This is a genomic window from Streptomyces sp. Z423-1 (assembly GCF_013009255.1).
Lineage (GTDB): Bacteria > Actinomycetota > Actinomycetes > Streptomycetales > Streptomycetaceae > Streptomyces > Streptomyces gossypiisoli.
Genome location: NZ_CP053109.1, coordinates 512,883 through 568,443, shown reverse-complemented (window position 1 = coordinate 568,443; position 55,561 = coordinate 512,883). Strand labels below are relative to the sequence as shown.

Sequence of the window (55,561 nt, the reverse complement as noted above, 5' to 3'; positions counted from 1 at the left end):
CGTCGGCCATGAGGCTCAGGGCGTCCGGCGCCGGGATCGGGCGTTCGTCACCGGGCTCGGGCGTCCACCGGACGCAGGCGTCCGCCCACCGGGCATACGGCGTCCGGGGCCAGGCTGCTTCGGTGTCCGCCCGCCGGGCACACGGCGTCCGGTGCCTGGCCGCTTCGGCGCCCGCCCACCAGGCGCACGGCGTCCGGCGCCAGGCCGCTTCGGCGTTCGCCCACCGGGCACACGGCGTCCGGCGCCAGGCCGCTTCGGTGTCCGCCCGCCGGGCGCGCGGCGTCAGGTGACACGCCGCTCAGGCGTCCGCCACCGAGTCGAAGTCCACCTGCCCCCTCGGCACGCCCAGCGCGTCCGCGTCCACCGAGCGGCGCAGGGCCTCGTGGAGTTTCGCCGGGGTCAGGACGCCGAGGAAGTGGGCGCCCTCCAGGACCGCGACCCAGCCGGCGTCGTGCTGGAGCATCACACCGAACGCCTGTTTGAGGGGCGCGCCCACCGGGACCCAGGCGTTCATGCGGTGGGCCAGGTCGCCGACGCGTGCGCTCGTGCCCAGCTCGTCGATGCCGACCCAGCCGTGCAGGTCGCCGTGCGCGTCCAGGACGACCGCCCACCGGGCGCCCTCCGACCGCAGCCGTTCCGCCGCCCTCCCCGACGCCTCGTTCACGTGGGCGATCGGCGGCTGTTCCAGATCGCCGCGCTCGATCGCGGTCACCGACAGCCGCTTCAGGCCCCGGTCGGCGCCGACGAACTCGGCGACGTACGGCGACGCGGGATTGCCCAGCACCGCTCCGGGCGTGTCGAACTGCTCGATCCGCCCCTGCCCGTACACGGCGATCCGGTCACCGAGCCGCACCGCCTCCTCGATGTCATGCGTGACCATCAGCACCGTCTTGCGCACCGCGGCCTGCATCCGCAGGAACTCGTCCTGCAACTGCTCCCGCACCACCGGGTCGACCGCCCCGAACGGCTCGTCCATCAGCAGCACCGGCGGATCGGCCGCCAGCGCCCGCGCCACACCGACCCGCTGCCGCTGACCGCCCGACAGCTGGTGCGGGTAGCGCGGGCCGTACGTCTTCGGATCCAGCCCCACCAGATCGAGCAGCTCCGCCGCCCGCGCCCGCGCCTTCGCCCGCTTCCAGCCGACCAGTGAGGGCACGGTCGCCGTGTTGTCGAGGATCGTGCGGTGCGGGAAGAGGCCGACCTGCTGGATGACGTACCCGATCCGGCGCCGCAGCCGTACCGGGTCCACCGTGGCGATGTCCTCCCCGCCCACCAGGATCCGGCCCGACGTCGGCTCGATCAGCCGGTTGACCATCATCATGGTCGTCGTCTTGCCGCAGCCCGACGGTCCCACGAGCGTGACCAGCTCGCCCTCCGACACCTCGAAGGACAGCCCGTCCACCGCGGTCGTACCGTCCGGATACCGCTTGGTGACCTGCTCGAACCGGATCATGGTGTCACGCTAGCGGCGCCACCTCGTCCCCGCTCACCAGCACCACCTCAAGGGTGCGCGGACCGTGCACCCCCTCCACCCGGTCGAGTTCGATGTCGCTGGTGGCGGACGGCCCGGAGATCCAGGTCAGCGGGCGCGTCGGGTCGAGTCGGGGCATGGCCTGCGGGACGGACGGCACGACCTGGGCGGGCACCCGTACGACGCAGATGTGATGGTCGGGGACGAGGGTGATCCGCCGCCGCCCCTGGTCCGGGGAGCCGTCCAGCACGATGGTGCCCGTCTCGGCGATCGCGACCGCACAGCCGGTCACCACGCTGTCGACCCGGTCCAGTTCATGCGGGGTGCTCGCGGCGCGGTCGGGCACACGCGTCGCGTCCACCGTCTCCAGCCAGCGCTCCGGCAGCCCGGGCGGGACCAGCACGGTCCGCGCGCCCCGCGCGGCCAGCAGCCGCCCGAGCACATCCGGCAGCTCCTCGCCCGCGCAGCGGTGCACGATCGCCCGGTAGTCCGCCAGGTTCTCGGCGAGCAGCTCCACCGTCTCCGCGAGGCTCCGCTCGCCGTGCTCGCTCAGATAGTCGCGCCGAATCGCCTGCTCGTACGGCGTGTCGTCGTCCCGTACATCGGCCAGGGCGCGTCGCACCCGGCCCAGAATCCGCTCCCTGCTGCTCACTTAGAAGTGTCCTTTCCGCCACGCGTCCGCTGCCACCAGTCCCGGAACGGCTCCGCCGGCACGGACGGCAGATCCCGGCTGCCGCTCCACGCCCGGCCGGGACCCGGCAGCGTGCGCGGATGCAGGCGCCGGGTGCGTGAGGCGAGCCGCTGGCCGGTGCGCAGGGCGCCGGGGTGGGCCAGCGCCCAGCGGGCCGCCCGCATCGCCGCCCGCTCGGCCGCGTGTCCCTTCGCGGGCTTCAGCACCACCTTGTTGCCGCCCCGCGTCACCTGCCCGCCCTGCACGACCCGTTCCCGCAGATGCACCAGCACCTCGGGGATGTCGATGGCCACCGGGCACACCTCGTAGCAGGCTCCGCACAGCGAGGACGCGTACGGCAGGGAGGCGTCGATCTCGCTGGCCGTGCCCCGGAGCTGAGGACTCAGGATCGCGCCGATCGGGCCCGGATACACCGAGCCGTACGCGTGCCCGCCCGCCCGCTCGTACACCGGGCACACATTGAGACACGCCGAGCAGCGGATGCAGCGCAGGGCCTGCCGGCCGACCTCGTCGGCGAGCGTGTCGGTGCGGCCGTTGTCGAGCAGGACGAGGTGGAAGGCGCGCGGACCGTCCTCGTCCGTGGTGCCGGTCCATGTGCTGGTGTACGGGTTCATGCGTTCGGCGGTCGAGGAGCGGGGCAGGGTCTGCAGGAACACCTCCAGGTCCCGCCAGGTCGGCACGATCTTCTCGATGCCGACCACCGAGATCAGCGTCTCGGGAAGGGTCAGGCACATCCGCCCGTTGCCCTCCGACTCCACGACCACCAGCGTGCCCGTCTCGGCGACCATGAAGTTGGCGCCGGAGATGCCGACCTTGGCACGCAGGAACTTCTCCCGCAGATGCAGCCGGGCGGCCTCGGCCAGCTCGGCGGGCGTGTCGGTCAGGCCCTCGGGGGCCGGGCGGCCCCACTCGCCCATCTCACGGGCGAAGATGTCCCTGATCTCACCGCGGTTGCGGTGGATCGCCGGGACCAGGATGTGCGAGGGCCGGTCCTTGCCCAACTGCACGATCAGCTCGGCGAGATCGGTCTCGTAGGCCCGGATCCCCTCCGCTTCGAGCGCCTCGTTGAGGCCGATCTCCTGGGTGGCCATCGACTTGACCTTGACGACCTCGGACTCGCCGGTCTGCCGGACCAGGTCGGCGACGATCCGGTTGGCCTCGTCGGCGTCGACCGCCCAGTGGACGGTGCCGCCCGCCGCCGTCACCGACTCCTCCAACTGCACGAGGTAGCGGTCGAGGTGACGGAGCGTGTGGTCCTTGATCCGCCGCCCCGCCTCCCGCAGCTGCGCCCAGTCCGAGACCTCCGCGACCGCCTTTTCCCGCTTGCCGCGGATGGTGTGCGTGGCGTGCCGCAGATTGCCGCGCAGGGTGGGATTGCGCACCGCCTCGTGCGCGGCCGCCGGAAACGCCGGCATCCCGACGAACGTTCCGCTCACAGCGCCGGTTCCTCCTCCGTGCTCGCCAGGATCTCCGCGATGTGCACCGGCCGCATCCCCGTGCGGAGCCGGGTCATGGTGCCGCCGATGTGCATCAGACAGGAGTTGTCCGCCGCGCACAGCACCTCCGCGCCGGTCGACTCGGCGTTGCGCACCTTGTCGGCACCCATCGCCGCCGAGACATCGGAGTTCTTCAACGCGAAGGTGCCCCCGAACCCGCAGCACTCGTCCGCGCCCGGCAACTCGGCCAGCTCAAGACCCTTCACCGCCTGAAGCAGCCTGCGGGGACGGTCGCCCAGGCCCAGCCCGCGCAGCCCGTGGCAGGTGGGGTGGTACGTCACCCGGTGCGGGTAGTACGCGCCCACGTCCGTCACCCCCAGCACATCCACCAGGAACTCGGTGAGTTCGTACGTCTTCGGCACCACCGGCGCCAGCGCGGTCGCCAGCGTGCTCCCGCGCCCCTCGGCCCGCGCCCGCGCACCCATCCGCGGATACAGCTCCCGCACCATCGCCCCGCACGACCCGGACGGCGTCACGATCGCCTCGTACTCCCCGAAGACATCGGAGAAATGCCGGGCCAGCGGCTCCGCCTCGCGCCGGTAGCCGGTGTTGTAGTGAGCCTGCCCGCAGCAGGTCTGGGCCATCGGGAAGTCGACCTCGACGCCCAGCCTGGTCAGCAGTTTCACCACGGCGCGCCCGGTGTCCGGGTAGAGCGTGTCGTTGACGCAGGTCAGGAACAGTGCGACACGCATCGCGGCTCCTTGGGGTTGATCATCGGACGTGTGCAGGGTAGTGCGGTGGCGCGGGCCGGGGGAGACCCCGCTCACGCTCCGGCGAGCCGGGCCTGGGCCGCCCGCCAGGGCGCGGTGTCACCGCGCGGTTCGTAACGGGTGAGCGGCTGGGTACGGCCGAGCAGCCGCCGCATGTCCGCCCGGTCGCCGACGAGCCCGTGGGCCCGCGCCTGCACCAGCACGTTCCCGAAGGCCGCCGCCTCCGTCGGGCCCGCCACCACCGGCAGCCCGCAGGCATCGGCGGTCAGCTGGCACAGCAGCGCGTTGCGCACCCCGCCGCCCACCACATGGACGACGTCCACGGCATGCCCGGCCAGCCGCTGGGCGTCCTCGACGGCCCGCCGGTGAGCGAGGGCGAGCGAGTCCAGGATGCAGCGCGTGACCTCGCCCGGCGACTCGGGCACCGGCTGCCCCGAGGCACGGCACGCCTCGGCGATCCGCTCCGGCATCCGCCCCGGCGCCAGGAACTGCGCGTCGCCCGCGTCCACCACCGACCGCAGCGCCGGCACGGCGGCCGCGGCCCGCAGCAGCTCACCGAGGTCCGGCTCCCCCCAGGCCCGTACGCACTCCTGGAGCAGCCACAGCCCCATGATGTTGCGCAGATAGCGGACCGTGCCGTCCAGGCCCAGCTCATTGGTGAAGTTGGCGGCCCGGCTCTCCTCCGTCAGCACCGGCGCGTCCAGCTCAAGACCGGCCAGCGACCAGGTGCCGGTGCAGATGTAGGCGAAGCGCTCACCGGACGCCGGTACGGCGGCCACCGCGGACGCCGTGTCGTGCGAGGCGACCGCGGTGACCGGCACGGGACCGGTGAGGCCCGTCTCCTCCAGCACCTCGGGGCGCAGCGCCCCCGCCGATTCGCCGGGCTGCCGCAGCGGCGCGAACAGGCTCAGGTCGATGCCCAGCCGCGTCGCGACGTCGTACGACCAGTCCCGCGTCCGGGGATCGACGAGCTGGGTCGTCGAGGCGTTGGTGAGCTCGGTGCCCTGCTCCCCGGTGAGCCAGTACGACAGCAGGTCCGGGATCAGCAACAGACGCTCGGCGTGGCGGAGGTGGCCGGCGGACCGGGCGGCGACGAGCTGGTACAGCGTATTGAAGGGGGCGTACTGCAGCCCGGTCGCCGCGTACAGCTCGGCGGCGGGCACGCTCGCCCACACCTTCTCGGCGACGCCCTCGGTCCGCCCGTCCCGGTAGTGCACCGGGTTGCCGAGCAGCGCCCCGTCGGCGTCCAGCAGCCCGTAGTCCACGGCCCAGCTGTCGATGCCGACGGAGTCGACCTGCCCGGCCGTCCGCAGCCCGTCCAGAACACCGGCGTACAGCGCCAGCACGTCCCAGCGCAGCCCTTCCGGCACCCGCACCGGCCGGTTGGCGAAGCGGTGCGCCTCGGTCAGCTCCAGCTCGTGCCGCCCGACGCGGCCGACCATGACCCGCCCACTGGACGCGCCCAGGTCGACCGCGGCGTACGACTTCATGGCGCTGCTCACCGCAGGAACGCGGCGGCCACGCCGGCGTCGACGGGGATGTGCAGCCCGGTGGTGTGCGTCAGCTCCCCGCCGGTCAGGGCGAAGACGGCGTTCGCCACATGCTCGGGCAGCACCTCGCGCTTGAGGATGGTCCGCTGGGCGTAGAACTCGCCGAGCTTCTCCTCCGGCACCCCGTACACGGCCGCCCGCTGCGCACCCCAGCCACCCGCGAAGATCCCGGACCCCCGCACCACACCGTCCGGGTTGACCCCGTTGACCCGAATCCCTTGCTCACCCAACTCGGCTGCCAGCAGCCGCACTTGATGAGCCTGATCGGCCTTGGTCGCGGAGTAGGCGATGTTGTTGGGCCCGGCGAAAACGGCGTTCTTCGACGCGATATAGACGATGTCACCGCCCAGCCCCTGAGCGATCATCACCCGCGCCGCCTCCCGCGAGACGAGGAAGGAGCCGCGCGCCATGATGTCGTGCTGAAGATCCCAGTCCTTGGTGGACGTCTCCAGCAGCGGCCTGGAGATCGAGACACCCGCGTTGTTCACCACGAGATCCATGCCCCCGAAGGCGAGCACCGCGGCCTTGAACGCCTCGGCGATCTGCTCCTCGGAGGTGACGTCGACGGCGACGGCGACGGCCTTGTCGGCCCCGCCCAGCTCCTCGGCGACCTGGGCGGCGTTCTCCGCGTTGAGGTCCGCCACCACGACACACGCACCCTCGGCCACCAGCCGACCGGCGATCGCCTTGCCGATCCCGCTCCCCGCGCCGGTCACCAGCGCGACCCGCGTCGCGAGCGCCTTGGGCTTGGGCATCCGCTGGAGCTTGGCCTCCTCCAGCGCCCAGTACTCGATACGGAACTTCTCCGACTCCTCGATCGGCGCGTACGTCGACACCGCCTCGGCGCCCCGCATCACGTTGATGGCGTTGACGTAGAACTCGCCGGCGACCCGGGCCGTCTGCTTGTCCTTGCCGAAGCTGAACATGCCCACGCCGGGCACCAGCACGATGGCGGGGTCGGCGCCGCGCATGGCGGGGGAGTCGGGCAGGGCGTGCCGCTGGTAGTAGGCCGCGTACTCCTCGCGGTACTCCGCGTGCAGCTCCTTCAGCCGGGCGATCGCCTCGTCCAGCGGGGCCGTGGGCGGCAGGTCGAGGACCAGCGGCCGTACCTTCGTGCGCAGGAAGTGGTCGGGGCAGGAGGTGCCGAGCGCGGCGAGCCGAGGGTGCTCGGCGCGGGCGAGGAAGTCGAGCACGACGTCGGAGTCGTTGAAGTGCCCCACCTGCGGCTTGTCCTGCGAGGCGACGGCCCGGACGTACGGCGCCAGCGCGGCCGCCCGCTCCCGCCGCTCGCCCTCGGGCAGCGCCTCGTATCCCTCGACGACGGCCCCGAACGGCTCGGCCTTGCCTCGCTCGGCGAGGAACGCCTCGGCGGTCCGGATGATGTGCAGCGAGTTCCGCTCGCACTCCTCGGCGGTGTCGCCCCAGGCGGTGATGCCGTGCCCGCCCAGGATGCACCCGATGGCCTGCGGGTTGGCCTTCTTGACCGCGGCGATGTCCAGCCCGAGCTGGAAGCCGGGCCGCCGCCACGGCACCCACACCACGCTGTCCCCGAAGCACTCGGCGGTCAGCTTCTCCCCGTCCGCCGCGCAGGCCAGCGCGATCCCGGAGTCGGGGTGCAGATGGTCGACGTGAGCGGAGTCGACGAGCCCGTGCATCGCGGTGTCGATGGAGGGCGCGGCGCCGCCCTTCCCGTGCAGGCAGTAGTCGAACGCGGCGACCATCTCGTCCTCGCGCTCGACGCCCGGGTAGACGTCGACGAGCGCACGCAGCCGGTCCAGCCGCAGCACGGCGAGCCCCGCTTCGGTGAGCGTCCCGAGGTCCCCTCCGGACCCCTTGACCCACATCAGCTCGACGTCACCACCGGTGACGGGATCGGTGTCGGTGCCCTTCGCGGACGCGTTGCCACCGGCGTAGTTGGTGTTACGGGGATCAGAGCCGAGCCGATGAGACCGAGCGAGCAGAGCGGCGGCTTCGGGATGGGTAGCCATAGAAGTCGGTTCCTTCTCAACAGAGGGTGAGTGCACATACATAAGGGGCGCGGGGAACTGCGCGATCAGCCACATCGGACCCGCAGCCCGCATACGACAGAACCCGGCAGACGCTCACGCGCCCCACCCGGCCTGCTGCCCACCAACACGCTCAGCGACAATCTTCTCGGCCCACCCGGAACGGGCATACGCAGCAAGCGGGTCGGGGCCCAGCCCCATTTCCTCCCGCACCTCACGGAGCAACGGCCGCACATCCGTGTTGTACGCATCCATCAGCACGGCATTCGCCCCCAGCACATCCCCCTCCCGCTGAGCCGCGGCCAACGCCTCCCGATCAACGAGCAGCGCCTTCGCCGTGGCCTCCTGCACGTTCATCACCGACCGGATGATCGCCGGAATCTTCGCCTCGATGTTGTGACACTGATCGAGCATGAACGCGACCCCGGACTCGGCGCCGAACCCACCCCCACGCACGACCTCGTACATGATCCGGAACAACTGGAACGGATCCGCCGCCCCCACCATCAGGTCGTCATCCGCGTAGAACCGGGAGTTGAAGTCGAACCCCCCGAGCTTCCCCTCCCGCAGCAGCGTGGCCACGATGAACTCGATGTTGGTCCCGGGCGCATGGTGACCGGTGTCGACCACGACCTGCGCCTTCGGCCCGAGCTTCAGACAGTGCGCGTACGCCGTCCCCCAGTCCGGCACGTCCGTCGTATAGAACGCGGGCTCGAAGAACTTGTACTCCAGCAGCATCCGCTGCCCCTCGCCCAGCCGCGCGTACACCTCGGCCAGCCCTTCCGCCAGCCGGTCCTGCCGCTCGCGCACATCGTCCTGCCCGGGATAGTTCGTCCCGTCGGCGAACCACAGCTTCAGATCGGCGGAGCCCGTCGCGTCCATGATGTCGACGCACTCCAGCAGATGATCGACCGCCTTGCGCCGCACCGCCGCGTCCGGATGGCAGATGCTGCCGAGCTTGTAGTCGTCGTCCTGGAAGGTGTTGGAGTTGATCGCCCCCAGCTTCACCCCGCGCTCCCCGGCGTACTTCGCCAGCGCCGCGTAGTCGTCGACCTTGTCCCAGGGGATGTGCAGGGCGACGGTCGGGGCCACGCCGGTGAACTCGTGCACCTTGGCCGCGTCGTCCAGCTTCTCCCGCGGATCGCGCGGCACACCGGCTTGTGCGAACACCTTGAAACGGGTCCCCGAGTTCCCGTACGCCCACGACGGCGTCTCGACTGCCTGGGTCTTGAGCGCGGCCTTCACCGCGGCGAGTTCGGTCACTGCTGGGCTCCTGCGCTTGATGAAACGATTCAGAACGGCAAGCTATGAGCCCTTGCAAAGGGTGTCAAGCGCTCTGACCAACCCGTTTCTTTGTGATCCCGCCGTGACCTTCGCCTATCGAAAACTTTTCGACATGAACCCATTGACGTGACATGGCTGGCACGCCTAACGTCCCGGCAATCCAGTTGAAACCTTTCACGACGCCGTGCGGGCCGCCTTGCCGCCCGCGCCGCGTCGTCGAGGAGCCCCTCATGACCCACCCGTCCGACACGGGGCCGGCCCCGGTAGTGGCGCTCAAGGGCATCTCCAAGTCCTTCGGCGCGGTACGCGCCCTGCGGGACGTGTCCCTGGAGCTGTTCCCCGGAGAGGTGCACGCCCTCGCCGGCGAGAACGGCGCGGGCAAGTCGACCCTCATCAAGACGCTCGCCGGGGTGCACCGGCCGGACGCCGGCCACGTGCTGCTCGACGGTGAGCCCGTCGTCTTCCACGGCCCCGGCGACGCCCGTGACGCCGGTATCGCCGTGATCTACCAGGAGCCCACGCTCTTCCCCGATCTGTCGATCGCCGAGAACATCTTCATGGGCCGCCGGCCGCGGCGCGCCCTCGGCCGCATCGACCACAAGGCCACCCACGCCGCGACGCTGGCGCTGATGCAGCGCCTGGGCGTCGACCTCGACCCCGACCGTCCGGCGCGCGGGCTGTCCATCGCGGACCAGCAGATCGTCGAGATCGCCAAGGCGCTCTCCTTCGACGCCCGGGTCCTGATCATGGACGAGCCGACGGCCGCGCTCACCGGCAGCGAGGTCGCCCGCCTCTTCGGCGTCGTGCGCACCCTGCAGGAGCAGGGCGCCGCCGTCCTGTTCATCTCGCACCGCCTGGAGGAGATCTTCCAGATCTGCCGCCGGGTCACGACCCTGCGCGACGGGGCCTGGATCGCCTCCGAGTTCCTCGACGGCATGACCGAGGACGACCTGGTCCGCCGTATGGTCGGCCGCGACCTCGACGAGCTGTACCCCAAGCAGGACGTTCGCCCCGGCGAGGTCGCGCTGAGCGTGCGCCGGCTGACCCGCGAGGGCGTCTTCACCGATGTCTCCTTCGAGGTCCGGCGCGGTGAGATCGTCGGCCTCGCGGGCCTCGTGGGAGCCGGACGCACCGAGGTGGCGCGAGCGGTCTTCGGCATCGACCGCTGGGACGGGGGCGAAGTCTCCGTGGACGGCCGCAAGCTCATCAACGGCGCCCCTTCCACCGCCATGGCTGCCGGGCTCGCCCTGGTCCCCGAGGACCGGCGCGCCCAGGGCCTGGTGATGGACATGTCCATCGAGCGCAACATCGGCCTGACCGGACTTCGTACGACCGTCAGGGCAGGCCTGATGGACCGGGGCGCCGAACGCAGCCGTTCCCTCGACTGGGCCGTCAAGCTCCAGGTCAAGTACGCCCGGATCGCCGACGCCGTCTCCACCCTGTCCGGCGGCAACCAGCAGAAGGTCGTCCTCGCCAAGTGGCTCGCCACGCAGCCGAAGGTGCTGATCGTCGACGAGCCGACCCGCGGCATCGACGTCGGCACCAAGGCGGAGGTGCACCGGCTGCTGTCCCAGCTCGCCGCCGACGGCGTCGCCGTCCTGATGATCTCCTCCGACCTGCCCGAGATCCTCGGCATGGCCGACCGCGTGCTGGTGATGCACGAGGGCCGGGTCACCGCCGAGATCCCACGCTCCGACGCCACCGAGGAAACCGTGATGGCCGCAGCCACCGGGAGGGCCGCGTGAGGTGGGGGTACCTCCCACGCCCTTCAGGCAGTGGGGGAGCACGCGCGGCCGCCGGGCCGCAGACGACCACGATGCCCGCACCTCTGCGCCGCGCGGGCGGAGAAGCGAACAAGAGGGCCACAGCATGACGGTGACCGCACCCACTCCCACGTCGACCGAAGAGGTGCCCAAGTCCAGCGGCACCCGCCTCGTCGACCGTGTCTTCAAGATGCGCGAACTCGCCATCCTGGTCGTCTTCCTGGTGATGATCGCCGTCACCCAGGCGGGCAACAGCGAGTTCCTGTCCGAGCAGGGCATCAAGGACCTGCTGCTGAACGCGACGATCCTGGTCCTGGTCGCCACCGGCCAGTCCCTGGTCGTGATCACGAGGAACGTCGACCTGTCCGTCGGCTCCACGCTCGGCATCAGCGCCTTCGCCGCCGGTACGTATCTCCAGGGCGGCGGCAACTCGGTGGTGGCCGTGCTGCTGGCGGTGCTGATGGGTATCGCCTTCGGCCTGCTCAACGGCCTGCTGGTCAGCCTCGGCCAGGTGCCCGCGCTGGTGGTGACCCTGGGCACGCTGTACATCATCCGCGGCATCGACTCCATCTGGGTCGGCTCCCGCCAGATCACCGCGGCCGACCTGCCCGGCGGATTCGTCGACTTCGGCTCCGGCGGCATCGGGGCGGTGCCCTGGCTGGCGCTGATCGCTCTCGCGGTTCTCATCGCCACCGCCTACTACCTCAAGCACTTCGGCAGCGGCCGCGAGCTGTACGCGCTCGGCTCCAACCCCGAGGCCGCCCGGCTCGCCGGCATCCCGGTCAGAAAGCGGATCCTGGCGGCGTACACCTTCTGCGGGGCGCTCGCCGGGCTCGCCGGAGCGATGTACCTGGCCCGGTTCGGCAACGTCGACTCCGGCACCGGCACCGGCTACGAACTGACCGTCGTCAGCGCGGTGGTCGTCGGCGGCGTCGTCTTCACCGGCGGCTCCGGCAGCGTCTACGGCGCCGCGCTGGGCGCGCTGCTGCTGACCTCGATCAACAGCGTGCTGCCCGCGCTGGGCGTCAGCTCGGTATGGGTGCTCGCGATCAACGGCATCCTGCTCATCCTCGCCATCGCCGTGGACCGTGTGGTCGCCCTGCGTGTGGCGTCCGCCCTGAAGAAGAGGAACGCCCGCCATGCCTGAGTCCCTGACGCGCGCGATCCGTTGGGACACGGTCGTCGGCGCGCTGCTGATCGTCGTTCTGCTGCTGTCGTTCGGGTTCGTGGACGGTTTCGGCAACGCCCTGAACCTGTCGTTCCTGATCGGCAACACCCTGCCGATCGCCCTCATCGCCCTGCCGATGACCCTGCTCGTCGTCTCCGGCGAGATCGATCTGTCCGTCGCCTCCACCGCCGGGCTGTCCGGCGCGGTGATGGGTGCCCTGTGGAACCAGGGCATGACGATCGAGGCGATCATCCCGCTGTGCCTGCTGCTCGGCGTGGTGTGCGGGCTGATCAACGGCCTGCTGGTGACCAGGCTCGGGCTGCCGTCCCTGGCCGTCACCATCGGTACGCTCGCCGCCTACCGGGGCATCGCGCAGATCGTGCTCGGCTCGGACGCGGTGACCGACTTCCCCTCCCAGTACCTGGACTTCGCGGCCGGGCGGATCGGCGACACGTTCATCCCGTACGCCTTCCTGCCCTTCCTCGTCCTGCTGGCGATCGCGGTGGTGATGCTGCATGCCACGCCGTTCGGGCGTTCGGTGTTCGCGATCGGCGCGAGCGAGGAGGCCGCGCGGTTCGCCGGGATCCGGGTGAAGCGGCAGAAGCTGATCCTGTTCACGGTGACGGGCCTGATGGCGTCACTCACCGGGATCTTCTGGGCGCTGCACTACGCCAGCGCCCGCTACGACAACGCCACGGGCCTCGAACTCTCCGTCGTGGCGGCGGTGTTGCTCGGCGGCATCGACTTCGACGGCGGCAAGGGCACGCTCGGCGGCGCGATCGCGGGTGTCTTCCTGCTCGGTGCGCTGCAGAACGTCATGAGCCTTCAGGACGTCTCCGCCCAGTCGCAGATCGTCGTCACCGGTGTCCTGCTCGTACTTTCCGTGCTCGGCCCCCGGGTCGCACGGCAGATCTCCGTAGCGAGGGCGGGCCGTAGAGCCGCCTCGACTCCGACCTCGTAACCCAGCCCTTCCCTTGTAAAGGACCATCGCCATGCGCAAGTCATCCCTCCGTCGTGCCTCCGCGGCCCTCGCCGCCGCCACGTCTCTCGCCCTCGCCCTCACCGCCTGCGGCGGTACCACCAAGGAGGACGTCGCCAACGAGGGCGGCTCGGCCGCCGCGGCCGGCGAGGCGAACCCCAACGCCGAGCTGAAGAAGGGCCTCACCGTCGGCTTCCTGCCCAAGCAGGTCAACAACCCCTACTTCACCACCGCCGACAAGGGCGGCGAGGCGGCCCTGAAGGAGCTGGGCTCCAGCTACAAGGAGGTCGGCCCGTCCAGCGCCACCGACACCTCCGGGCAGGTCTCCTACGTCAACACGCTCACCCAGCAGCAGGTCGACGCGATGGCCGTGTCCGCGCAGGACCCGGGCGCCCTGTGCACGGCCCTCAAGCAGGCCATGAGCAACGACATCAAGGTCGTGACGTACGACTCGGACACCAAGCCCGAGTGCCGCAACGCCTTCGTCTCGCAGGCGTCCGCCGAGGACCTCGGCCGCACCGAGGTGCAGCTGCTCGCCGAGCAGATCGGCTACAAGGGCGAGATCGCGATCCTGTCCGCCGCGCAGACCGCGACCAACCAGAACACCTGGATCGAGTTCATGAAGGACGAGCTCAAGGATCCGAAGTACAAGGACATGAAGCTGGTCAAGGTCGCGTACGGCAACGACGACGCGCAGGCGTCCTTCCAGCAGACGCAGGGCCTGCTCCAGGAGTACCCGAACCTGAAGGGGATCATCTCCCCGACCACCGTCGGCATCAAGGCCGCCGCCCAGTACCTGTCCGGCTCGAAGTACAAGGGCAAGGTCAAGCTGACCGGCCTCGGCACCCCCAACGACATGCGCAAGTACGTCAAGAACGGCACCGTCGAGGCGTTCGAGCTGTGGGACCCGGCGAAGCTGGGTGAGCTGGCCGCCCGTACCGCCGTCGCGCTGGTGTCGGGCCAGATCACCGGCAAGGAGGGCGAGACCTTCACCGCCGGCGACATGGGCCAGTACACCATCGGCAAGGACGGTGTGATCAGCCTCGGCAAGCCGACCGTGTTCGACGCCGACAACATCGACCAGTACAACTTCTAGTTCCGGGGGCGGTACTTCATGCAGCGCGTCTGTTTCCTGCTCAAGGTCCGCCAGGACCGGATCGCGGAGTACCGCGAACGCCATGCCGCCGTGTGGCCGGAGATGCTCGAAGCGCTCTCGGCCACCGGCTGGCACAACTACTCGCTCTTCCTGCGCGACGACGGACTGCTCGTCGGCTATCTGGAGACCGAGGACTTCGCGGCCGCCCTCGCCGGGATGGAGGCCACCGAGGTCAACGCCCGTTGGCAGGCCGAGATGGGCGAGTTCTTCGAGTCCCTCGACGGTGCCCGCCCCGACGAGGCGATGAAGCCGCTCACCGAGGTCTTCCACCTCGCCTGATCCCCGCTGTATCTGCCCTGCCCGCACCTCGCCGACAATGGAGTCACCCGAGATGAAGAGACGCACCCTGCTGGGCGCCGCACTCGCCGGAACCGTCATGACCCCCGTCATCGCCTCCGGTACCGCCCGAGCCGCCGACCCCGGCCCCTCGGTCACCCTGACCGGCACCACCACCCTCGACACACAGGCCATCTACTTCGTGTCGTACGACGGCCTGGTCAACAACAACGCCTTCCAGAAGAACGGCCTGCTGACCTACAAGGGCTACCAGTACGCCGTCTGGTACACCGCCGACCGCAACGCGGTCGTCGGCCGCCGCAAGTTCCCCTCCAGCACCTGGGAGACCGTCAAGGTCGGCCACACCCTCCGCTACAACGACTCGCACAACGTCATCTCCATGGGCTTGTCCAAGGTCGACGGCCGCCTGCACCTCAACATGGACTCCCACAGCGACGGCTTCACCTACGTCAAGTCGGTCGCCGGCCTGATGGACAACCCGGACGGGATGAGCTGGACCGCGGCCCGCTTCGGTGCCCCCCAGTCCACCCTGGACGGCCTCGCCCTCACCTCGCAGTTCACCTACCCGCAGTTCATCTCCACCCCCGAGGGCAGGCTCCAGCTCAGCTACCGGGTCGCCGTCTCCGGCAACGGCCGCAACGCCCTCGCCGAATACGACGGTTCGACCTGGACCAACCTCGGCGAGTGGACCAGCTCCACCGGTACGTACACCAGCGAGCACGGCTCCTCGACCGCTCGGAACATGTACCTGCACGGCATCGACTACGACAGGAACGGTCGCCTGCACTCCTTCTTCACCTGGCGCGAGCAGAACGGCGCCGTGATGTGCTCCGGCGGCGGCATCACCAACCACGACACCGGCTACGTCTACTCCGACGACCGCGGCCGCACCTGGCGCAACAACGCGGGCACCGTCGTCGGTACGACCGGCGGCTCCAACAGGGTCGCCGTCACCGACAGCGGACTCGTCGTCGACCCGCTGAACCCGGACCACTCCCTGATGAACCAGGAGAGCCAGTTCACGGACTCGGCCGGCCTGCCGCACGCGATCATCAGCTACGTCCCCGGCCGCTTCGGGCAGTGCACCACGAACTACGTCGCCGACCGCACCGCCAACGGCCGCGCCTTCCACGTCCGCAAGAACTCCTCGGGCACCTGGCAGAAGACGGAGATCCCGGTCCCGCTGAACTCCAGCCAGCGCACCAAGCTGATCCTGGACAAGTACGACAACGCGTACGCGATCTTCCCGTTCTGCCGGATCGCGGGAGCCTCCAAGGCCTCGGGGTACACGGACTGGACGATGCTGTACGACGGCGTCACCGCGGGTCTGAACGCGTTCGGCGAGGTCGTGATCGACGAGACGCGGGTCGGGCAGGACCACTTCCTGTCGATCATGTACCAGGAGAAGTCCAGCGGTACGACGCCTTCGGCGCTGCGTAACCTCAACTTCCGCCTGCCTGCCTGATCGCAGCCCTTGTGGGCGGCTTGACGGTAATGTGCCTTCCCGCCGCCCCACGTTGTCCACGTCTCTCTGGAGGTCCCTGACCGATGACCCAGTCGGTGGGTATCAAGGACGTCGCCCGCGCCGCCGGAGTCTCCGTCGGCACGGTGTCGAACGTCATCAACCGTCCCGACACGGTCGCGATGGAGACCCGGGCGCGGGTGCAGTCCGCGATAGAACGGCTGGGCTATGTCCGCAGCGAGTCCGCGCGCCAGCTGCGCGCGGGCCGCAGCCGGATCATGGGGCTGCTCGTCCTCGACATGGGCAACCCCTTCTTCGTGGACGTGGCGCGCGGCGCCGAGCGGGCCGCGCGCGACGCCGGCCTCGGCGTGATGGTCTGCAACAGCGCGCAGAGCGCGAGCGAGGAGGCCGACTACCTGTCGCTCTTCGCCGAGCAGCGGGTGCGGGGCGTGCTGCTGACGCCGGCCGACGCCACCGGCCGCAACATCGAGACGTTCCGGCGCCACAACATCCCCTTCGTCCTCGTCGACCGGGTCGCCGAGGGCACCACCGAGTGCTCCGTCTCCGTCGACGACGTGGCGGGCGGCGCCCTCGCCGTACGCCATCTGATCGACGCCGGGCATCGCTCCATCGCGTACGTCAGCGGCCCGCCCGGCCTCAACCAGGTGCGCGACCGCCGCACCGGCGCCCTGAACGCCCTCGCCGAGGCGGGCCTCGGCCCCGACGCGCTGCGCGAGCTGCCCACCGAGCGGCTCGACGTCGCCGCCGGCCGGGACGCCGGCGCCCGGCTGCTCGGCCTCGCCGACCGTCCGACCGCCGTCTTCTGCGCCAACGACCTGCTCGCGCTCGGCGTCCTGCAGGCCATGTACGCGGCCGGCGTCGGCGTCCCCGACGACCTCGCCATCGTCGGCTACGACGACATCGAGTTCGCCGCGGCGGCCGCCGTACCGCTCACCTCCGTACGCCAGCCCGCCGTCACGATGGGCGCGCTGGCCGCCGAACTCCTGCTGGAGGAGACGGAGACGGAGAACGGCCCGTCCCGGCACGAACACCGCCGGGTGGTGCTCCAGCCGGAACTGGTGGTACGCCGCTCCAGCCTGTCCGGTCGCTGAACCACCGCCCGGACCGGTCACTGACTCGGCGTTCAGCACCGCAGGGATTGAGCCACTGAACCCGCGTTCAGCAGCCGTTCATGATCCCCGGCGGTGGCGGGCGGCCCGCGATGTGCTGAACTGGGACGCGGTCCGCACCGTCGTCCGCCCCGGGAGCCCCGTTGAGCCTCAGCTACCGCCAGCCCGGCATCGTCCTCACCGACCGCCACTTCACCGTGCCCCTCGACCACGACGACCCGCACGGGGAGACGATCGAGCTGTACGCCCGCGAGGTCGTCGCGAGCGACAAGGCGGGGCAGGGGCAGGACCTGCCGTGGCTGCTCTACCTCCAGGGCGGCCCCGGCTTCGGGGCGAACCGTTTCGTCGGAAAGCAGGCCTGGCTCGGCCGGGCCCTGAAGGAGTACCGCGTCCTGCTGCTCGACCAGCGCGGCACCGGCCACTCCACCCCCGCCAACCGCCAGACGCTCCCGCTGCGCGGCGGCCCCGCCGAACAGGCCGCCTACCTCACGCACTTCCGCGCCGACGCGATCGTCCGCGACTGCGAGACCGTCCGGCGCGAGGTCACCGGCGGCGCGCCCTGGACCGTCCTCGGCCAGAGCTTCGGCGGCTTCTGCACGGTGAACTACCTCTCCACCGCCCCCGAGGGCCTGGCCACCGCCGTCATCACCGGCGGCCTGCCCTCCCTCGACGCGCACGCCGACGACGTCTACCGCGCCGCCTATCCGCGTATCGAGCGCAAGGTCACCGCGCACTACGCCCGCTACCCGCAGGACGTCGAGCGGGTCCGCCGGATCGCCGACCACCTGCTCACCCACGACGTCGTCCTCCCGAACGGCTACCGGCTCACCGTCGAGGCCTTCCAGTCCCTCGGCATCCTGCTCGGCGGCGGCGAGGGCAGCCACCGGCTGCACTACCTCCTGGAGCACGCCTTCGTCCGCACGCCGCAGGGCACGGTCCTCTCCGACGCGTTCCAGGAGGAGGTGCAGGGCCTGCTGTCGTACGCCGGACACCCGCTGTACGCGCTCGTCCACGAGGCGATCTACGGCCAGGACGGCCGGCCCACCGCCTGGTCGGCCGAGCGGGTGCGCGGCGAGTTCCCGCAGTTCGACGCCGCCAAGTCCCTCGCGGGTGACGGGCCGGTGCTGTTCACCGGAGAAACGATCCACCCCTGGATGTTCGACTGCGACCCGGCGCTGCGCCCGCTGCGCGAGACCGCCGAACTCCTCGCCGCCCACACCGGCTGGCGGCCCCTGTACGACCCCGCTCGTCTCGCCGCCAACGAGGTGCCGGTCGCGGCGGCGATCTACCACGACGACATGTACGTCGACACGGCCCACGCGCTGCAGACCGCCCGTACCGTCCGGGGCCTGCGCACCTGGGTCACCGACGAGTTCGAACACGACGGCGTGCGTGCGGGCGGGCCCCGGGTGCTGGACCGGCTCCTGGCCCTGGCGCGTGACGAGGCGTGAGGTGCCTCGGGAGGTGTGCCGACGGTCCCGGACTGCCGGTCGGGGGCGTGATGTCGGACCTGCGGGCTAGTGTGCGGGCATGACCGAGCCGACGCCTCCTCAGCTGAAGCCCATGCCCGACGACTGGCAGCGCGCCCTGGCCGTCGTGGCGCACCCGGACGACCTTGAATACGGCTGCACGGCGGCCATCGCCGCCTGGACCGACGGCGGCCGTGAGGTGGCGTACGTCCTGGCCACCCGTGGCGAGGCGGGCATCGACACGCTGGAGCCCGCGCGGTGCGGCCCGCTGCGGGAGCGCGAGCAGCGGGCGAGCGCGGCGGTCGTCGGGGTGTCGGTGGTGGAGTTCCTCGACCACCGGGACGGTGTCGTCGAGTACGGCACCGCCCTGCGCCGGGACATCGCCGCCGCCATCCGCCGGCACCGGCCCGGGCTGGTGATCACCCTCAACCACCGGGACACCTGGGGCGGTGTCGCCTGGAACACCCCGGACCACGTGGCCGTGGGCCGCGCCACGCTCGACGCGGCGGGCGACGCGGGCAACCGGTGGATCTTCCCGGAGCTGGCCGAACAGGGCCTGGAACCCTGGAACGGCGTCCGCTGGGTCGCGGTCGCCGGATCCAGCACCCCGACCCACGCTGTGGATGCCACGCCCGGCATGGAGCGCGCGGTGCGCTCCCTGCTCGAACACCGCGCGTACATCGAGGCGTTGACGGACGAGGACCCGGAATCCTACGTGCGGGGTTTCCTGACCGGATACGCGAAGAGCACAGGGGAGCGGTTCGGGGGCCGACCCGCGGTGGCGTTCGAGCTGTTCAGCCGCTAGGACTCGGTGGGCGGGTCATTAGGCTGTCGGCATGCACGATCACCCCGGTGACCTCGCCGACCTGCGCGGAGACTGCGCCAACTGCTTCGGCCTCTGCTGTGTGGCCCTGCCCTTCGCCGCCTCGGCCGGCTTCGCGCTGGACAAGGAGGCCGGGAAGCCCTGCCCCAACCTGCGGGGCGACCACCGCTGCGGTATCCACGCCGAGTTGCGGCAGCAGGGCTTCACGGGCTGCACGGTCTACGACTGCTTCGGCGCCGGACAGCGCGTCTCGCAGGTCACCTTCGGCGGGCAGGACTGGCGCACCGGCTCCCGGGAGCACGCCCGGCGGATGTTCGACGTGTTCCCCGTCGTACGGCAGCTGCACGAGCTGCTCTGGTACCTCACCGAGGCCCTCGCCCTGCCCGCCGCCCGCCCGGTCCACGCCGATCTGCGCCGGGCCCTGGAGGACACCGAGCGGCTCGCGCGGCAGAGCCCGCAGGAGCTCGCCGCACTGGATGTCGGCGCCCATCGGCAGCAGGTCGACGTCCTGCTCCTCAAGACCAGTGAGCTGGCCCGCGCAGGCACGCGGGGCCGGAAGAAGGACCGCCGGGGCGCGGATCTGATCGGGGCCCGGCTCAAAGGCGCCGATTTGCGGGGCGCGAACCTGCGTGGTGCCTATCTCATCGCCGCGGACCTGACCGGCGCGGATCTGCGCGGCGCGGACCTGATCGGCGCCGATCTGCGGGACGCCGACCTCTCGGACGCCGATCTGACCGGGGTGTTCTTCCTGACCCAGCCTCAGCTCAACGCGGCCCGGGGCACGGCCGGCACCAAGCTGCCGGAGACCGTGTCACGGCCCGCGCACTGGACGGCCCTTCACTGACGCACAGGAAACCGGTGGGCACCCGTGGTTGGCGCACGCCCGGATCTTCGGTAGGTTAGGTGAGCCTTACCTAATGAGGAGGAACTGGGATGGGTGACAGCCAAGCCTGGACGGCCGCGCCCGCCGCGGCGGAACGGGCCCGATCGGTGCTCGCCACCTCGTGGTCGTGCGCGGTGACCGCCGAGGGCGTGCGCGAGGACCTCGTCGGCGCGCACACCGTGGCGGAGGACGGCCGGATCCTCCTGCACGTGCCGGAGGACAGCGCCCTGCTCGCGGCCGCCATCTGCGCCCCCCGCGGCGAGCCGTCCGCCGTCCTGGAGTTCGCCGACGTCGCACCCGTCCCGATGCGGAACCGCATCCGGGCCCGGCTCTGGCTGGCCGGCTGGTTGGCCATCGAGGAGGGCCACCTCGCCTTCCAGGCCACCCGCGTGGTGCTGCGCCGGCCGTCCGGTGCCGTGGTGATCGACCTCGACGAGTTCGCCGCCGCCTCGCCCGACCCGCTGGCCACCGCCGAGGCCCGGCTGCTGACCCACCTGGCCGAGGCCCACCCCGACGCGGTCGAGCGGCTCACCCGGCTCGTCGAACCGGGCAGCCTGCACGGCGTGGTGCGCGTCCAGCCACTCGCCGTCGACCGCCACGGACTGACGCTGCGCATCGAACGCCGCCGCGCCCACGGCGACGTACGGCTGCCCTTCCACACGCCCGCCGACGCGGTCGCGCAGCTCACCGAACGCATGCACGTGCTGCTCGCGCAGGCGAGCGCCGCCTCCTGCCCCCGCGCGCTACAGCGGCAGCGCACAGACGGCGACGGGTGAGGCGAACGGCTCGCCGGCGAGCCGCAGTCCGCCGCTGTCGCCGTCCACGCGGAAGACGCTGACGCTGCCGGACCTCTGGTTCGCCGCGAACAGCAGCCGCCCGTCCGGGGAGAAGGCGATCTGCCGAGGGAAGTCACCCGCGACCGGAACCGTGCCGAGCAGCCGCAGCCGGGCGCCGTCCGCCTCCACCGCGTAGCGGGCCAGGCTGTTGTGGCCCCGGTTGGCGAGATACGCGTACGCGCCGTCGGCGGTCACCAGGATCTGCGCCGGGTAGGAGGTACCCTCGCCGGTCCCGGTGGACTGGGGCTCGCCGATCGTCAGACGCCCGGTCGCCGGGTCGTAGACGCAGACGGCGACCGTGTTGTCGACCTCGTTGGCCAGATAGGCGTGCCGGCCGCGGGGGTGGAAGGTGAGGTGGCGCGGACCCGCCCCCGGCCGGGTGTGCGCCCGCGCGACCTCGCGGAGCGTGCCCTTGTTCTGATCGAGGCGGTAGGTGTAGACGGTGTCCGTGCCGAGGTCGACGGCGAGGACGTGGCGGCCGTCCGGGCTCGTGACGAACTGGTGGGCGTGCGGCCCCTCCTGGCCGGGCCCCGGCGCCGGAGTGGAGTGCGTGACCACGTCGGTGCGCTCGCCGAGCGCGCCCGAGGCCTCGATCGGGTGCACGGCGACGCTGCCGGAGGTGTAGTTGGCGCTGAGCAGCCAGCGTCCGCTCGGGTGCACGGACAGATGGCAGGGGGCCGCGCCGCCCGTGCCGCGGCTGCCGAGGACCTTTTGGTCGGCCAGCCGTACGGCGGTCACGGCACCGTTCTCGCGCTCGTTCACCGCGTACAGCGTGCGGCCGTCCGGATGCACCGCCAGATACGACGGATCTGCCACGCCGGTGAGGGTGCCCGTCCCGGTGATACGGCCCGTCGCCGGATCGTAGGTCGCCAGGCCGATGCCCGTGCCGCCGTCCTCGACGGAGGTGTAGGTGCCGAGGTAGAGCGGGCGGGGGCCGGTCGGCTTGCCCGCGGCGGTCGGCTCGCCCGTGGAGGTCGGCTCGGTCACGGCGTTCGGCTCGTCCGTGGAGGTCGGTTCGCCCGTGGCGGTCGGCGAGCTGTGCTCGGCGGGCGTCTCGGAGGTCGGCCGGGTCCCGCAGGCGGTCGACGCCGACAGCGCCGTCCCTGTGACGGCTCCGACGAAGCGCCGCCTGCTCCAGCCGCCGCGCGCCCGCGCATCCCTGCTCATCTCCGCACCTCAGCTCGTCGCCCGCCCCGGAACTCGTCGGTGGTCCCGGGCGTGACAGCCACCTTGACGCGGATCGCCCACCAAGTGCAAGAACGGCAACCGGCGATGCATACAGTGCAACGGAGTGCGGGTCTACCAGTCCCCGTCCGTGACCGGCATGCCCGGCGCGTCCTTCAGCGGCTGCACCTGGTGCGGCGCGGGCTCCTGCCAGGGCTCGTGGTCGTCGCCGAGCCAGTCGCCGACGGGCTTGACCGTCGAGAGCGTGTCCGGGGCGGCGAGATCCTCCGCCTCCTGGTCGTAGTAGTCGTACCAGGGCAGTCCCGCGCGCGTGTACGCCGCACGGTCCACGGGCGACGGCGGGGGAGCCTCGCCGGTGATCCGGCGCCACTCCGGCGGTGTCACCAGGTGGACGAAGACCCGCCCGGCGGGCCGCTCGGCCCAGTCCGTGAGCGGCCGGTCGTCCCGGTAGACCTCCTGGCGCATCGAGCCGCCGACGCCGAGGCCCATCGCCGCGGCGGCCCGTGGCGCACGGCCGGGCGCCGCCGCGGGAGCCGCCATCGCGGCCCCGTAGCTCGGCGGGGCGAGGGGCATCGCCCGCGAACGCTCCGCCCTGCGCCGCTCCTCCTCACGCCAGGCGGCCAGCGCCGCGTCGTTCAGCGGGAAGGACTGCAGCTGGACGCCGCCCCACACCTCCTCGCCCGTGACCTGCCCTTCCACGGTCGCGCCGAGGCCGAGCGGCACCGCCACGAACTGGCGGACCGTGCCCTTGCCGGAGTTGATGCCGTCCAGCCAGGGCTGACGCGGCAGCACGACGTAGTTCTGCGGATCCCGGGCGAGCCGGTCGCTCCACGGCCGGCCCGAGACCGCGCACACCTTGCCCACGCCGACCTGAAGGGCGGCGGGCTCGGTGGTGCCCGCGAAGCTCAGCCACATCGCCTCGCGCAGATACACCGGCAGCATCACACCACCGCGTGCCAGCCACTGCTCGGGCACCGTGTCCGCGTGGTCCGCCACCCGCCGGATCGGGAACTCGCCGAGGCCGGGCGGCAGGGGATGCGTGCCCGTCTCCGGCAGGCGCAGCGTGCGGATGAAGCGCACCGCCGCACCCCCCGGCAGGCGCAGCGTGTTTCCGTCGATCCGCACGGTGGTGTCGCTCATCCGCACGCCCCTCCCGTCCCGTGCCGGATCGAGTCCCGGCACTCCCTCACCAAGAACGCCCGCCGGCCCCGGTGCGGTTCCGCCACAGCTGCTCCTGAACGCCCAGGCGCTCGCGCAGCCGGGTCAGCCGCGGCATGCGTTCGCGCTGCTCACGCGTGTGGCGGTCCAGCTCCTCCAGGAGCCGGCGCGAGCGGTGCTCGGTGTCGAGTTCGTCGAGGATGCGGTTGACCTCGGTGAGCACGGCGCCGTACAGCTGCCACTCGCGCGCGTCGCGCTGGACCTCCTCCAGCAGGAGCTGGGCCAGCTTGTCGCGGGTGGCCGCGGCCGTGTGCAGCTCGGCGGCGAGCCGTTCCTCCGCCGACTCGGCGCTCGCGCTGACGCTGGTGGTGACCAGCACCGCGAAGCTCACCACCGCGTCGCCGATCTCGGACAGCAACTGCTCCACGACGGACCCGGTCTCGCCCTTGAACAGCGGCTCCGGATCCCGCTCCTTCGCCAGGTCCGTGAGGGTGCGGGCGATGACCCGCAGCACCACCGTGCAGATCTCCAGCGTGTCGAGGCCCGTGCGCAGCACCACCCGGTGCAGCAGCCCCTCCCGCACTCGCGGATTGAACCGCAGACTGTCCTCGGCCTGCCGCAGGGCCGCGTCCACCTGCACGATGTCGTGGTCGAGCCGGCGTGCCTCGTGCAGGCGCTCGGCCGCGTACTCGACGGGCGTGTGGCCTCCCGTCTCCTCGCCGACCCGCAGCATCAGCTGCCGCATCCGGCGGGCCAGCCCCTCGATCGACTCACCGGCCTCGCCCACCCACACCGGCGGTGCCAGCAGCAGATTGCAGGAGAGCCCGACGACCGCGCCGATCAGCGTCTCGACGATCCGCGCCCAGGCGGTGTCGCCGACGGTGGTGACGCCGAGCACCAGCATCGCGCTGATCGCCACCTCGGGCACGTACTCGTGGACCCGTACCAGGTGCCCGACGGCCAGCGCGGCCAGGATCACCAGGGCGAGGCTCCACCAGGTCAGGCCCACCAGCATGCTGAAGGCAATGGCGACGAGGACGCCCGCCACCACGGAGTTCACCCGGCGGACGCCGTTGGTGAGGGTGGCGTAGAGGGTGACCTGGACGACCAGCAGCGCCGTCAGCGGCGCGGTGAGCGGCGCGGCCTCGGGGCTCAGCCGCAGCGCGATGACGTACGCGACGGTCGCCGCGACCGTCGACCGCAGCGTCTGAACGACCACGGGGTCGCGTCGCAACTTCGTCAGGCGCGCGCGGTACGCCGACCAGTCTCGTTCCACTCGCATCCCTTGGCCTGTTCCCCGTCACCTGCGGCACCGAACGTGTCGTCCACCTTCTCAGGCGGACAGCTTGTCGAGGAAGGAGAACAGATTGCCCGTCGTCCGGGTGATCTGTTCCTCCAGCGTCAGGCTCTCCTCGAAGCGCGCCCCGGATTCCGAGATCTTCTTGCCGCGGACGTAGAGGGAGCAGGCGAGGTCGGCGCACATGTAGACGCCGACGGAGTTGCCCTCGCGGCCCGCCGCGCCCGCCTTGCGGGCCGTCATCAAGGAGACGCCGCCGCGGGGGTGGCCAGTGAGGCAGAGCGAGCACAGGCTGCGGTGCAGATAGCCGCGCTGCGGGGGCGGGAAGCGCAGGGTGACTCCTATGGGGCGCCCCTCGCGTTCGGCCACGAGGTAGCTGCGGTCGGGTGCCCCGGGATCTCGCCAGCCCAGGAAGTCCAGGTCGTCCCAGGGGCGGTCGGCGAGGTCACGCGGGACGGCCAGTCGCTTGGCCTCTCCCTTGGAGCAGTTGATGAAGGAGCCGCGGATGTCCTGCTCGGTGAGCGGTTTCATGGGGGTGCCTCCTGGGGCGTCGCCGGGAGGGGCCGCGAGGGCGGCCTCCGAAACCTAGGGGCCCTAGGTTTTCGCCTAGGTTAGAAAGCCGCGGCGCGGCGAAGCCACTGGTTTTTTGGGGCGGGGTGACGTTCGTGCAGCGCCGCATCGCCGCCGAGGCCGGGCCAGGAGGGCGCTGGGCGCGCGGGAGGCGTTCCGTACTCTGTACCGGGAGCGCACCCCGGGCGCCGATGCGGCAGCCCCGAGTGGCTCGACTGGGCTGGTCGCGGACGGGCGTTACGTCGAGGACGTGTACGCCGCGTGCTGACCACCCGCATCCAGCACCGAGTTCCGCCCCGCTTGGCTCACGGCCTGAATTAAGGGTTGGAGTAACATCCCCTCGATGGCCCGGCCAGGTGTGTGCCGGTCGGGCAGGGGTTCGGAAGGAGCCACATGGCGGGGCGGAACGGGCGCACAGTGCGCGACCTCAGGCGGGCCAACCGGACGGCCGTGCTGCAACGGCTGTACTTCGACGGCCCGCTCAGCCGCTTCGAGCTCGGTCCGGCGACCGGCCTCAGCTCGGGCTCCGTCAGCAACGTCGTCGCCGACCTGGTCGCCGACGGACTGGTGGAGGAGGCGGGCAGCGTCGACTCCGACGGCGGCCGCCCACGCACGCTGCTGCGGGTGGCGCCCGGCAGCGGCCACATGATCGGCGTCGACGTCGGCGAGACGCGGGTGCGCATCGAGCTGTTCGACCTCACCCTCACCGAACTGGCCCGCGCCGAACGGCCGTTGGAGCAGCAACGGTACGACGTCGAGGTGATCGTCGGCCACATCCGCGACGGCGTCGCCGGGGTGCTCGCCGCCGCGGACGTCGCTCCCGAGCAACTGCTCGGCGTGGGAATAGGCGTCCCCGGCATCGTCGAACGCACTCCGGACCGGGGCGCCGTCGTGCACGGCCAGACGATCGGCTGGGACGCGGTCCCGCTGGAGGCGCTGCTCCGTGCCACCTCCCGACTCCCCGAGACGGCCGCGTACTTCATCGACAACGGCGCCAAGACGCTCGGCCAGGCCGAGATGTGGTTCGGCGGCGGACGCGGCGCCCGCAACGCGGTCGTCGTCCTGTTCGGCACCGGCGTCGGCGCCTGTCTCGTCACCCCCGAGGTGGAGCACGGGCGAGCCGTCGAGTGGGGCCATCTGACGGTACGGGTCAGAGGGCGCCGCTGCCGGTGCGGTGCGCTCGGCTGCCTGGAGGCCTACGCGGGCGCCGAGTCGCTGCTGGAGCGCTGGCACGAGGAGGGCGGACGCCCGCCCCAGGACACCGACGAGGAGACCGCGCTCACCGCGATGCTGGCCGCCGCCTACCCGCCCGAGGGCGGCGCGGCCGACCCGGCGGCCCTGGCCGTGCTGGAGGAGACCGCCGAGTACCTGGGCGCGGGCCTGTCCGACCTGATCAACCTCTTCCAGCCGGAGCGGATCCTCATCGGCGGCTGGGCGGGCCTCCAGCTCGGCGCCGGGTTCCTGCCCGCCGTACGCCGGCACGCGGCGGCGTACGCCCTGCGGTATCCGGCCGAGAAGGTCACGATTGAGCTGGGCCGGCTCGGGCCCGACGCGGTCACCGTCGGTGCGGCGATCCTGCCGCTGGCCGACTTCTTCGCCCGCGGTGGCCGCCGCCCCGAGCCCGTACCGGAAGGACCGCCGCCGGCCTGGCGCGCCGTACTGAAGGAACGGGCGTCGCACTGAGCGGGTGATGGCCGCGACGTGCGGTTTCGCCGCCGTTCCCGGAGGTACTCGCGTGGGTCTCGGACGCCAGAAGGGAGCACGTCGTGACCGACCACCGCGATGAGGAGCCGGGCCGCAGCCCCGATCCCGTACCGCGTGACCTGCCCGACCAGCAGGCCATGGCCGACGAGGAGGACCCCTGGGAGCTGTCCAAGGAGGCGAAGGGCGCCGAGGGCGCCGAGGGTGCTGAGGAAGACCGGGCCGCCGCCGACGTGCCCGACACGGACGAGGCGGGCTCGGGCAGACAGGGCGCCCCGCAGCCGGCCACCGTCCACCCCGAGCACCCGGCACCGGACGAGTCACCGGACTGACACGCATCGCCGCCTCGCCCAAGGGCGCTCAGCCCACCTTCCGACCCTGCAACGGCTCCGTCCGCGCCCCCGCCCCCTGCTGGAGCCCCTGGAGGAACTCCTCGATCACCTCGTTCGCCGTGCGCGTCGGCCGCCAGTCCAGTTCCGTCTGCGCGCGCGTGCAGTTCATCAGCGGCAGCCGCAGCACGGCGTCGAAGAGGTGCGGGGAGGCCGGCAACAGGTGCAGCCCCCACGCGGCGGCGATCGCCGAGCGGGCCGCGGTCTTCGGCAGCCGGACCGGGCGGCTGCCGAGCAGCTCGCCGAGCAGCGCCGCGTCCACCGGCGGCTCGGCCGCGAGGTTGAAGGCGCCCCGCACCTCCTTGCCCACCGCCAGCTGGTACGCCCGGGCCGCGTCGTCGGTGTGCAGCGCCTGCACCCGCAGTCCGGGGATGTCCGGCAGGAACGGCAGCAGCTCGGGACGCGCCAGCGGCCCCGGCAGGAACCTGCCGCCGAAGATCCGCCGCTGCTCGCTCGCCGACTCCCGCTTGAACAGGAACGCGGGCCGCATCCGCACCACCCGGATCCCGGGGTGATCGCGCTCGAAGGTGTCGAGGGTGCGTTCCAGATAGGCCTTCTCCCGGCAGTACGCGGCGTCCGGCCAGCCGTGCGTCGGCCAGGACTCGTCGACGGCGTGGTCCTTGGGCCCCGGCGAGTACGCGCCCACCGAGGAGGCGTGGACGAGGGTGGGCACGCCCGCGGAGGCGACCGCGTCGAACACGCGGATACTGCCCAGCACGTTGGTGCGCCAGGTGGCGGCCGGGTCGTGCGTCGGCTGGAACGCCCAGGCCAGATGGACCACGGCGTCGGCGCCGAGGAACTCCTTGACGAGATCGGTCTGTTCGGAGGCCACGTCGACCGCCGCCCAGTCGGTCTTCGGCGGCGACCACTCGGGGAGCCGGCGCGCCAGGCCCCGTACCGACCCGACCTGCGGATCCTCGGACAGAAGGCGCACCACGCTGGTGCCTACGTTGCCGGTGGCGCCCGTGACCACGATCCTGCTGCCCGCTTCGCTGCTCACGTTCGGCTCCTCTCGGGCGTACTCCTCCTGCGGAGGGCACCGAGTACCCGGCCGCGGCCGCCCGTACGCGTACGAGAACGCGTACGAGAACGGTGCGAGAACGCGTATGAGCACACGCATGAGAAAGCCCCGACCGGACGGGGGATTCCGGTCGGGGCGGTACTGGGGTGGGCGCGGATGGCGGTCGCCTCTCGGCGAAAGGCTCCACAGGGCTTCAGCCGAACGATCGTCCCTGTGGGCAAAAGGTGAGGCCCGGGGACACTGTCCCATCCGCACCCACGGTCTGTTCAACGGGCAACCGTCCTCGGGTGTTCCGTCGCGCGCCCCGAACTGCCGTGATCCGCGTCACCTTGCCGGGACGCTCAGCTCCGGCAGGGATGCCAGCAGATGAGCGGGATCGTCGTAGACGGCGTCCGCACCGGCCTCCTCCAGGTCCGCCCGTGGAATCCCGCCGCACAGCACGCCCACGCATCGCACCCCGGCGCGCCTGCCCGCCCGCATGTCCCACACGGTGTCGCCGACGAACACCGCCCGCTCGGCGGGCACACCGGCGAGTTCCAGGGCGCGCTCTACGGGCTCGGGTGAGGGCTTGCCCTCCTCCACGTCGTCGGCGCTGGCCGTCGCGGTGATCGCCTCGTCCGCGTCGATCGCGCGGCGCAGCGCGGTCAGCTCGGCGCCGCCCGCCGAGGTCGCGAGCACCACGTTCCAGCCGTCCCGGTGCAGCCTGCGCAGGAGCCGGCCGGCGTCGGGAAGCGCGGGGAGCCGGTCGAAGTACTGCCCGTAGAGGACCTTGTGGGCGCAGCTCAGTTCGTCGTCCCGGTCCTTGTCCCGGTCGTCGCCGAGCAGATGCGCGATCAGGTCCGACGACGCCAGGCCCACCGCCCGGTGGATGGCGTGCATCGGGATGCGATGGCCCGCCTGCCGGAAGGCCTCCCACCAGGTCGCGACATGCAGATGGTTGGTGTCGACGAGCGTTCCGTCGACGTCGAACACGGCGGCGCGATCCATGGCGGTCCTTCCGCTCCCTTCCGCATCGGCCCATCAGCCGCACGAGTACCACGCGCACGAGTACCACGCGCACGAGTACCACGCGCACGAGTACCACGCGCACGAGTACCACGCGCACGAGTACCACGCGCACGAGTACCACGCGCACGAGTACCACGCGCACGAGTACCACGCGCACGAGTACCACGCGCACGAGTACCACGCGCACGAGTACCACGCGACCGGCCCGCCAAGCGGGCACCTGGCCTCATCCCACCCCGGCCGGTACCCGCCCCTCCCGCGTCCAGGCCAGCAGCTCGTCGGCCGACCAGGTGGTCACGATCCGCTCCGCCGGAATCCCGCACTCCTCCGCCCGGGCACAGCCGTTGATCTGCCAGTCCAGCTGCCCCGGCGCGTGCGCGTCGGTGTCGACCGAGAAGAGCACGCCCGCGGCCAGCGCCTGACGCAGCAGCCGCCGGGGCGGGTCGAGCCGTTCGGGGCGGCTGTTGATCTCCACCGCCGTGCTGGACTCGGCGCACGCGGCGAACACCTCCTCCGCGTCGAACTCCGACTCCGGCCGCCCCCGCCCGGTCACCAGCCGCCCGGTGCAGTGCCCGAGGATGTCGGCGTGCGGATCGCGGACGGCCCGCACCATGCGGCGGGTCATGGAGCGGGCGTCCATGCGCAGCTTGGAGTGCACGGACACCACCACGACGTCCAGCCGCGCGAGCAGCTCCGGGTCCTGGTCCAGCGAGCCGTCCTCCAGAATGTCGCACTCGATGCCGGTGAGCAGCCGGAACGGCGCCCAAGTCGCGTTGAGGGCGGCCACCACCTCCAGCTGCTCGCGCAGCCGCTCGGCCGACAGCCCGCGCGCCACCGTCAGCCTGGGGGAGTGGTCGGTGAGCGCCGTCCACTCGTGGCCGAGCGCCGCCGCGGCCCGGCCCATCTCGTCGATCGGGCTGCCGCCGTCCGACCAGTCGGAGTGCACATGGCAGTCCCCGCGCAGCCGCGCCAGCAACCGCTCCCCGCCCCGCGCCGGCCGCTCCTGCCCGGCCTCGCCCTCCAGCTGCGCCAGATAGCCCGGCACCTGCCCGGCCAGCGCCTCCCGCACCACCTGCGCCGTCTTCGGGCCGACGCCCTTGAGGGACTCCAGCGACCCCGCGGCCGCCCGCGCCCGCAACTCGTCCTCGGGCAGCTCGGCCACCACGCGGGCGGCGGTGCGGAAGGCACGGACGCGGTACGTCGGCGCCAGCGACCGCTCCAGCAGGAAGGCGATCCGCCCCAGTGCCTCGACGGGATCCATCGCCACCTCCTCCGGGGTCACCCTCCAGGGTTCCCCAGCCCCACGGGGGCCGCACGGCGGGCAACGGGCGGTTTGTCCGGTACGCGTCGGGGTACTGCGATGCCTCGTCCTGTACGTCGTCCAGCCGGAGGCCTTCATGACCGCCCCCACCGCACCGCATCCCAAGGTCGCCCTGATCACCGGCGCCGACTCGGGCATCGGACGCGCCACCGCCGTACGGCTGGCCGAGGCGGGGCTGGACGTCGGCATCACCTGGCACAGCGACGAGAAGGGCGCCGAGGAGACCGCCGAGGAGGTGCGGGCCAAAGGCAGGCGGGCGGCCCTGGCCCGGATGGATCTCACACGGCTGCCCGAGGCCGCGGACACCGTCGACGAGCTGTGCGGGGCGCTCGGCCGGCTGGACGTGCTGGTCAACAACGCCGGAATCGGCACGGCCACGCCCTTCCTCGACCTGGAGCTCGCCACGGTGCGCGAGGTCCTCGACGTCGACCTGGTCGGCCCCTTCCTGTGCGGGCAGCGGGCGGCACGGCACATGATCCGGCAGGGCGACGGGGGCCGGATCGTCAACGTGACGTCGGTGCACGAGCACCAGCCCCGGGTGGGCGCCGCGCCGTACTGCGCGGCCAAGGGCGGCCTCGGCCTGCTCACCCAGGTCATGGCCCTGGAACTCGCCGAGCACGGCATCACCGTCAACGCCGTCGCGCCCGGCGAGATCGCCACGCCCATGACCGGCCAGGAGGACATGGACGTCCGCACCGAGCGGCGCCCCGGCGTGCCGCTGGGGCGGCCGGGCGACGCGCGCGAGGTCGCGGCCGTGATCGCCTTCCTCGCCGGCCCCGACGCCTCGTACGTCACCGGCGCCTCGTGGACCGTCGACGGCGGCATGCTCCGCATGGGCCCGCAGGCGGGCTCCCACCTGACCGCGGACGACTGGCGGCGCCCCTGAGCCCGCACCGGCCCTGGGCGTCGGTATGCGGCCACCGCACAGGGGCCACAATGGCCGGATCCGCTCTAGGCTCTATGACATGACCGAAATCGCGAGCCCCTACATCTCCCATCCGCGGATCATGGTGCTCGGCGTCCAGCCCGGCAGTCCGCCGTTCCGCATCGTGGAGATCGATGGTGAAGTGGTCGGTGCGGCGCGTGCCGTCACCGACGTTCTGGAGACTGCCGCCGCCTTCGGCATCACGGTCCACGACCTGGATGACCCGGACGTGGTGCGCTGGGTCGGCGGCGACAAGTTCACCTGGAAACCCCGTTAGGGCTTCACCTGGAAACCCCGCTAGGGCCTGCGCTCAGCCCACCGTCCACTTCTGGTTGGCGCCGCCCGTGCAGGTCCAGATCTGCAGCCGCGTGCCGTTGGCCGCGTTGTTGCCGGTGACGTCCAGGCACTTGTCGGCCTGCGGGTTGACGATGTCGCGTGCCGCGGTGACGACCCACTTCTGGGCGGCGCTGCCGTTGCAGTCCCACAGCTGGACGGCCGTGCCGTCCGCCGTGCCGCCGCTCGTGACGTCAAGGCACTTGCCGAGCGCCCGGATCGTGCCGTCGGTGCCCACCGTCCACCGCTGGGCGGCGGTGCCATTGCAGTCGTAGAGCTGTACGGGGGTGCCGTTGGCGGAGCTCGCCCCGGCGACGTCCACGCACTTGCCCGCCAGACCTCGGATCGCCAGGCCGGTCGTCGAGTCGCTCGTGGTCACGGACACGTGGTCCACCACCAGCTGCTGCGGGAAGACGGTGGAGCCGTCCGGGTCGCCCGGCCAGTAGCCGCCGACCGCGAGGTTGAGGATCAGGAAGAACGGCTTGTTGAACACCCACTGCCTCCCACCCAGGTCGGCCGGGGTGCGGCGCTGGTAGACGGTGCCGTCCACGGACCAGGTGATCGAGTCGGGTGCCCAGTCGACGGCGAAGGTGTGGAAGCCGTCCGCGAAGGCCTGCCCGTTCGGCAGGGAGTAGGCCGCGCCGATGCCGCCCGAGCCGAAGTAGCCGGGGCCGTGGATCGTGCCGTGCACCGTGGAGGGCTCGAAGCCGACGTTCTCCATGATGTCGATCTCGCCCGAGTCCGGCCAGCCGACGTCGCCCAGGTCATGGCCGAGCATCCAGAACGCCGGCCACATGCCCTGCCCGCGCGGGATCTTCATCCGGGCCTCGACGTGCCCGTACTGCGCGGTGAACTTCCCGGCGGTGTTCAGCCGGGCCGAGGTGTACTCGCAGCGTCCGTACCAGCACTGGTGGTTCGCCGGGTTCTCCTTCCGGGCGGTGATCACCAGATGGCCCCGGCCGTCGAGCGCGGCGTTGTCGGTGCCGGACGTGTAGTACTGCCGCTCGTGGTTGTTGACGTTGTCGCCGGTCTCGATCTGCCACTTCGAGGAGTCGACCGCCGCACCGGCGGGACCGTCGAAGGTGTCGGAGAACGTCACCGCCCGGACACCGGCCGGCTCCGCCTGGGCGGGCGCGGCGACGGCGGCGGAGGCGAGCAGCACGGCGGACAGCGCGCCGAGCAGGCATCTGCGGAGCAGTCGTGGGGAAGCCACGGCCTTCCCTTCCGTACGGCGTCCCGCGCACGGGCACGCCGACTGAGGTGGGGGGTGAAGGATTCCCCTTGATTTAAGAGATGAGGTAAGGGCGCGTCAATACCTTGGTACAGACCAGAAGTTGGGGCCGGAGTCGCGACCGGACGTCGGGTCTCTCAGCGCCGCGCGTGCACCGCCCGCCCCAGCCTGCGCCCCACCAGCAGATACCCGGCCAGCGCACCCGCCGTGTTGAGGATGACGTCGTCGACGTCGAAGGCGCGGCCCGTCACCATGGCCCCCTGCGCCAGCTCCACCATCAGCATCACGACCGCGGTGAGCAGCAGCACCCGGAGGATCCCTCGCGCCCGGGGCGCGAGCACCGGCACGAGCACCCCGAAGGGCACCCCGAGCAGCAGATTGCCGCCGATCTGCTTCACGGCGTCCCGCAGTTCCGGCTGGTCCAGGTAGGCCCGCAGGGAGCTGCCCGGACGCAGGTTGCTGTGCGTCAGCGCCTCGGACGCGGGGGAGGGGTGCAGGGTCAGCCGGGCCAGCACCACGGCGAACGCCACCATGAAGGCGAAGGCGCACGCCATCGCCACCGCCCGGCCGATCAGGGGGAGCAGCGGGCGCCGCTTCTTCGACTCCTGCTTGGCCGAACGCTCTGCTGTGGCCGAAGGCTTCGCCTTGGCCGAAGCCTTCGTGGACCCGTTGGCGGGCCCCTTGGTGCGACGCGAGCGCGACAGGACGCGGGACAGCAAGGCTGTACGGGCCACTCGGTCCTCCAGACTTCAACTTCCCTCGGCAACAAGGCTGTTACCCCCGGACGCGGCAGAGATGCGGCGCCGGCTTCCCGCTGCCTTGCCGGGGCACTCCGGCGAGGACCCGCGCGCCGCCCCGGCCTCCTCATGGGCCGGTGCTTTGATGACGCAGAGTGACCTGAAGAGTTCGCGGAGGTGGCTGCCCGACGCTCGGCCGCCGGGTCGTGGCGCAGAACCTCGCCACCGCCGTCGCCTGCCCCGGCCTGCTCCTGCTCTCCGAGGCCTACGAGCGTCCGGCGTACGTCGATCTGGCCCTGGTCCTCGCCGTGCTGGGCCCCGTCGGCACGCTCGTGTTCGCCCGGCTGCTCTCCGACGAGCTGACCGCGCACCCGCCGCGCGCCTGGTGGCCGACCTGGACGGCGGTCGCCCTCGGCACGGTCGCCGTCCTCGCGCTGTGCGCGGTGACCGCACCCGGCCGGGCGACGGTCAAGCTCCTGGTGACCGGGGCGCTGCTGGTCGGCGGGAACGTGGTCGCCGGCCGCGCGCTCCTGGCGCTACTTCGAGGAGCCGCCGCGTCGGCACGCTGGCTCGTATCCGGCGCTGATGCTGGTGTTCCAGGCCGGGATGTGCGGCTTCGCGATCACCGGCGACCTGTTCAACGCGTTCGTGTTCTTCGAGCTGATGAGCGTCGTGGCGTACGCCCTGACCGGGTATCGCGTCGAGGAGGCCAAGGCCGTGCAGGGCGCGCTCACCTTCGGCGTGGTCAACTCGCTGGGCGCGTACGCCACTGACCCCGCAGGCCGACGACGGGATCGCGCTGTACGTCCTCGGCCACGCCGGTGTGAAGGCGGCGCTGTTCGCCTGCACGGGCACCCTGCTCGACCGGTACGGCAGCGTCGACGAACGCGCCCTGCACGGGCGGGCCACCGGACAGCGCGCGGTGGCCGTGATGTTCGTCGTCGGTGGCCTGGGCCTCGCCGGACTGCCGCCGTTCGCCGGTGCGCTCGGCAAGTCGGTCGCCGAGGAGGCCGCGGGCGGCCCGCTCGCCGTGCTGTACGTCCTTGCCTCGGCGATGACGGCGGGCGCGGTGCTCCGGGTCGCCGCCCGGGTGTTCCTGGGCCTCGGGCCCCCGCCGCCGGACGCGGGGGAGTACGAGACGACCGGTTCCGGCGAGGAGCCCGAGACCCGGGGACGGCTCGGCTTCGTCCCCGACACCATGACCGCCGTCCCGGCGCTGCTGCTCGCCGGGGCGCTCGCCGCCGGGGTGGCTCCCGGCTTCGGCGAGGCGGTGGCGCGGGCTGTGAACGAGGCCGGTTCCGGCGGCGCGGTCGTCCCGGTGCACTGGACGCCGTACGGCATCCTGCTGGGCCTGCTCTCGACGGCGGTGGCCGTGGGGCTGGCCGCGCTGGCCGTCACCCGGCCGAGGCTGCTCGCCGCCCCGGACTGGGCGCTGCCGCTGCGGCGCCTGCAGTCCGGGCACGTCGGGGACTACGTGGCCTGGCTGCTGGTGGGCGCCACCCTGCTCGGCGCCCTCGCCCTGCCCGGAGTCCTCAGCAGATGATCAGGTTCCGTAGGTGACGTCGACCTCCTTGAAGCCGAGGGAGCCCAGCAGTCCTTGGAGCATGTCGGTGGTGTTGCTCTCGGCGCGCGCGGTGAGCTCGCTCTCCTTCGCCGCGTCGCGGATGTGGCGTACCGCGAGTTGCTGCACGGCCTGCTCGCCGTTGGGGTTGTCCGAGAACAGGTCGCCGAGCCGGTCGAGCAGACCGCGCTGCTTGGAGACGGCGTAGGAGCGGTCGGGGTCGAGTGCGGGCTCGCCGAGTGCCGCGTGCGGCAGCCGCAGCGTGGCGGACGTACGGTCCTCGTTGACCGTCACGTCGTCCTCGCCGACCTTGCCGAGGTCGACGTAGGCGTCGACGGTGCCCGCCCCGATGTACAGGGTGCGGGTGCCGCGGATGGCGTCGGGCAGGTACTTGGTGTCCTTCTCCAGGTCCACGACGACCTGGAAGTTGCCGGAGGCGGCGTCGTAACGGCTGATGTCCTGGATCGACTTGAGCAGGGCCGGCCCCGAGCGGTCGTGAGTCTCCGTGCCGAACAGGTCCTTCAGGCCCGGCAGTACGCTCAGCCGGATCCCGGCGAAGAGCACGACGAGCACCAGAACGACGGCGCTCAGCGCCTTCGCCCAGCCGGGCATGCGCCTGGGGAGGTGCTTGATGGGAGTCGTCATGGGTGACGGTCCTCCTTCCTACCCTCCCCCATGCCCTTCTCGACAGAAGGTCAGACCGTCGGCGTCTCGGGATGCCGCAGGGCCGCGTCCAGCGTGGGCAGTGGCGGCAGCAGCCGGTGCAGACCGGTGACCCGCAGGACGCGCAGGGTCATGGGGTGCGCGCACACCAGGTGCAGCCGCCCGTCGTGGGCGAGCACCCGGCTGCGCGCCCGGTACAGCAGGCGCAGCCCCGAGCAGTCGAAGAACTCGACGGGGCTGAGGTCGATCACGATCCGGGCGCCGGGGAGCGCGGTCACGTCGTCCAGGTGGGGGAGGATCTCCGCCGCCGCGGCGATGTCGATCTCCCCGCGGAACTCCAGCACCGTGTGCCCCTGTTCCCGGTGGATGCGCAGATGCCGGGTGAGGGGCGCGGCGTTCCGTTCCATGTCGACTCACCTCCCCTCGGCTGCCGGTGGACCCACAACTGTGGGCCCCGCCCTGCAAGTTACCCTCGATGGAAAGCATTTCAGCATGTTCGGTTGACATATGTCTTCGAATTGCGACCGAGTTTCTTCGCGGCGTGAGCGAAGTGTTACGACAAGGCCTGCCAGGCCTTGCTGAGGGCCTGGCGGAACTGCTCGGCCTGATGCACCGTCAACTCCCCTACCATCCGCTCCTCCAGCTCCCGCACCGGCCCGGCGAGCCGCGTGAGCAGTTGGCGCGCCTCGTCGGTGAGCAGGATCAGCAGCTCCCGGCGGTTGTGCGGGTTGCGCTCCCTGCGCACCAGGCCGCGGCCCTCCAGGGAGCGGACCAGGTCGGCGATCGACTGCGCGGTGACGAAGGAGTCGCGGGCCAGCTGCGCCGCCGACAGTCCGTCGTGCCGCTCCAGGACGGTGAGCGCGGTGTACTGCAGCGCCGTGATCCCGAACGGTCGGACCAGGTCGTCCAGGTGTGAGCGGACCACGAGCTCCACCTGCTTGACCATGTAGAGCAGGGACGGGGATGTCTTGGTTGTCTGGGTGCCGGCCATGGATCGAGCGTAGAGCATTGACAGGAAACCTGTCTGAATTCAGACTGCGGACCAACAGGAATCCTGTTTGTTTAACTCTGGAGATCCTGTTGGTTTCCTGATCTTGGCGAAGAAGCTGGGAGTGGCGATGACCACCTACGAGATCGAACCCGGTCGGCTGTTCATCGGGGGCCGGTGGCACGACGCCGCCGACGGAGCGCGCGGCGAGGTGGTCGACCCGTCCCGGGGCACGGTCCTCACCACCGTCGCCGAGGCGGGCCCCGCCGACGTGGACGCCGCCGTGCGGGCCGCCCGTGAGACCTTCGACGCCGGACACTGGGCAGGGCTGAGCGGCCGTGAACGGGGCCGCGTCCTGCACCGCGTCGCCGAGCTGATCCGCGAGAACGCCGACGACCTCGCCGAGCTGGAGAGCCTCGACGTCGGCAAGCCGATCACCCTGTGCCGTGCCGTCGACGTCACGAACGCCGCCAACGACTACGAGCACTACGCCGCCCTGGCCCACTCCCTCGACGGCGCCACCCGCGACACCCCGCTCAACGCCCTGGCGTACACCCGCCGCGAGCCGCTCGGCGTGGTCGCGGCCATCACGCCGTACAACTTCCCGCTGATCCTGGCCGGTACCAAGCTCGCCCCCGCGCTCGCCGCCGGGAACACGGTCGTCCACAAACCCGCCGACGAGACCCCGCTCAGCGCCCTGTACATGGCCCGGTTGCTGCAGGACGCGGGTGTCCCGGACGGCGTGGTCAACGTCGTCACCGGCACCGGCCCGGTAACCGGCGAGGCCCTGCTGCGCCACCCCGGCGTGGACAAGGTCGCCTTCACCGGCTCCACCACGGTCGGCCGGCATGTCGCGGGCGTCGCTGGCGCGGCGCTGCGGCCCGTCACCATGGAACTCGGCGGCAACGCCGCCCACCTCGTCTTCGAGGACGCCGACCTGGAGAAGGCGGTCGGCGCGGTCATCAAGGCGTTCGTCTTCAACACCGGCCAGTTCTGCATGGCCGGACCCCGGCTGCTGGTCGCCCGCAAGGTGTACCCCACCCTGCTGGGCATCCTCGCCGAAGCGGTCCCCGGCGTGCCGGTGGGCGACCCCCGCAAGCCCGAGACCGTCGTCGGGCCGATGGCGGGGGAGCGGCATCTGCGGAAGGTCGAGGAGTACGTCGACCTGGCCCGCCAGGAGGGCGGCCGTATCGTCTGCGGCGGCGAGCGCCTCGACCTCGACGGCGGCTACTACTACAAGCCCACCGTGATAGCCGACCTGCCGAACGACTCCCGAGCCGTCCAGGAGGAGATCTTCGGCCCGGTCCTCACCGTCCAGCCCTTCGACTCCGAGGACGAGGCCGTCGCCCTCGCCAACTCCACGCCGTACGGCCTGGCCTCGGGCGTGCAGACCGGCAGCCTCGCCCGCGCCCACCGCGTCGCCGACCGCCTCCAGGCCGGCATCGTCTGGGTCAACGACTGGGCGATGCTCGACCCCGCGGTGCCGTTCGGCGGCGTCAAGGACTCCGGCTTCGGCCGCGAGTACGGCCCCGAGGCGCTCGCCTCCTACACCAAGGTCAAGTCCGTCGTCGTCTCGCTCGACTGAGCGCGCTGCGCCAAGGAGTTCCCGCGATGCCCACCACCACCCGTGCCGCCGTCGTCGAGTCCGGCGGGGCACCCTTCACCCTCTCCGACGTCGTCCTCGACGAACCCGGCCCCCACGAGGCCCTCGTCCGCATGGTCGCGACCGGCCTGTGCCACACCGACCTCGGTGTGGCGAGCGGCGCCCTGCCCTTCCCGCTGCCCGGGGTGCTCGGCCACGAGGGAGCCGGGGTCGTCGAGGCCGTCGGGTCCGCCGTCACCGCGGTCGCGCCCGGGGACCACGTCGTGCTGTCCTTCACCTCCTGCGGCGACTGCCGCAACTGCCGCGACGGGCACCCCGCGTACTGCGCCACCTGGCTGCCGATGAACCTCATCGGGGGCCGACGCGCGGACGGCACCAGCACCATCAGCCGCGACGGCGCACCACTCGGCGGCCACTTCTTCGGCCAGTCCTCGTTCGCCGAGCGGGCCCTCGCGGACGAGCGCAGCCTCGTCAAGGTCGACCCGGACGTGCCGCTCGCGTCGATCGCGCCGCTCGGCTGCGGCGTACAGACTGGGGTCGGCGCCGTCTGGAACGTCCTGCGGCCGGTCACCGGCAGCAGCGTCGTCGTCCTCGGCGCCGGGGCCGTCGGCCTGTCCGCGGTGATGGCGGCCGCCCTGACCCCCGCGACCACCGTCATCGCCGTCGACCAGGTCGGCGAACGCCTGTCCCTGGCAAAGGAGCTGGGCGCCACCCACACCGTCGACGCCGGAGCGACCGACGTCGGGGCCGCGATCGCCGACCTCACCGGCGGGCAGGGCGCCGACGGCGTCGTGGAGACGACCGGCAGCGTCGCCGTGCTCCGGCAGGGCGTCGACGCGCTCGCCGCGCGCGGCACGCTGGTCGTCGTGGGCGCCCCGCCGTTCGGCACCGAGGTCTCCCTGGACGTCAACGGGCTGCTCGCCGGGAAGCGGATCGTCGGCCTGACGCTGGGCGACAGCGAGACCCGGACCGTCATCCCCGCCCTGGTCCGGCTCGTGAAGGACGGGCGGCTCCCACTGCACCGCCTGATCGGCACCTACCCCTTCACGGAGATCGACCAGGCGGTGCGGGACATGAGCGCGGGCAAGACCATCAAGCCCGTGCTCACCTTCTGACCGGCCTCAGCCGGCCAGCAGCACCAGCTTCCCCGTGGTCCGGCCGGTGTCGCCGAGCTCATGCGCCTTGGCGGCCTCGGCCAGCGGGAAGGTCCCCGCGATCGTCGCCCGCAGCCGGCCGTCCTCGACCAGCCCGGCGATGGCCCTCATGCCGTGCTGGTCGGCGTCGACGAGCATCCGGATCGCCCGTACGCCGAGCCGCTCGGCCTCCGCGTAGAAGTCGTCCGACCCGATCGGCAGGATCGACACCACGATTCCACCCGGGCGAAGGACGCGCAGCGAGCGGACGGAGTAGTCGCCGCCGATGGTGTCGAGCACCACGTCGACGTCGTGCACGGCCTCCGCGAAGTCGGTCGCCCGGTAGTCGACCGGCTCGTCCACGCCGATCTCGCGCAGAAAGTCGTGCTTGCCCGCGCTCGCCGTGCCGATCACGTAGGCGCCCCGGGCCTTGGCGATCTGCACGGCCACATGCCCGACGCCACCGGCCGCCGCGTGGATCAGCACCCGCTGACCCGGTCGCAGGTCGGCCCGCTCCACCAGCGCCTGCCACGCGGTCAGCGAGACCAGCGGCAGCGCGCCCGCCTGCGTGTGGTCGATCCCGGCGGGCTTGGGTACGAGGGCGCGGGCCGGGGCGATGACGTACTCGGCGTGCGAGCCGTGGCCGAACGGGTAGGGCAGCATGCCGAAGACCTCGTCGCCGGGCCGGAACTGGGCGACTCCGATGCCGGTCACCTCGACGACGCCGGAGACGTCCCAGCCGAGGGTGAAGGGCGGCTCGCCGAGGAACCCGCCGGTGGCGCGGTGCTTCCAGTCGGTGGGGTTGACGCCGGCCGCCCGCACCCGGACCAGCACCTCGTTCGGCCGCGGAGCCGGCCGCGGCACCTCTACTTCTTTCAGTACCTCGGGACCGCCGAGGACGTCCTGGCTGATGGCTCGCATGGTGTTCACATCGCTCATGGTCACCCAGCCTGCCCGCGCCCGCCCGCTCGGAAAATGGCACGATTGCCACTCTTCGATAGGATCGTGCCATGCAGCGTGTGCAGCGGGTCGTGGTGCTGGCCCTCGACGGCGTGTACCCCTTCGAACTGGGCATCCCCAGCCGGATCTTCGGCGCCGCCGACGGCCGGTACGAGGTGCTGACGTGCAGCGTCGACGGCGGGCCGGTGCGCACCAACGCCGACTTCTCGGTCACCGTCGAGCACGGCCCCGAGGCCCTGGCCACGGCCGACACGGTGGTGATCGCGCCCATCGCGCCGGCCTCCGTCACCGACGACCTCCCGGACGAGGTCCGTGCCGCGCTCGCCCGGATCCGCCCCGGCACCCGCATCGTCTCCATCTGCACCGGCGCCTTCGTGCTGGCCGCCGCCGGGCTGCTGGACGGCCGCAGGGCGACCACGCACTGGCAGCTCGCCGACCGGTTCCGGCGCATGTTCCCGCACATCGACCTCGACCCGGACGTCCTCTTCGTCGACGACGACCCCGTCCTGACCTCCGCCGGAGCCGCCTCCGGCGTCGATGTCTGCCTGCACCTCGTGCGCAAGGACCACGGCAGCCGGCTCGCCAACACCGTCGCGCGGCGCTGTGTCGTGCCGCCGTTCCGCGACGGCGGCCAGGCCCAGTACATCGAGCAGCCCGTGCCCGAGGCCGGTGCCGCGAGCACCGCCGCCACCCGCGCCTGGGCGCTGGAACGCCTCGGTGAACCGCTGACCCTGTCCGACCTTGCCGCCCACGCCCGGATGAGCCTGCGCACCTTCGCCCGCCGCTTCCACGACGAGGTGGGCGTCAGCCCCGGCCGCTGGCTCATCCAGCAGCGCGTCGCCCGCGCCCGGCACCTCCTGGAGTCCAGCGACCTCCCCGTCGACCACATCGCCGGCCAGGTCGGCTTCGCCACCGGCGCGTCCCTGCGCCAGCACCTGCACGCCGCGATCGGCGTCTCACCGCAGGCGTACCGCCGTACGTTCCACAGCACGCGCTGATGACCTGCCGACTTGTCGATTAACAGGTTCTTGGCGGAGAGTGACGGAACCCTCACGTCCGCCGGGCCGATGAGGTTGATCCTTTCGGGTTGGAACCCGATAAGCTCCCATCCGGCGCTGCGAGTTGACACGTCCGCGACGGGTCGACCCGGCAGTGCGAACTCATGAGTGCGCACTCATGAGTGCGGTCGCCCTGCACACCCCCCTGTTCGATCGTGTTGCTTCGAAGGATGCAGATGGAACTCGCCACTCCGCCCCCGGCGGCGCGGGCCCCTGTCGCCTGGTACAGCTGGTGGCTGATGCCGCTGGCCTTAGGAGGCGGGACGGTTGCCGCCACGTTCATGAGCTCGGAGCGAATAACCGCGGCCGTCGCCGGCATCGCGGCGACGGCGGCCGGCTCGGTGTGCGTACGGCTGCTGATCCGCACCCGGACGCAACTGCGCCGCGCGGAGGGCACCTTCCGCACCTCGCAGGCCGAGCACTCCCAGCAGTGGCAGCAGCACGTGGCGGGCCTGGAGCGCAAGCACGCCGCCGAACGCGCCGCCCACGAGGCCCAACTCGCCGACCAGTCACGGGTGTACGAGGACCGGCTGGCCGAACAGGCCGAGGGCTACGAGGCCCGCCTCGCCGAACAGGCCGACGGCTACCAGGCGCAGCTCGCCGAGCAGGCCCAGCGCCTGGAGGCACAGCTCGCCGAGCAGACCGCCACCTGGCAGGAACGCCTCGCCCACCAGCAGGCCGCGGTCTCCCGGCTCGCGAACGAGCAGCTGCCCGAGGCGCTTGAGCGGCTGCGCGCCGGTGACGCGATCGACGACCTGCTGCCCCCGACCAACCAGTGCGCCAAGGTCGCCCCCGAACTCCAGGCCGACCTTCGCAAGGTCCTGCGCACCGCGCTGATCGGCGTCGAGGAGGAGTTCGACCGCTCCACCTCCGCCGAGCAGGCGGTCGTCGGCATCGGCAACCGGATCCACGTACTCACCAGCAAGCTGCGCGGCCGGCTGCACGAGATGCAGGGCGAGCACGGCCGGCTCCCGTCCGTCGCGCGCGGCCTGATGGAACTCGACCAGGCGATCGGCCCCGCCGACTGTCTCGCCGCCAGCATCGGCGTGCTCGGCGGCTCCGACCGCCCGGGACGGCAGTGGCAGGAGCCGCAGCGGCTGCTCAGCGTGGTGCGCGGCGGCATCGGCCGGATCAAGGAGTTCCACCGCGTCGAACTCCGCCACCTGCCCGAACTGGGCGTCGACGGCGGCCTGGTGGACCACCTCACGCTGATCTTCGCGCACCTGCTGGACAACGCCACCCGCTACTCGCCGCCGACCGAGCCGGTGCTCGTCTCCGGCAAGGAGGTCCCCAACGGCGTCGGCATCGAGATCCAGGACTCCGGCAAGGGCCTGAATGAGGAGAAGAAGCGCGAGGCCGAGCACGCCCTCGCCGGTACCGCCCCCGGCCCCGGTCTGGGCGGTGTCTCGGAGGACGCCAACATCGGCCTGCGCGTCGTCGGCATCCTCGCCCGCCGCTACGGCATCCGCGTCACCTTCGCGGACTCGCCCTGGCTCGGTACCTCGGTGGTCGTCGTGGTCCCGCACAAGTACTTCAGCCCGCTGCCCGCGGCCACCCCGGCCACCGCGTCGGCCACCGCCCCGACCGTGTCGGAGGCCGCCGCCACCGCACCACGACCGGCGACCGCCGAGCCCGCCACCGACGCCGCCGAGGCGCAGGACACCACGCCCGGTGGACTGCCCCGGCGCCGCAGCAGGCGCAGCGAGCCGGGCGATCCCGCCCCGGCCGCCCGTGCCGCGCGGACCGAGGAGGCGGCCGTCTCCGCCGTACCGCCGGACACGTCCTTCACCGGACTGGCCGCGTTCGCCACCGCCGGACGGGAGCACAGCGAGGGATCCGGGCCGGCCGACCGCGAGTCGAGCGCCGTACGCGAGTCCGCAGAGCACCGCACTGAAGAGAGCGACTAGTCCACATGACGCAACAGGGAACCGACGTGAGCTGGGCGCTGCGCGATCTGGTGGAGAGCATCCAGGAGATCCGTTTCGCCCTCGTGGCCTCCAGTGACGGCAAGGCCATCACCTCCTACGGCGCCGAAGACCCCGACGACGTGGACCGTTTCGCCGCCGTGGTGGCCGGACTGCAGGCGCTGGCCCAGCCGGTCGCCGAGCAGTTCCCCACCTACGCGGGACAGCTGCGGCTGGCCATGATCGAGGTCGACGGCGGTCACCTCTTCGTGGTCCGCGCGGGCGTGGAGACGTACCTCGGTGTCCTGGCGCGCGAGGGCCTCGACCAGGGCCTGCTGGGCCATCAGATGAGGGACCTGGCCCGCAGGATGGGCGAACTCCTGGGCACCACTCCGCGCCTGGAGGAGCACTCTGGATGAGTGTTCCCCGCCGGCCGACGGACCCGTCCGGTCTCGAGCGCTACTACGTCCTCACCAAAGGGCGCAGCGGACCGGGCGGTTCGGCGTCGAGCCTCGACGTGGCGACCCTCATCGTCTCCCGAGCCGCCCCCGCCCCGGGCATGCAGCACGAGCACGCGGAGATCATCCGGCGCTGCCGCGAACCGCTGTCGGTGGCCGAACTCGGCGCCCATCTCCACCTGCCCTTCAACATTCTCGCGGTGCTGCTGGCGGACCTGCTCGAAGCAGGCCGCGTCGAAGCCCGTGACCCCATCCCGGCGCACGACGCCGGTCGCGGGCCCGACCTCGCGCTCCTTGAGGAGGTACTCAGTGGACTTGAAAGGCTTTGACCAACCCGGCAGTGCGGCGGCCGGGGAGACCCGCTCGGTGAAGGTGATGATCGCCGGCGGGTTCGGCACCGGGAAGACCACGATGGTCCGCTCGGTCAGTGACATCAAGCCGCTCACCACCGAGGAGACCCTCACCCAGGCCAGCGCCGACGTCGACCGCCTGATCGGCGTCGCCGACAAGACGGAGACCACCGTCAGCCTGGACTTCGGCAAGATCAGCCTCAACGACACCCTGATGCTGTACCTGTTCGGCACGCCCGGCCAGGAGCGCTTCTGGTTCCTGTGGAACGGCCTGTTCAAAGGCGCGCTGGGCGCGGTCGTCCTGGTCGACACCCGCCGTCTCGCCTCCAGCTTCCGGGCCATCGAGGAGATGGAGCGGCAGGACGTCCCGTTCGTCGTCGCGTTGAACGTCTTTCCCGACTCGCGGGAGTATCCGGTCGAGGAAATCAGGGACGCCCTCGACATCCCCTCGCACATTCCGGTCGTGGCCTTCGACGCCCGTGACCGGGCCTCCGGCCGTGACGTCCTGGTCGCTTTGATACGTCACCTGAAGGAACGCTCTGCCGTCGTAGTGGAGTCCCGATGAACGCCCAGCCCTTAAACGATTCCGATACGCCCCGCGGTTGCCCCTTCGGCCATGACGCCGAGCTCACCCGGCTGTACGGGCCGGAGGCGGCGACCGACCCGCGCGGCATCTACGAGCGGCTGCGCAAGGAGCACGGCTCCGTGGCTCCGGTGCTGCTGGAGGGCGACGTCCCCGCCTGGCTGGTGCTGGGCTACCGGGACAGCCGGCGAGTGCTCGACAATCCCCTCCAGTTCCCCCGGGACGCGCGGACCTGGCGGGACTGGCGGGAGGGCCGGATCGCGGACAACTCTCCGCTGGTTCCGATGCTCGCCTGGCGCCCCGACTGTGTGTCCCAGGACGGCGAGGCTCACCGCCGACTGCGCGGTGCCGTCAGCGACGGGCTGCAGTCCGCCGCCGACCGTGGTGTCCGGCGCCACGCCACGCACTTCGCCAACAAGCAGATCGACGCGTTCGCGGACTCCGGCCGCGCCGATCTGGTGGCCGACTACGCCGACTATCTGCCGATGCTCGTGACCGCCCGCATTCTGGGGCTTGCCGAGGCGGAGGGGCGTCGCCTGGTCGAGTCCTGCGCCCAGGTGATGAAGGGCGGCGAGGACGCCGTCACGCACGACGGCGTGATCAGGGAGATCTTCGGTGAACTTGCCGAGCGCAGGCGGTCCGAACCCGGCTCCGACCTCGCCACCGGCCTGCTGGAGCATCACGCGGCGCTCGACCACGACGAGGTCGTGGCCCACCTGCGCGCGGTGCTGATCGCCGCGCACGTCACGACGAACCTGCTGGCCCGGGTGCTGGAACTGGTCCTGACCGACGCCTCCCGGCTGTCCGGGCTGATCAGCGGTCAGCTGAACATCTCGGCGGTGGTGGAGGAGGCCATGTGGAACTCTCCGCCGCTGGCCGTCCTGCCGGGGCGCTTCGCCGCCAGCGATGTCGAACTGGGCGGGCACCGCATCGAGGAGGGCGACCTGCTCGTTCTCGGTCTGGCCCCGGGCAACCTTGACCCCGAGATCCGGCCCGACCCGGGTGTCTCGGTGGAGGGCAACCAGGCGCACCTGGCGTTCGGCGCGGGACCGCACGAGTGCCCCGGGCAGAACATCGGGATGTCCATCATCGAGGTCGCGGTGGACGTCCTGCTGCACCGTCTGCCGGGCCTGCACCTGGCCGTGCCGCCGGAGGAGCTCACCTCGACCGCGTCCACATGGATGTCCCTGCTGGACAGCCTGCCGGTCGAGTTCGAGGTATAGGCCCTGAGACGCCGCTGCCCGGCCTGGCAGCGGCGTCATCCACTGGGTGTCTGGAACAGGATTGAGCCGTCAGCCGTCAGCCGTCAGCCGTCAGCCGTCAGCCGTCAGCCGTCAGCCGTCAGCCGTCGAGCCAGTCGCCTGCGAGGTCCGTGGGACGGTATCCCGTGGCGTTCCAGAGGAAATGCGGGTGGGCGCAACCGAACATGTAGGCGAGCAGTGCGATGTCCTCCCTCCCGGTCCGAGGGTCGTGCAGGGCGTAGAAAGACTCGCATCCGACTGCGCCGGAGTCTTGTTGGACATCACGAGCGCGGGCCGTGGACGGTGCGGCGCCGGCTGCCTCCACGGCGGCGATGTACGTGCGGCGCAGGATCTCCCACGTGCTGTCGGTGTTGCCGTGCCAGGGGCCGTGCAGTGCTTCGAAGGCATGGAGTTCGGCGTCGAAGAGGGGCCATGCCCCGGGGTATTGGGCTCGGCAGCGAGCGGACAACTCGGCGGTCCGGGTGCTCAGAGCCGGTGCGGTGGGCCGCGGGGCGATGGTGAGGGTGGTGCCGTGGGTGAGGATGCCGGTGCATGCGTTGGGCTGAAGGTCGCACAGCGGGCAGTCCTGGGCCGGGGGGAGGCCCTGGGTGATGCCGTCGAACCACAGGGCGTGGCGGCCCGTGAGCCCCAACCACACGATGGTGCTGGTCATCAGCCAGGTGTTCCACATCGGGGGATGTGCCTCGGGCATGCATCCGTACTTGACGAGGGCGATGGCGCTGGCGGCGTAGAGGGCCTTGGTGTGGGTGGGCATGTCGGCGAGCCAGAAGTTGCTGATCTCGCCGGTGAGGGCGTCGGCCCGTACGTCGACCATGTCGTCGACGACGCGGCACAGCAGCAGGGAGGCGAGGTGTTCTTCCTGCCAGAGTTCGGTGTCGGGCGAGACGTGCCAGAACAGGCAGTCCATCATCTGCAGGAGTGAGTAGGTGCTCTGGCTGAGTGGGTTGGTCTGGGGGAGTACGACGCCGCCCGCGTGATGCTGTTGGAGCCAGTACTCGTCCACGGATCGCTTATGGGCCGCGTAGAGTCCGCAGACCAGGGCCCGTGCGGTGTTGGTGCTGAAACTCTCGGCCAAGCGGCCTTCGATGAGTTGGGTGAGGCGCGTGGTGTCTATGGTGTCGATCACGCGTTTGTATTCGTGGAAGAGCAGGATGTCGTCCTCGAAGCGATGGCGGTAGCCAAGGTCTCGTTCCAGGTCGTTCAGCTGCCGGGCCAGGACCCATCCACCGGTCAGGACGCTGTCGAGTTCCCGGTGGTACGGCCAGGTCTTGACGGTGAGGGGACGACCGGCGCTCTGCCGCCAACCGTAGTCGGCCAGCGTGCGTGCGGGGGGCGTGGGCAGCCGACGGCACAGGGAGCAGTCGCAGACGGTTGTCTGCTCCTCCTCGCGCGGCGGGGTGAGTGCCCGGCTCCTCCAGGCCCCTTCCAGCATCGTGCAAGTCAGTCGGCAGACCGCAATATCGGTGCTGACTTGGGGGAAGGCTGCTTCGATCACGCGCAGGCTGGCGTCGAGTCGCCTCAACCTGGCCTGGCCCTCCTCGTCGGGCGGAAGGAATGCGCGCGGCGCCAGATGGAGGGCTCCCTCCACATGCAGCGTGGTGCTGGAGCGGGGGGATATGAGGGCGTCCAGCCGCTGCTGAGCGGCGTTCTGGCAATCTCGGTACTGATCCGTGCACCCATTGATGTGTTCCGCGAAGAGGCGGGCCAGGGCGTTCCCCGCCTCCGCCGGCTGGAGCCGGGCGCTTGGCTGCGCCGGGAGCAAGCTGTCGGTGGACGTCTCCGGACCACCTCCTACGACTCTGGATTTCACACCGGTCTCCCTTCAAGCTGTGGTCCTGGCAACGGAGTCCATCGGCCGTGGTTGTCAGCCGGTCGTGTCCGAGAAGCTTCTGTGCATTCCGCGACGGCCTCGCCGAACAGCCGGACTGACGCGACCGGCTCCTGCTGCAAGACGAGCACCTTCGCCGCCTCAGCAGTGATGATCAGGAAGCACTCGAACCGGACGTCCTGAGGCAGCACGACTGCCCCCTCATTCGAACTCACCTTCCCGGTACGTAAGTTGAAGCGAAAAGCGGTAGGAGGCTGCCCAGGGCGTAAATGATCTACGCGCAACCGGACCGTGATCTCGGTTACTGCTCACGCTTTGTGAGCTGCGTATACTCGCGCGCCCCCGATGTAAGTGATAGATACATGCGTCTCTGCGATCGCCTCGACCTCGCCCGTTTCGAGGTGGTTCACATACGCCGAGCCCGCCGTGCAGGCCGTCAACGCCTCGGCGAGTCCTATGCGTTCACCGGGCAGGAACACCGGCGTGTCGTCGGCCCCGGGTGTCACGCAGTTGACGACTTGGAGATGGGCAGGGGGCCGCGTGTCGCTCAGCCCGTTCGCGGCGCGCGCCGCGGTGAAAGCGGGCTTCGTGGTGCTCGACTGTGCCGAGCCGGAGAAACTCGCCGTGTTCTACCGGGAACTGCTGGAGGCCGAGCAGACGGACGACCGCCCACCGAGTGGAGATCAGGGGCGCCGACGGGACCCGGCTCGCCTTCCGCCGCGACATGAACGCGACGCCGCCGAGCCGGCCTCGCCCCGAACTCCCTCCAGGCCCACCTGGACTTCGCTCGTCGGGCTCGGCGGCCGCCCCATGGAAGCGAAGGGCGCCGGGCCGCTACGAGCAGGGCTGAGCCTCCTCGGTTACGGTCCCATGCCGAGGCGCGCCGTGCCGGTCGCCGCCGTGTCTGCCGGGTCAGTCCCGGCCACCCTTCTCCTTGGCCGGCCACACGCCGGTCGAGCGCTCGATGGCCTTGGCCCCCGTGCGGTCCACCGCGCTGCGCACCGCCGCGAAGATCGCTCCCTGGATGGCGGCGGCCAGCAGGATCTCCCCCCAGCCGCGGTCCGGGTCCAGCGCGTCGGGCGCGTCCTCCTCGTGCCGCAGCGCCATCCACGTCTTGCGGAAGGCGAGCCCGGCCAGCCAACCGCCGGCCCATCCCAGCACCCATCCGACGGGCTGGTAGGCGACGGGGAGCTTCTGCTTCTTCCTTTTCTTGGCCACCTGGGTCTCCTTGGTTCGCGATGAACGGGCTGTACGGGCGCCGCGGACCGTGCGGCTTCGCCGTACCGCAGGGTCAGGGCCGACCGGCCGCCGGGACCTCCTCGCCCGGGCGCACCGGCCCCGGCGGGGTGCCGTCCCCGAACGGGCGCCCGCCGAGTTCCTCCCGGTGATGCGGCGTCAGCCAGCCCGCGACGTCCGGGCCGAGCGGCACGATGCCGGTCGGGTTGATGCCGGTGTGTACCTGGTAGTAGTGCCGCTTGATGTGGTCGAAGTCGACGGTGTCGCCGAAGCCGGGTGTCTGGAAGAGGTCGCGGGCGTACGCCCAGAGCACCTGGTTCTCCGCCAGCTTCCACCGGTTGCACTTGAAGTGGCCGTGATAGACCGCGTCGAACCGGACCAGCGTGGTGAACAGCCGGATGTCCGCCTCCGTGATCGTGTCGCCGACCAGATAGCGCTGCCGGGCCAGCCGCTCGGTCAGCAGCTCCAGCCGCCGGAAGACGCCCGAGCAGGCGGCCTCGTACTCCGCCTGCCCGGTGGCGAAACCGGCCCGGTACACGCCGTTGTTGACGTCCTCGTAGACGTCCGCCATCACCGCGTCGATTTCGTCCCGCAGCCGCTCCGGGTACAGGTCCGGCGCGCCCTCCCGGTGCAGAGCGGTCCACTCGGTGGCGAAGTCGAGGGTGATCCGCTGGTAGTCGTTGGTGACCAGCTGCCGGGTGGGTACGTCGACGACGGCCGGCACGCTGACACCGCCCGGATAGCCGGTCTCCCGCTTGTCGTACGCCTCGCTGAGGAAGCGGATGCCGAGGACGGGGTCCCGGCCGTCCGGGTCGAGGGTGAAGCGCCAGCTGCGGTCGTCCTGGATCGGGTCGGCGATGGCCATCGACACCGCCGGCTCCAGCCCCAGCAGCCGCCGTGAGATCACCGCGCGGCTCGCCCACGGACAGGCACGGCTGACCACCAGCCGGTAACGCGCCGCCGCGACCGGCCAGCCGTCCCGGCCGTCCGCCGTGATCCGGTCCGCGAAGTGGCTCTTGGACCGCTGGAACGACGTCCGGCCGTACGCGCGGTTGCCGTCACCGTTCCCGTCACCCTGGCCGTTCATGGCCTCTCTCCTCCTCACCGTGGGCAGTGCTGCCGACCGGGTTCCCCGAGTTCCCCGTTTCCGACCCCGCCACGGTGTGATCCGCCCCGACGGGGGCAACCGGCCGTGATGAGCGGGACATCCACGGAAACATCGAAGGACGCAGAAGAGCAGGGGGCGGAGAGCGGGAGGCGGAGTCCGGATCCCGGCACCGACCCCAGAACGGACCGTAGGAGCGACCCCAGAACGGACCGCAAGTGCGACCCCAGGACGGGCCGAAAGAGCGACCGCAGGACCCGCGTGACCGTACTCGTCGCGCTCGCGGCCAACCTGGTGATCGCGGTCGCCAAGACGATCGGCGGGGTACTCGCAGGCTCGCCCGCCCTGCTCTCGGAGGCGGCGCACTCCGTGGCCGACAGTCTCAACGAGGTCTTCCTGCTGGCCGCCCTGCGCCGCAGCCGCCGCCCCGCCGACCGGCGGCACCCCTTCGGCTACGGCAAGGAGCGGTTCTTCTGGTCGCTGCTCGCCGCCGTCGGGATCTTCGTCATGGGCGGCTGCTTCTCCTTCTTCCAGGGCTTCGAGGCGCTCACCAAGGGCACCGAGGAGACCTTCGGCGGCTATGTGGCCGGCATGATCGTCCTCGGCGTCGCCCTCCTCGCCGAGGGCGCGTCCCTGCTCCGCGCCCTGCACCAGCTGCGCCGCCAGGGCGTCGCCGCCGGCCTGCGCGACCCGGCCCTGCGCACCGTCGTGGCCGAGGACGGCACCGCGGTGCTCGGCGTGACCCTCGCCCTCACCGGCATGGCGCTGCACATGGCCACCGGCGAGGTGGTGTGGGAGGCGTCCGCCTCGCTCGCCATCGGCGCGCTGCTGGTGTACGTGGCCTACCGCCTCGGCAAGGACGCCCGCACCCAGCTGATCGGCGAGGCCGCGGACCCGGAGGCGAGCGGCAGGATCCGTGCGCTGCTCCAGGCACAGCCCGAGATCGACAGCGTGGAGGCGCTGTTCACCATGCAGACCGGCATCGACTCGACGCTGGTGGCCGCCCGCGTCGACCTGGTCCCCGGCCTGGACAGCGAGCGGGTCGAGGAGGTCGCCGTACGCATCAAGCGGTCGATCGCCCGTACGGTGCCCGAGGCCGACCAGATCTTCCTCGACGTGACCGACCGGCTCGCCCAGGAGGCACACGAAAGCCCCGCCGCGACGGGGGAACGCGGCGGGGCCTGACGTGCGGGTGCCCGGCACGCATGCCTTCATGCATCGCGCGCCGGAAAAGAATCCCGGCTCAGTCCCCGTCGACCGGTTCGAGCACGAACACCGGGATCTCACGGTCGGTCTTCTTCTGGTAGTCGGCGTACGGCGGATACGCGGCCACCGCACGCTCCCACCACTGCGTCTTCTCCGCGCCCGTGACCTCGCGGGCCATCATGTCCCGCTTCACCGGGCCGTCCTGGAGCTCCACGTGCGGATCGGCCGTGACGTTGTGGTACCAGACCGGGTGCTTGGGGGCCCCGCCCAGCGACGCCACGACGGCGTAGCGCCCCTCGTGCTCGACCCGCATCAGCGGCGTCTTGCGGATCTTGCCGCTCCGCGCACCCCGGGTCGTCAGCACGACGACGGGCAACCCGGTGTCCATCAGGGTCGTCCCCTTCGTGCCGCCGGAGCTCTCGTACAACTCCACCTGCTCACGCACCCACTGCGTCGGACTGGGCTCGTACTCGCCCTCAAGCGGCATGGCAACCGTCCCATCGTCGTCTGCCGAATTCGGCCATCACCGTGCCCCAACACTGACAAACGCGGGATTCATCCACCCCGGCCGACACTCCGCCGCCGTGATGACCTCCCGGGTAATCGCGCCGTTCGCGTGCTCACGGCACAGTCGAACACACATCCCACCGGGAGCCGCCCGAAGGAGAGGACGCCCCATGACGCCGACCCAGACCCCGACCCCGAGCGAGACCGCCACGACGACCCGCGCCACGGTCGAGGAACTGCTGCGCAGGGTCGGTCAGGGCGACCCCGACCACATCGCCGAGCTGTACGCCGCCCACACCGACTGGAAGCTGAGCTGGCCGGAGGACGAGCACGGCCGCGCCGCCACGCCGTGGATCACCCAGCGCGGCACCCGCGGCGACGCCGCCGCCCACTACCGCGAGTTGGCCGCCCACCACGTCCCCGGCGCCGCGGACACCAGGATCGAGCGCGTCCTCGTCGACGGCGCCGACGCCGTCGTGCTCGGCGAGATCCGCCAGACGGCCCGCCCCACCGGGCGCCCCTACCGCGCCCGGTTCGCTCTGCACCTCACCGTCGAGGACGGCCGGATCGTCCGCCACCACGTGTACGAGGACAGCCTGGCGGTGGCCCGGGCCTTTGGGCCTGTCTGACACATTCCCCCCTGCCGCGCGAATTTGTCGGACAGACCTAGCGCGGGCCGAGTCCGTCCAGCACCGCCAGGCGCAGCCGCCGCAGCCGCGCCGGGTCGGCGACGACCTCGTAGGAGCCGATCCGGTCGCCTTCGACGCTGACCGTGAGGGCGAACAGCAGCCGTCCGCGCGGGGCGACGACGATGCCGACGCGACCGTCGACGAGGGCGGTGGCCGCGTACCGGGACCGCTCCCGCAACCGCACCGTCCCCTCGGCCACCGCACGGGCGCCCCGCAGCTCCGGAGCCACCCCGGGCGGCAGGACGGCGGGGTCGGCCCGGCGGACCACGTCCGGGGCCAGTACGTCGAGCAGCGCGCCCATGTCACCACCGCGCGCGGCGGCCAGGAACGCCTCGACGACCCGCCGGTGCCGGTCCACCTCGGCTGCGGGCAGCGCCGGTATGCCCCGCACCTTCTGCCGGGCCCGGCTGGCCAGCTTCTTGGCCGCCGGCTGCGAACGGTCGACGATCCGGGCGATGTCCTCGAAGGGCACGGCGAACAGATCGTGCAGCACGAACGCGACCCGCTCGGCCGGCCCCAGCGTGTCCAGCACGACCAGCAGCGCCAGCCCCACCGAGTCGATCAGCACCGCCTCGTCCTCGGGCACGGTGCCGTCGCCGCCGAACTCCTGGCCGTACGGCTCCTCACGCCGGGCCGTGCGGGCCCGCAGCATGTCGAGGCAGATCCGGGACACCACCGTCGTCAGCCAGGCCGCCAGATTGCCGACACCGTCGCCGCCCGCGCGGCTCAGCCGCAGCCACGCCTCCTGGACGGCGTCGTCCGCCTCGTCGGGCGAGCCCAGCATCCGGAACGCGACCGCCCGCAACCGCCCGCGCTCCACCTCGAACCGCGCCGCCAGCTCCTCCTGGCCGCCCATGGCTCACCTCCCTCCGGCCCGCTCCCTCACTCCCTCGACTCCCTCGACGAACCGTCCCCGGCCGAGGTGACACCCGACGCCAGCAGCAGCCGAGCCCCCTCGCGTGCCTGCGCGGCAGGCTCCGCGCTCCTCGTGATCCCCGCCGTGACCATGGCGCCCTCCGCCAGCAGGCACAGCGGCCCGGTGAGCGCGGCGGGCAGACCGGCGTCGGCCACCAGACCGCCCAGGTAGTCCCGGAAGGCCCGCTTGTGCGCCCGCACCTGCTCGGCCACCCGGTCGGAGACGGCGCCCAGTTCGCCGTACGCGTTGATCCAGGCGCAGCCACGGAAGTCGGCCTCGCCGAACCACTCCGCCAGCCAGTCGAAGACGGCCAGGATCCGCTCCCGCGGCTCCCGCCGGGCCGCCACATACGCGGCGAGCCGCCCCCGCCAGCGCACGTCACGCCGCTCCAGATACGCCTCGACCAGCTGCTCCTTCGCCGGGAACAGCTGGTACAGCCGCTTCAGCGAGACCCCCGAGGCGCCGCGCACGTCGTCCATGCCGACGGACTGCACACCCCGCCCGTAGAACAGCCGCTCCGCGGCGTCCAGAGCCCGCTCCCGGGCGACTGCGCTGTCCATGAACGACCTCTTCCTTGACGGGAGAACGAGCGTTCTCCTACGGTAGCAGCCTGGTCGGAGAACGCCCGTTCTCCCCTTCCGTCGAGGAGCCCCATGACCACCCGCCCGCCCCTCCCGCCCTTCACCCGCGAGTCCGCCGCACAGAAGGTCCAGGCCGCCGAGGACGCCTGGAACACCCGCGACCCGCACAAGGTCGCGCTCGCCTACTCCGAGGACTCGGTCTGGCGCAACCGCGACACCTTCGTCACCGGCCGCGCCGAGATCGTCGAGTTCCTCACCGCGAAGTGGCGGCGCGAGCAGGAGTACGCGCTGCGCAAGGACCTGTGGGCGTTCGACGGCAACCGCATCGCGGTCCGCTTCCAGTACGAGTGCCTGGACGCCGACGGCCAGTGGTGGCGGTCGTACGGCAACGAGCTGTGGGAGTTCGACGAACACGGCCTGATGACCCGGCGGGAGGCCAGCATCAACGACGTCCCCATCGAGGAGAGCGCACGCCGTATCCACGGCCCGCGCCCGGCGGCCGAGAGCGGCTGGTCCTTCCCGGTTGAGTAGGGTTCCCGGGTGACCGAACGGGACGGGAAGCCTTTCCTCTACGTCGTCGTCTGCGCGGCCGGGATCGCCGCGGACGTCAGCAAACTGATCACCGCCGCGCAGGAGCGGGACTGGGAGGTGGGCGTCATCGCGACGCCGGTCGCCATGGGCGGCTTCTTCGACACCGTCGCCGTCGAGGCGCAGACCGGCCGCCCGATCCGCTCCGCGTGGCGCACGCCCGGCGAGCCGCGCCCCTTCCCGCCGCCGGACGCCGTGGTGGTGGCACCGGCCACCTTCAACACCGTCAACAAGTGGGCGGCGGGCCTGGCCGACACGCTCGCCGTCGCCACCCTGTGCGAGGCGTACGGCCTGGGCGTCCCGATCGCGGTCCTGCCCTGCGTCGCCGAGGC

53 protein-coding genes and 3 pseudogenes (1 of these 56 running past the window's edge) are annotated in these 55,561 nt (G+C 71.6%); 30 read left to right on the top strand and 26 right to left on the bottom strand.

The features are described 5' to 3' along the window. Positions 1-298: 298 nt before the first annotated feature. The 7 genes from HJD23_RS02650 to rhaI all read right to left on the bottom strand — a co-directional run bounded on the left by HJD23_RS02650 (position 299) and on the right by rhaI (position 9,187). Entirely contained in the window at positions 299-1,453 is a 1,155-nt protein-coding gene (locus HJD23_RS02650) for a betaine/proline/choline family ABC transporter ATP-binding protein (protein WP_171114852.1), read from the bottom strand. 4 nt (positions 1,454-1,457) lie between these two features. Next, on the bottom strand, positions 1,458-2,123 hold the full coding sequence (locus HJD23_RS02645) for an LUD domain-containing protein (RefSeq protein ID WP_171114854.1): 666 nt from the start codon (positions 2,121-2,123) through the stop codon (positions 1,458-1,460). Then, the gene (locus HJD23_RS02640) at positions 2,120-3,598 is read right to left on the bottom strand and encodes a LutB/LldF family L-lactate oxidation iron-sulfur protein (protein WP_171114856.1); all 1,479 of its coding nucleotides are present in this window, start codon (positions 3,596-3,598) and stop codon (positions 2,120-2,122) included. Before HJD23_RS02640 ends, HJD23_RS02645 begins: the two co-directional genes overlap by 4 nt. Continuing rightward, on the bottom strand, positions 3,595-4,350 hold the full coding sequence (locus HJD23_RS02635; protein ID WP_171114858.1) for a (Fe-S)-binding protein: 756 nt from the start codon (positions 4,348-4,350) through the stop codon (positions 3,595-3,597). The genes HJD23_RS02640 and HJD23_RS02635 overlap by 4 nt, the downstream gene beginning before the upstream one ends. 71 nt (positions 4,351-4,421) lie before the next feature. Further along, positions 4,422-5,858 carry a rhamnulokinase family protein gene (locus HJD23_RS02630; RefSeq protein WP_171118873.1) on the bottom strand — a complete coding sequence of 479 codons (1,437 nt, stop codon included), beginning with the start codon at positions 5,856-5,858 and terminating at the stop codon, positions 4,422-4,424. Between the two features lie 8 nt (positions 5,859-5,866). Then, a complete protein-coding gene (locus tag HJD23_RS02625) occupies positions 5,867-7,906 on the bottom strand; it encodes a bifunctional aldolase/short-chain dehydrogenase (RefSeq protein ID WP_171114860.1) in 2,040 nt (679 codons plus the stop codon). 114 nt (positions 7,907-8,020) lie between these two features. Continuing rightward, positions 8,021-9,187: an L-rhamnose isomerase gene (rhaI, locus tag HJD23_RS02620; RefSeq protein ID WP_171114862.1), complete on the bottom strand. Its 1,167-nt coding sequence runs from the start codon at positions 9,185-9,187 to the stop codon at positions 8,021-8,023. A 251-nt stretch (positions 9,188-9,438) separates the two neighbouring features. Here rhaI and HJD23_RS02615 point away from each other — a divergent pair, with 251 nt between their 5' ends. From HJD23_RS02615 to HJD23_RS02565, 11 genes are all read left to right on the top strand, one after another. Continuing rightward, positions 9,439-10,953 (top strand): sugar ABC transporter ATP-binding protein, encoded by a 1,515-nt coding sequence (locus HJD23_RS02615; RefSeq protein WP_171114864.1) that lies wholly within the window; start codon positions 9,439-9,441, stop codon positions 10,951-10,953. Between the two features lie 124 nt (positions 10,954-11,077). Beyond that, a complete protein-coding gene (locus HJD23_RS02610; protein ID WP_171114866.1) occupies positions 11,078-12,118 on the top strand; it encodes an ABC transporter permease in 1,041 nt (346 codons plus the stop codon). Further along, positions 12,111-13,100: an ABC transporter permease gene (locus HJD23_RS02605; RefSeq protein ID WP_171114868.1), complete on the top strand. Its 990-nt coding sequence runs from the start codon at positions 12,111-12,113 to the stop codon at positions 13,098-13,100. Before HJD23_RS02610 ends, HJD23_RS02605 begins: the two co-directional genes overlap by 8 nt. Positions 13,101-13,131: 31 nt before the next feature. Further along, positions 13,132-14,214 carry a rhamnose ABC transporter substrate-binding protein gene (gene rhaS / locus HJD23_RS02600; protein ID WP_171114870.1) on the top strand — a complete coding sequence of 361 codons (1,083 nt, stop codon included), beginning with the start codon at positions 13,132-13,134 and terminating at the stop codon, positions 14,212-14,214. 18 nt (positions 14,215-14,232) lie between these two features. Further along, positions 14,233-14,553, top strand: coding sequence for an L-rhamnose mutarotase (locus HJD23_RS02595; RefSeq protein ID WP_171114872.1), 321 nt, complete (start codon positions 14,233-14,235; stop codon positions 14,551-14,553). A gap of 52 nt (positions 14,554-14,605) precedes the next feature. Next, positions 14,606-16,036, top strand: coding sequence for a BNR repeat-containing protein (locus HJD23_RS02590; protein WP_171114875.1), 1,431 nt, complete (start codon positions 14,606-14,608; stop codon positions 16,034-16,036). Positions 16,037-16,119: 83 nt separating this feature from the next. Then, positions 16,120-17,145, top strand: a complete 1,026-nt coding sequence (locus HJD23_RS02585) for a LacI family DNA-binding transcriptional regulator (protein WP_171114876.1) — start codon at positions 16,120-16,122, stop codon at positions 17,143-17,145. Between the two features lie 161 nt (positions 17,146-17,306). Further along, the gene (locus tag HJD23_RS02580; RefSeq protein ID WP_171114878.1) at positions 17,307-18,614 is read left to right on the top strand and encodes an alpha/beta fold hydrolase; all 1,308 of its coding nucleotides are present in this window, start codon (positions 17,307-17,309) and stop codon (positions 18,612-18,614) included. 79 nt (positions 18,615-18,693) lie between these two features. Further along, complete coding sequence (locus HJD23_RS02575) at positions 18,694-19,437, top strand: PIG-L deacetylase family protein (protein ID WP_171114880.1); 744 nt, start codon at positions 18,694-18,696, stop codon at positions 19,435-19,437. Positions 19,438-19,468: 31 nt separating this feature from the next. Next, a complete protein-coding gene (locus HJD23_RS02570; RefSeq protein WP_171114882.1) occupies positions 19,469-20,299 on the top strand; it encodes a pentapeptide repeat-containing protein in 831 nt (276 codons plus the stop codon). An 89-nt stretch (positions 20,300-20,388) separates the two neighbouring features. Beyond that, positions 20,389-21,114 carry a DUF2470 domain-containing protein gene (locus HJD23_RS02565; protein ID WP_171114884.1) on the top strand — a complete coding sequence of 242 codons (726 nt, stop codon included), beginning with the start codon at positions 20,389-20,391 and terminating at the stop codon, positions 21,112-21,114. Here the strand turns inward: HJD23_RS02565 and HJD23_RS02560 are convergent. The 4 genes from HJD23_RS02560 to HJD23_RS02545 all read right to left on the bottom strand — a co-directional run bounded on the left by HJD23_RS02560 (position 21,082) and on the right by HJD23_RS02545 (position 25,345). Further along, complete coding sequence (locus HJD23_RS02560) at positions 21,082-22,341, bottom strand: lactonase family protein (protein ID WP_171114886.1); 1,260 nt, start codon at positions 22,339-22,341, stop codon at positions 21,082-21,084. The genes HJD23_RS02565 and HJD23_RS02560 overlap by 33 nt on opposite strands. 132 nt (positions 22,342-22,473) lie before the next feature. Continuing rightward, complete coding sequence (locus HJD23_RS02555) at positions 22,474-23,499, bottom strand: hypothetical protein (RefSeq protein ID WP_171114887.1); 1,026 nt, start codon at positions 23,497-23,499, stop codon at positions 22,474-22,476. A 46-nt stretch (positions 23,500-23,545) separates the two neighbouring features. After that, on the bottom strand, positions 23,546-24,799 hold the full coding sequence (locus HJD23_RS02550) for an FUSC family protein (RefSeq protein ID WP_171114889.1): 1,254 nt from the start codon (positions 24,797-24,799) through the stop codon (positions 23,546-23,548). A 51-nt stretch (positions 24,800-24,850) separates the two neighbouring features. Continuing rightward, positions 24,851-25,345, bottom strand: a complete 495-nt coding sequence (locus HJD23_RS02545) for an FBP domain-containing protein (RefSeq protein WP_171114890.1) — start codon at positions 25,343-25,345, stop codon at positions 24,851-24,853. 432 nt (positions 25,346-25,777) lie between these two features. Between HJD23_RS02545 and HJD23_RS02540 the strand changes: the two genes are divergently transcribed. Further along, the gene (locus HJD23_RS02540) at positions 25,778-27,067 is read left to right on the top strand and encodes an ROK family transcriptional regulator (RefSeq protein WP_171114891.1); all 1,290 of its coding nucleotides are present in this window, start codon (positions 25,778-25,780) and stop codon (positions 27,065-27,067) included. Between the two features lie 83 nt (positions 27,068-27,150). Continuing rightward, positions 27,151-27,417 (top strand): hypothetical protein, encoded by a 267-nt coding sequence (locus HJD23_RS02535; protein ID WP_171114893.1) that lies wholly within the window; start codon positions 27,151-27,153, stop codon positions 27,415-27,417. Positions 27,418-27,445: 28 nt separating this feature from the next. Here the strand turns inward: HJD23_RS02535 and HJD23_RS02530 are convergent, their stop codons facing one another. The 3 genes from HJD23_RS02530 to HJD23_RS02520 all read right to left on the bottom strand — a co-directional run bounded on the left by HJD23_RS02530 (position 27,446) and on the right by HJD23_RS02520 (position 30,764). After that, complete coding sequence (locus HJD23_RS02530) at positions 27,446-28,474, bottom strand: SDR family oxidoreductase (RefSeq protein WP_171114895.1); 1,029 nt, start codon at positions 28,472-28,474, stop codon at positions 27,446-27,448. A 345-nt stretch (positions 28,475-28,819) separates the two neighbouring features. After that, on the bottom strand, positions 28,820-29,482 hold the full coding sequence (locus HJD23_RS02525; RefSeq protein ID WP_171114898.1) for an HAD family hydrolase: 663 nt from the start codon (positions 29,480-29,482) through the stop codon (positions 28,820-28,822). Positions 29,483-29,729: 247 nt separating this feature from the next. Continuing rightward, a complete protein-coding gene (locus HJD23_RS02520; RefSeq protein ID WP_171114900.1) occupies positions 29,730-30,764 on the bottom strand; it encodes a PHP domain-containing protein in 1,035 nt (344 codons plus the stop codon). Positions 30,765-30,900: 136 nt separating this feature from the next. On the opposite strand from HJD23_RS02520, the gene HJD23_RS02515 reads away from it, so the two are divergent. Beyond that, positions 30,901-31,710: an SDR family oxidoreductase gene (locus HJD23_RS02515; RefSeq protein WP_171114902.1), complete on the top strand. Its 810-nt coding sequence runs from the start codon at positions 30,901-30,903 to the stop codon at positions 31,708-31,710. 79 nt (positions 31,711-31,789) lie between these two features. Then, entirely contained in the window at positions 31,790-32,026 is a 237-nt protein-coding gene (locus HJD23_RS02510; RefSeq protein WP_171114905.1) for a hypothetical protein, read from the top strand. A gap of 33 nt (positions 32,027-32,059) precedes the next feature. Here the strand turns inward: HJD23_RS02510 and HJD23_RS02505 are convergent, their stop codons facing one another. Together HJD23_RS02505 and HJD23_RS02500 are read right to left on the bottom strand one after the other, a co-directional pair. Continuing rightward, complete coding sequence (locus HJD23_RS02505) at positions 32,060-33,295, bottom strand: glycoside hydrolase family 16 protein (RefSeq protein ID WP_171114907.1); 1,236 nt, start codon at positions 33,293-33,295, stop codon at positions 32,060-32,062. Between the two features lie 155 nt (positions 33,296-33,450). Beyond that, positions 33,451-33,897: a VanZ family protein gene (locus HJD23_RS02500; protein ID WP_232107925.1), complete on the bottom strand. Its 447-nt coding sequence runs from the start codon at positions 33,895-33,897 to the stop codon at positions 33,451-33,453. Between the two features lie 350 nt (positions 33,898-34,247). Here HJD23_RS02500 and HJD23_RS02495 point away from each other — a divergent pair. Both HJD23_RS02495 and HJD23_RS02490 read left to right on the top strand, forming a co-directional pair. Then, a pseudogene (locus HJD23_RS02495) lies at positions 34,248-34,580 on the top strand (MrpF/PhaF family protein); the annotation flags it as partial. Next, positions 34,579-35,593, top strand: a pseudogene (locus tag HJD23_RS02490) (proton-conducting transporter membrane subunit); the annotation flags it as partial. The pseudogenes HJD23_RS02495 and HJD23_RS02490, both read left to right, overlap by 2 nt. Here HJD23_RS02490 and HJD23_RS02485 read toward each other — a convergent pair. From HJD23_RS02485 to HJD23_RS02475, 3 genes are all read right to left on the bottom strand, one after another. Further along, positions 35,594-36,256, bottom strand: a complete 663-nt coding sequence (locus tag HJD23_RS02485; protein ID WP_171114909.1) for a DUF4230 domain-containing protein — start codon at positions 36,254-36,256, stop codon at positions 35,594-35,596. Between the two features lie 50 nt (positions 36,257-36,306). Then, entirely contained in the window at positions 36,307-36,681 is a 375-nt protein-coding gene (locus HJD23_RS02480; protein WP_171114911.1) for an anti-sigma factor antagonist, read from the bottom strand. A 146-nt stretch (positions 36,682-36,827) separates the two neighbouring features. Further along, positions 36,828-37,265, bottom strand: a complete 438-nt coding sequence (locus tag HJD23_RS02475) for a MarR family transcriptional regulator (RefSeq protein ID WP_171114913.1) — start codon at positions 37,263-37,265, stop codon at positions 36,828-36,830. A gap of 127 nt (positions 37,266-37,392) precedes the next feature. On the opposite strand from HJD23_RS02475, the gene HJD23_RS02470 reads away from it, so the two are divergent. Both HJD23_RS02470 and HJD23_RS02465 read left to right on the top strand, forming a co-directional pair. Beyond that, on the top strand, positions 37,393-38,847 hold the full coding sequence (locus HJD23_RS02470) for an aldehyde dehydrogenase family protein (protein WP_171114915.1): 1,455 nt from the start codon (positions 37,393-37,395) through the stop codon (positions 38,845-38,847). A gap of 26 nt (positions 38,848-38,873) precedes the next feature. After that, positions 38,874-39,980, top strand: a complete 1,107-nt coding sequence (locus tag HJD23_RS02465) for an NAD(P)-dependent alcohol dehydrogenase (RefSeq protein WP_171114917.1) — start codon at positions 38,874-38,876, stop codon at positions 39,978-39,980. 6 nt (positions 39,981-39,986) lie between these two features. Here HJD23_RS02465 and HJD23_RS02460 read toward each other — a convergent pair whose 3' ends face one another. Beyond that, entirely contained in the window at positions 39,987-40,937 is a 951-nt protein-coding gene (locus HJD23_RS02460; RefSeq protein ID WP_171114919.1) for an NADP-dependent oxidoreductase, read from the bottom strand. 71 nt (positions 40,938-41,008) lie between these two features. Between HJD23_RS02460 and HJD23_RS02455 the strand changes: the two genes are divergently transcribed. From HJD23_RS02455 to HJD23_RS02430, 6 genes are all read left to right on the top strand, one after another. Further along, a complete protein-coding gene (locus tag HJD23_RS02455) occupies positions 41,009-41,956 on the top strand; it encodes a helix-turn-helix domain-containing protein (RefSeq protein ID WP_171114922.1) in 948 nt (315 codons plus the stop codon). A gap of 236 nt (positions 41,957-42,192) precedes the next feature. Beyond that, a complete protein-coding gene (locus tag HJD23_RS02450; protein WP_171133977.1) occupies positions 42,193-43,923 on the top strand; it encodes an ATP-binding protein in 1,731 nt (576 codons plus the stop codon). 5 nt (positions 43,924-43,928) lie between these two features. Beyond that, entirely contained in the window at positions 43,929-44,339 is a 411-nt protein-coding gene (locus tag HJD23_RS02445; RefSeq protein WP_097222428.1) for a roadblock/LC7 domain-containing protein, read from the top strand. Then, the gene (locus tag HJD23_RS02440; protein ID WP_141306667.1) at positions 44,336-44,707 is read left to right on the top strand and encodes a DUF742 domain-containing protein; all 372 of its coding nucleotides are present in this window, start codon (positions 44,336-44,338) and stop codon (positions 44,705-44,707) included. The genes HJD23_RS02445 and HJD23_RS02440 overlap by 4 nt, the downstream gene beginning before the upstream one ends. Next, positions 44,688-45,293 carry an ATP/GTP-binding protein gene (locus tag HJD23_RS02435; RefSeq protein WP_171114923.1) on the top strand — a complete coding sequence of 202 codons (606 nt, stop codon included), beginning with the start codon at positions 44,688-44,690 and terminating at the stop codon, positions 45,291-45,293. The genes HJD23_RS02440 and HJD23_RS02435 overlap by 20 nt, the downstream gene beginning before the upstream one ends. After that, entirely contained in the window at positions 45,290-46,534 is a 1,245-nt protein-coding gene (locus HJD23_RS02430; RefSeq protein ID WP_171114926.1) for a cytochrome P450, read from the top strand. Before HJD23_RS02435 ends, HJD23_RS02430 begins: the two co-directional genes overlap by 4 nt. 118 nt (positions 46,535-46,652) lie before the next feature. Here the strand turns inward: HJD23_RS02430 and HJD23_RS02425 are convergent, their stop codons facing one another. Continuing rightward, complete coding sequence (locus HJD23_RS02425) at positions 46,653-48,383, bottom strand: hypothetical protein (protein WP_240980610.1); 1,731 nt, start codon at positions 48,381-48,383, stop codon at positions 46,653-46,655. 591 nt (positions 48,384-48,974) lie between these two features. Here HJD23_RS02425 and HJD23_RS43340 point away from each other — a divergent pair. Continuing rightward, positions 48,975-49,235: pseudogene (locus HJD23_RS43340) on the top strand (VOC family protein); the annotation flags it as partial. Positions 49,236-49,313: 78 nt separating this feature from the next. On the opposite strand, the gene HJD23_RS02420 reads toward HJD23_RS43340, so the two are convergent. Together HJD23_RS02420 and HJD23_RS02415 are read right to left on the bottom strand one after the other, a co-directional pair. After that, a complete protein-coding gene (locus HJD23_RS02420) occupies positions 49,314-49,619 on the bottom strand; it encodes a DUF4235 domain-containing protein (RefSeq protein WP_171114927.1) in 306 nt (101 codons plus the stop codon). Positions 49,620-49,692: 73 nt separating this feature from the next. Beyond that, positions 49,693-50,724 (bottom strand): glutathione S-transferase C-terminal domain-containing protein, encoded by a 1,032-nt coding sequence (locus HJD23_RS02415; RefSeq protein WP_171114930.1) that lies wholly within the window; start codon positions 50,722-50,724, stop codon positions 49,693-49,695. Positions 50,725-50,832: 108 nt separating this feature from the next. Here HJD23_RS02415 and HJD23_RS02410 point away from each other — a divergent pair, with 108 nt between their 5' ends. Continuing rightward, entirely contained in the window at positions 50,833-51,927 is a 1,095-nt protein-coding gene (locus HJD23_RS02410) for a cation diffusion facilitator family transporter (RefSeq protein ID WP_171114932.1), read from the top strand. A gap of 58 nt (positions 51,928-51,985) precedes the next feature. On the opposite strand, the gene HJD23_RS02405 is transcribed toward HJD23_RS02410, so the two are convergent. Beyond that, the gene (locus HJD23_RS02405; protein ID WP_171114934.1) at positions 51,986-52,435 is read right to left on the bottom strand and encodes a nitroreductase family deazaflavin-dependent oxidoreductase; all 450 of its coding nucleotides are present in this window, start codon (positions 52,433-52,435) and stop codon (positions 51,986-51,988) included. Between the two features lie 190 nt (positions 52,436-52,625). Between HJD23_RS02405 and HJD23_RS02400 the strand changes: the two genes are divergently transcribed. Further along, positions 52,626-53,084: a nuclear transport factor 2 family protein gene (locus tag HJD23_RS02400; protein ID WP_171114935.1), complete on the top strand. Its 459-nt coding sequence runs from the start codon at positions 52,626-52,628 to the stop codon at positions 53,082-53,084. 37 nt (positions 53,085-53,121) lie between these two features. On the opposite strand, the gene HJD23_RS02395 is transcribed toward HJD23_RS02400, so the two are convergent. Both HJD23_RS02395 and HJD23_RS02390 read right to left on the bottom strand, forming a co-directional pair. Further along, entirely contained in the window at positions 53,122-54,000 is an 879-nt protein-coding gene (locus HJD23_RS02395; protein WP_171114937.1) for a sigma-70 family RNA polymerase sigma factor, read from the bottom strand. A 26-nt stretch (positions 54,001-54,026) separates the two neighbouring features. Further along, positions 54,027-54,620, bottom strand: coding sequence for a TetR/AcrR family transcriptional regulator (locus tag HJD23_RS02390; RefSeq protein ID WP_171114939.1), 594 nt, complete (start codon positions 54,618-54,620; stop codon positions 54,027-54,029). A gap of 93 nt (positions 54,621-54,713) precedes the next feature. On the opposite strand from HJD23_RS02390, the gene HJD23_RS02385 reads away from it, so the two are divergent. Further along, on the top strand, positions 54,714-55,172 hold the full coding sequence (locus tag HJD23_RS02385; protein WP_171114942.1) for a nuclear transport factor 2 family protein: 459 nt from the start codon (positions 54,714-54,716) through the stop codon (positions 55,170-55,172). Between the two features lie 9 nt (positions 55,173-55,181). Continuing rightward, on the top strand, positions 55,182-55,561 hold the 5' portion of the coding sequence (locus HJD23_RS02380; protein WP_171114943.1) for a flavoprotein. Its footprint extends 139 nt past the window's final position; the window shows 380 of its 519 coding nt (coding positions 1-380); its start codon is at positions 55,182-55,184; its stop codon lies beyond the right edge, outside the window.

Coding starts and splice junctions, on each gene's coding strand:
- HJD23_RS02650 (WP_171114852.1), bottom strand. CDS start 1,453: ATGATCCGGTTCGAGCAGGTCACCAAGCGGTATCCGGACGGTACGACC.
- HJD23_RS02635 (WP_171114858.1), bottom strand. CDS start 4,350: ATGCGTGTCGCACTGTTCCTGACCTGCGTCAACGACACGCTCTACCCG.
- HJD23_RS02630 (WP_171118873.1), bottom strand. CDS start 5,858: ATGAAGTCGTACGCCGCGGTCGACCTGGGCGCGTCCAGTGGGCGGGTC.
- HJD23_RS02625 (WP_171114860.1), bottom strand. CDS start 7,906: ATGGCTACCCATCCCGAAGCCGCCGCTCTGCTCGCTCGGTCTCATCGG.
- HJD23_RS02615 (WP_171114864.1), top strand. CDS start 9,439: ATGACCCACCCGTCCGACACGGGGCCGGCCCCGGTAGTGGCGCTCAAG.
- HJD23_RS02610 (WP_171114866.1), top strand. CDS start 11,078: ATGACGGTGACCGCACCCACTCCCACGTCGACCGAAGAGGTGCCCAAG.
- HJD23_RS02605 (WP_171114868.1), top strand. CDS start 12,111: ATGCCTGAGTCCCTGACGCGCGCGATCCGTTGGGACACGGTCGTCGGC.
- rhaS (WP_171114870.1), top strand. CDS start 13,132: ATGCGCAAGTCATCCCTCCGTCGTGCCTCCGCGGCCCTCGCCGCCGCC.
- HJD23_RS02595 (WP_171114872.1), top strand. CDS start 14,233: ATGCAGCGCGTCTGTTTCCTGCTCAAGGTCCGCCAGGACCGGATCGCG.
- HJD23_RS02590 (WP_171114875.1), top strand. CDS start 14,606: ATGAAGAGACGCACCCTGCTGGGCGCCGCACTCGCCGGAACCGTCATG.
- HJD23_RS02585 (WP_171114876.1), top strand. CDS start 16,120: ATGACCCAGTCGGTGGGTATCAAGGACGTCGCCCGCGCCGCCGGAGTC.
- HJD23_RS02575 (WP_171114880.1), top strand. CDS start 18,694: ATGACCGAGCCGACGCCTCCTCAGCTGAAGCCCATGCCCGACGACTGG.
- HJD23_RS02570 (WP_171114882.1), top strand. CDS start 19,469: ATGCACGATCACCCCGGTGACCTCGCCGACCTGCGCGGAGACTGCGCC.
- HJD23_RS02565 (WP_171114884.1), top strand. CDS start 20,389: ATGGGTGACAGCCAAGCCTGGACGGCCGCGCCCGCCGCGGCGGAACGG.
- HJD23_RS02560 (WP_171114886.1), bottom strand. CDS start 22,341: ATGAGCAGGGATGCGCGGGCGCGCGGCGGCTGGAGCAGGCGGCGCTTC.
- HJD23_RS02555 (WP_171114887.1), bottom strand. CDS start 23,499: ATGAGCGACACCACCGTGCGGATCGACGGAAACACGCTGCGCCTGCCG.
- HJD23_RS02550 (WP_171114889.1), bottom strand. CDS start 24,799: ATGCGAGTGGAACGAGACTGGTCGGCGTACCGCGCGCGCCTGACGAAG.
- HJD23_RS02545 (WP_171114890.1), bottom strand. CDS start 25,345: ATGAAACCGCTCACCGAGCAGGACATCCGCGGCTCCTTCATCAACTGC.
- HJD23_RS02540 (WP_171114891.1), top strand. CDS start 25,778: ATGGCGGGGCGGAACGGGCGCACAGTGCGCGACCTCAGGCGGGCCAAC.
- HJD23_RS02525 (WP_171114898.1), bottom strand. CDS start 29,482: ATGGATCGCGCCGCCGTGTTCGACGTCGACGGAACGCTCGTCGACACC.
- HJD23_RS02520 (WP_171114900.1), bottom strand. CDS start 30,764: ATGGATCCCGTCGAGGCACTGGGGCGGATCGCCTTCCTGCTGGAGCGG.
- HJD23_RS02515 (WP_171114902.1), top strand. CDS start 30,901: ATGACCGCCCCCACCGCACCGCATCCCAAGGTCGCCCTGATCACCGGC.
- HJD23_RS02510 (WP_171114905.1), top strand. CDS start 31,790: ATGACCGAAATCGCGAGCCCCTACATCTCCCATCCGCGGATCATGGTG.
- HJD23_RS02485 (WP_171114909.1), bottom strand. CDS start 36,256: ATGACGACTCCCATCAAGCACCTCCCCAGGCGCATGCCCGGCTGGGCG.
- HJD23_RS02480 (WP_171114911.1), bottom strand. CDS start 36,681: ATGGAACGGAACGCCGCGCCCCTCACCCGGCATCTGCGCATCCACCGG.
- HJD23_RS02475 (WP_171114913.1), bottom strand. CDS start 37,265: ATGGCCGGCACCCAGACAACCAAGACATCCCCGTCCCTGCTCTACATG.
- HJD23_RS02470 (WP_171114915.1), top strand. CDS start 37,393: ATGACCACCTACGAGATCGAACCCGGTCGGCTGTTCATCGGGGGCCGG.
- HJD23_RS02465 (WP_171114917.1), top strand. CDS start 38,874: ATGCCCACCACCACCCGTGCCGCCGTCGTCGAGTCCGGCGGGGCACCC.
- HJD23_RS02460 (WP_171114919.1), bottom strand. CDS start 40,937: ATGAGCGATGTGAACACCATGCGAGCCATCAGCCAGGACGTCCTCGGC.
- HJD23_RS02455 (WP_171114922.1), top strand. CDS start 41,009: ATGCAGCGTGTGCAGCGGGTCGTGGTGCTGGCCCTCGACGGCGTGTAC.
- HJD23_RS02450 (WP_171133977.1), top strand. CDS start 42,193: ATGGAACTCGCCACTCCGCCCCCGGCGGCGCGGGCCCCTGTCGCCTGG.
- HJD23_RS02445 (WP_097222428.1), top strand. CDS start 43,929: ATGACGCAACAGGGAACCGACGTGAGCTGGGCGCTGCGCGATCTGGTG.
- HJD23_RS02440 (WP_141306667.1), top strand. CDS start 44,336: ATGAGTGTTCCCCGCCGGCCGACGGACCCGTCCGGTCTCGAGCGCTAC.
- HJD23_RS02430 (WP_171114926.1), top strand. CDS start 45,290: ATGAACGCCCAGCCCTTAAACGATTCCGATACGCCCCGCGGTTGCCCC.
- HJD23_RS02415 (WP_171114930.1), bottom strand. CDS start 50,724: ATGAACGGCCAGGGTGACGGGAACGGTGACGGCAACCGCGCGTACGGC.
- HJD23_RS02410 (WP_171114932.1), top strand. CDS start 50,833: ATGAGCGGGACATCCACGGAAACATCGAAGGACGCAGAAGAGCAGGGG.
- HJD23_RS02405 (WP_171114934.1), bottom strand. CDS start 52,435: ATGCCGCTTGAGGGCGAGTACGAGCCCAGTCCGACGCAGTGGGTGCGT.
- HJD23_RS02400 (WP_171114935.1), top strand. CDS start 52,626: ATGACGCCGACCCAGACCCCGACCCCGAGCGAGACCGCCACGACGACC.
- HJD23_RS02395 (WP_171114937.1), bottom strand. CDS start 54,000: ATGGGCGGCCAGGAGGAGCTGGCGGCGCGGTTCGAGGTGGAGCGCGGG.
- HJD23_RS02390 (WP_171114939.1), bottom strand. CDS start 54,620: ATGGACAGCGCAGTCGCCCGGGAGCGGGCTCTGGACGCCGCGGAGCGG.
- HJD23_RS02385 (WP_171114942.1), top strand. CDS start 54,714: ATGACCACCCGCCCGCCCCTCCCGCCCTTCACCCGCGAGTCCGCCGCA.